The 54585-nt window shown below is 63.5% G+C and carries 58 protein-coding genes (2 of these 58 only partly in view); 24 read left to right on the top strand and 34 right to left on the bottom strand.

The annotated features are described in order from the left end of the window. The 5 genes from ABWP89_RS02170 to ABWP89_RS02150 all read right to left on the bottom strand — a co-directional run. Positions 1-507: the start of an MFS transporter gene (locus tag ABWP89_RS02170; RefSeq protein WP_353226861.1), read on the bottom strand. It extends 798 nt beyond the left edge of the window; the window shows 507 of its 1305 coding nt (coding positions 1-507); it begins with the start codon at positions 505-507; the stop codon falls past the left edge of the window. A gap of 90 nt (positions 508-597) precedes the next feature. Next, positions 598-1908: an MFS transporter gene (locus ABWP89_RS02165; RefSeq protein WP_353226860.1), complete on the bottom strand. Its 1311-nt coding sequence runs from the start codon at positions 1906-1908 to the stop codon at positions 598-600. A 67-nt stretch (positions 1909-1975) separates the two neighbouring features. Beyond that, positions 1976-3157 (bottom strand): vWA domain-containing protein, encoded by a 1182-nt coding sequence (locus ABWP89_RS02160; RefSeq protein WP_353226859.1) that lies wholly within the window; start codon positions 3155-3157, stop codon positions 1976-1978. Positions 3158-3161: 4 nt separating this feature from the next. Further along, positions 3162-3590 carry a GFA family protein gene (locus tag ABWP89_RS02155; protein ID WP_353226858.1) on the bottom strand — a complete coding sequence of 143 codons (429 nt, stop codon included), beginning with the start codon at positions 3588-3590 and terminating at the stop codon, positions 3162-3164. A gap of 31 nt (positions 3591-3621) precedes the next feature. Beyond that, positions 3622-4464, bottom strand: coding sequence for an AAA family ATPase (locus tag ABWP89_RS02150; RefSeq protein ID WP_353226906.1), 843 nt, complete (start codon positions 4462-4464; stop codon positions 3622-3624). A gap of 187 nt (positions 4465-4651) precedes the next feature. Between ABWP89_RS02150 and ABWP89_RS02145 the strand changes: the two genes are divergently transcribed. The 3 genes from ABWP89_RS02145 (at position 4652) to ABWP89_RS02135 (ending at position 6154) form a co-directional block, all read left to right on the top strand. Continuing rightward, positions 4652-5470, top strand: a complete 819-nt coding sequence (locus tag ABWP89_RS02145) for a hypothetical protein (protein ID WP_353226856.1) — start codon at positions 4652-4654, stop codon at positions 5468-5470. Between the two features lie 121 nt (positions 5471-5591). Then, positions 5592-5846 (top strand): ribbon-helix-helix domain-containing protein, encoded by a 255-nt coding sequence (locus tag ABWP89_RS02140; RefSeq protein WP_353226905.1) that lies wholly within the window; start codon positions 5592-5594, stop codon positions 5844-5846. Then, entirely contained in the window at positions 5843-6154 is a 312-nt protein-coding gene (locus ABWP89_RS02135; RefSeq protein ID WP_353226855.1) for a type II toxin-antitoxin system RelE/ParE family toxin, read from the top strand. The genes ABWP89_RS02140 and ABWP89_RS02135 overlap by 4 nt, the downstream gene beginning before the upstream one ends. A gap of 6 nt (positions 6155-6160) precedes the next feature. Here ABWP89_RS02135 and parE read toward each other — a convergent pair whose 3' ends face one another. Next, complete coding sequence (gene parE / locus ABWP89_RS02130; RefSeq protein ID WP_353226853.1) at positions 6161-8173, bottom strand: DNA topoisomerase IV subunit B; 2013 nt, start codon at positions 8171-8173, stop codon at positions 6161-6163. Between the two features lie 80 nt (positions 8174-8253). Continuing rightward, positions 8254-9417 (bottom strand): penicillin-binding protein activator, encoded by a 1164-nt coding sequence (locus ABWP89_RS02125; protein WP_353226851.1) that lies wholly within the window; start codon positions 9415-9417, stop codon positions 8254-8256. A 40-nt stretch (positions 9418-9457) separates the two neighbouring features. Here ABWP89_RS02125 and rsmI point away from each other — a divergent pair, with 40 nt between their 5' ends. From rsmI to ABWP89_RS02105, 4 genes are all read left to right on the top strand, one after another. Further along, positions 9458-10375, top strand: coding sequence for a 16S rRNA (cytidine(1402)-2'-O)-methyltransferase (gene rsmI, locus ABWP89_RS02120; RefSeq protein ID WP_353226850.1), 918 nt, complete (start codon positions 9458-9460; stop codon positions 10373-10375). Next, the gene (locus ABWP89_RS02115) at positions 10372-10737 is read left to right on the top strand and encodes a YraN family protein (protein WP_353226848.1); all 366 of its coding nucleotides are present in this window, start codon (positions 10372-10374) and stop codon (positions 10735-10737) included. Before rsmI ends, ABWP89_RS02115 begins: the two co-directional genes overlap by 4 nt. 31 nt (positions 10738-10768) lie before the next feature. Then, on the top strand, positions 10769-11722 hold the full coding sequence (gene gshB / locus ABWP89_RS02110) for a glutathione synthase (protein ID WP_353226846.1): 954 nt from the start codon (positions 10769-10771) through the stop codon (positions 11720-11722). 207 nt (positions 11723-11929) lie between these two features. After that, the gene (locus tag ABWP89_RS02105) at positions 11930-12166 is read left to right on the top strand and encodes a hypothetical protein (protein ID WP_353226845.1); all 237 of its coding nucleotides are present in this window, start codon (positions 11930-11932) and stop codon (positions 12164-12166) included. 161 nt (positions 12167-12327) lie between these two features. Here ABWP89_RS02105 and ABWP89_RS02100 read toward each other — a convergent pair whose 3' ends face one another. The 6 genes from ABWP89_RS02100 to ABWP89_RS02075 all read right to left on the bottom strand — a co-directional run bounded on the left by ABWP89_RS02100 (position 12328) and on the right by ABWP89_RS02075 (position 17265). Further along, complete coding sequence (locus ABWP89_RS02100; protein WP_353226844.1) at positions 12328-13269, bottom strand: hypothetical protein; 942 nt, start codon at positions 13267-13269, stop codon at positions 12328-12330. A gap of 183 nt (positions 13270-13452) precedes the next feature. Next, positions 13453-14808, bottom strand: a complete 1356-nt coding sequence (gene accC, locus ABWP89_RS02095; RefSeq protein WP_353226843.1) for an acetyl-CoA carboxylase biotin carboxylase subunit — start codon at positions 14806-14808, stop codon at positions 13453-13455. Between the two features lie 25 nt (positions 14809-14833). Further along, complete coding sequence (gene accB / locus ABWP89_RS02090; protein ID WP_353226841.1) at positions 14834-15280, bottom strand: acetyl-CoA carboxylase biotin carboxyl carrier protein; 447 nt, start codon at positions 15278-15280, stop codon at positions 14834-14836. Between the two features lie 152 nt (positions 15281-15432). Continuing rightward, positions 15433-15867, bottom strand: coding sequence for a type II 3-dehydroquinate dehydratase (gene aroQ, locus ABWP89_RS02085; RefSeq protein WP_353226839.1), 435 nt, complete (start codon positions 15865-15867; stop codon positions 15433-15435). 87 nt (positions 15868-15954) lie between these two features. Further along, entirely contained in the window at positions 15955-16302 is a 348-nt protein-coding gene (locus ABWP89_RS02080) for a hypothetical protein (protein WP_353226838.1), read from the bottom strand. A gap of 81 nt (positions 16303-16383) precedes the next feature. Further along, the gene (locus ABWP89_RS02075) at positions 16384-17265 is read right to left on the bottom strand and encodes a helix-turn-helix domain-containing protein (protein ID WP_353226837.1); all 882 of its coding nucleotides are present in this window, start codon (positions 17263-17265) and stop codon (positions 16384-16386) included. A gap of 115 nt (positions 17266-17380) precedes the next feature. Between ABWP89_RS02075 and pobA the strand changes: the two genes are divergently transcribed. Continuing rightward, a complete protein-coding gene (gene pobA, locus ABWP89_RS02070; RefSeq protein ID WP_353226836.1) occupies positions 17381-18550 on the top strand; it encodes a 4-hydroxybenzoate 3-monooxygenase in 1170 nt (389 codons plus the stop codon). 39 nt (positions 18551-18589) lie between these two features. Here the strand turns inward: pobA and ABWP89_RS02065 are convergent, their stop codons facing one another. From ABWP89_RS02065 to ABWP89_RS02040, 6 genes are all read right to left on the bottom strand, one after another. Beyond that, positions 18590-18916, bottom strand: a complete 327-nt coding sequence (locus tag ABWP89_RS02065; protein ID WP_353226834.1) for an SMR family transporter — start codon at positions 18914-18916, stop codon at positions 18590-18592. Between the two features lie 167 nt (positions 18917-19083). After that, a complete protein-coding gene (locus tag ABWP89_RS02060; RefSeq protein WP_353226833.1) occupies positions 19084-20040 on the bottom strand; it encodes a Gfo/Idh/MocA family oxidoreductase in 957 nt (318 codons plus the stop codon). 69 nt (positions 20041-20109) lie between these two features. Continuing rightward, entirely contained in the window at positions 20110-20952 is an 843-nt protein-coding gene (locus ABWP89_RS02055; protein ID WP_353226831.1) for a class III extradiol dioxygenase subunit beta, read from the bottom strand. A 3-nt stretch (positions 20953-20955) separates the two neighbouring features. Next, positions 20956-21384 carry a protocatechuate 4,5-dioxygenase subunit alpha gene (ligA, locus tag ABWP89_RS02050; protein ID WP_353226830.1) on the bottom strand — a complete coding sequence of 143 codons (429 nt, stop codon included), beginning with the start codon at positions 21382-21384 and terminating at the stop codon, positions 20956-20958. Then, on the bottom strand, positions 21381-22406 hold the full coding sequence (locus ABWP89_RS02045) for an amidohydrolase family protein (RefSeq protein WP_353226828.1): 1026 nt from the start codon (positions 22404-22406) through the stop codon (positions 21381-21383). Before ABWP89_RS02045 ends, ligA begins: the two co-directional genes overlap by 4 nt. After that, on the bottom strand, positions 22403-23227 hold the full coding sequence (locus ABWP89_RS02040; RefSeq protein WP_353226827.1) for an NAD(P)-dependent oxidoreductase: 825 nt from the start codon (positions 23225-23227) through the stop codon (positions 22403-22405). Before ABWP89_RS02040 ends, ABWP89_RS02045 begins: the two co-directional genes overlap by 4 nt. Before the next feature lie 180 nt (positions 23228-23407). Between ABWP89_RS02040 and ABWP89_RS02035 the strand changes: the two genes are divergently transcribed. Next, positions 23408-23791 (top strand): protocatechuate 4,5-dioxygenase subunit alpha, encoded by a 384-nt coding sequence (locus tag ABWP89_RS02035; protein ID WP_353226825.1) that lies wholly within the window; start codon positions 23408-23410, stop codon positions 23789-23791. Next, positions 23784-24623, top strand: coding sequence for a class III extradiol dioxygenase family protein (locus tag ABWP89_RS02030; RefSeq protein ID WP_353226823.1), 840 nt, complete (start codon positions 23784-23786; stop codon positions 24621-24623). The genes ABWP89_RS02035 and ABWP89_RS02030 overlap by 8 nt, the downstream gene beginning before the upstream one ends. A 13-nt stretch (positions 24624-24636) precedes the next feature. Here the strand turns inward: ABWP89_RS02030 and ABWP89_RS02025 are convergent, their stop codons facing one another. The 3 genes from ABWP89_RS02025 to ABWP89_RS02015 all read right to left on the bottom strand — a co-directional run bounded on the left by ABWP89_RS02025 (position 24637) and on the right by ABWP89_RS02015 (position 27401). Next, positions 24637-25140, bottom strand: coding sequence for a hypothetical protein (locus ABWP89_RS02025; RefSeq protein WP_353226821.1), 504 nt, complete (start codon positions 25138-25140; stop codon positions 24637-24639). Continuing rightward, positions 25137-26066, bottom strand: coding sequence for a sterol desaturase family protein (locus tag ABWP89_RS02020; protein ID WP_353226820.1), 930 nt, complete (start codon positions 26064-26066; stop codon positions 25137-25139). Before ABWP89_RS02020 ends, ABWP89_RS02025 begins: the two co-directional genes overlap by 4 nt. Before the next feature lie 186 nt (positions 26067-26252). Then, positions 26253-27401, bottom strand: coding sequence for a LysR family transcriptional regulator (locus tag ABWP89_RS02015; protein ID WP_353226819.1), 1149 nt, complete (start codon positions 27399-27401; stop codon positions 26253-26255). Positions 27402-27536: 135 nt separating this feature from the next. On the opposite strand from ABWP89_RS02015, the gene ligK reads away from it, so the two are divergent. The 5 genes from ligK to ABWP89_RS01990 all read left to right on the top strand — a co-directional run bounded on the left by ligK (position 27537) and on the right by ABWP89_RS01990 (position 32169). Beyond that, the gene (gene ligK, locus ABWP89_RS02010; RefSeq protein WP_353226817.1) at positions 27537-28211 is read left to right on the top strand and encodes a 4-carboxy-4-hydroxy-2-oxoadipate aldolase/oxaloacetate decarboxylase; all 675 of its coding nucleotides are present in this window, start codon (positions 27537-27539) and stop codon (positions 28209-28211) included. An 8-nt stretch (positions 28212-28219) separates the two neighbouring features. Then, positions 28220-29281, top strand: a complete 1062-nt coding sequence (locus ABWP89_RS02005) for a 4-oxalomesaconate tautomerase (RefSeq protein ID WP_353226816.1) — start codon at positions 28220-28222, stop codon at positions 29279-29281. Then, on the top strand, positions 29278-30177 hold the full coding sequence (locus ABWP89_RS02000) for an amidohydrolase family protein (RefSeq protein WP_353226814.1): 900 nt from the start codon (positions 29278-29280) through the stop codon (positions 30175-30177). Before ABWP89_RS02005 ends, ABWP89_RS02000 begins: the two co-directional genes overlap by 4 nt. A gap of 94 nt (positions 30178-30271) precedes the next feature. Further along, complete coding sequence (locus ABWP89_RS01995) at positions 30272-31129, top strand: sugar phosphate isomerase/epimerase family protein (RefSeq protein ID WP_353226813.1); 858 nt, start codon at positions 30272-30274, stop codon at positions 31127-31129. After that, entirely contained in the window at positions 31126-32169 is a 1044-nt protein-coding gene (locus ABWP89_RS01990) for an isopenicillin N synthase family dioxygenase (RefSeq protein ID WP_353226811.1), read from the top strand. The genes ABWP89_RS01995 and ABWP89_RS01990 overlap by 4 nt, the downstream gene beginning before the upstream one ends. 183 nt (positions 32170-32352) lie before the next feature. Here ABWP89_RS01990 and ABWP89_RS01985 read toward each other — a convergent pair whose 3' ends face one another. From ABWP89_RS01985 to ABWP89_RS01975, 3 genes are all read right to left on the bottom strand, one after another. After that, positions 32353-33930: an AMP-binding protein gene (locus ABWP89_RS01985; protein ID WP_353226809.1), complete on the bottom strand. Its 1578-nt coding sequence runs from the start codon at positions 33928-33930 to the stop codon at positions 32353-32355. Then, positions 33923-34777, bottom strand: a complete 855-nt coding sequence (locus tag ABWP89_RS01980; RefSeq protein WP_353226807.1) for a beta-etherase — start codon at positions 34775-34777, stop codon at positions 33923-33925. Before ABWP89_RS01980 ends, ABWP89_RS01985 begins: the two co-directional genes overlap by 8 nt. A gap of 220 nt (positions 34778-34997) precedes the next feature. Further along, positions 34998-35414, bottom strand: a complete 417-nt coding sequence (locus tag ABWP89_RS01975; RefSeq protein ID WP_353226806.1) for a MarR family winged helix-turn-helix transcriptional regulator — start codon at positions 35412-35414, stop codon at positions 34998-35000. A 101-nt stretch (positions 35415-35515) separates the two neighbouring features. Here ABWP89_RS01975 and ABWP89_RS01970 point away from each other — a divergent pair, with 101 nt between their 5' ends. Continuing rightward, positions 35516-36355 (top strand): p-hydroxycinnamoyl CoA hydratase/lyase, encoded by an 840-nt coding sequence (locus ABWP89_RS01970; RefSeq protein WP_353226804.1) that lies wholly within the window; start codon positions 35516-35518, stop codon positions 36353-36355. Between the two features lie 27 nt (positions 36356-36382). Beyond that, positions 36383-38503, top strand: a complete 2121-nt coding sequence (locus ABWP89_RS01965; protein WP_353226803.1) for an acetate--CoA ligase family protein — start codon at positions 36383-36385, stop codon at positions 38501-38503. On the opposite strand, the gene ABWP89_RS01960 is transcribed toward ABWP89_RS01965, so the two are convergent. The 5 genes from ABWP89_RS01960 to ABWP89_RS01940 all read right to left on the bottom strand — a co-directional run bounded on the left by ABWP89_RS01960 (position 38456) and on the right by ABWP89_RS01940 (position 44022). Then, entirely contained in the window at positions 38456-38827 is a 372-nt protein-coding gene (locus ABWP89_RS01960; protein ID WP_353226802.1) for a hypothetical protein, read from the bottom strand. The genes ABWP89_RS01965 and ABWP89_RS01960 overlap by 48 nt on opposite strands. Before the next feature lie 23 nt (positions 38828-38850). Continuing rightward, a complete protein-coding gene (locus tag ABWP89_RS01955) occupies positions 38851-39252 on the bottom strand; it encodes a c-type cytochrome (RefSeq protein WP_353226800.1) in 402 nt (133 codons plus the stop codon). Continuing rightward, positions 39252-40829 carry an FAD-binding oxidoreductase gene (locus ABWP89_RS01950; RefSeq protein WP_353226798.1) on the bottom strand — a complete coding sequence of 526 codons (1578 nt, stop codon included), beginning with the start codon at positions 40827-40829 and terminating at the stop codon, positions 39252-39254. The genes ABWP89_RS01955 and ABWP89_RS01950 overlap by 1 nt, the downstream gene beginning before the upstream one ends. Positions 40830-40843: 14 nt before the next feature. Next, complete coding sequence (locus ABWP89_RS01945; protein WP_353226797.1) at positions 40844-42976, bottom strand: outer membrane protein assembly factor BamB family protein; 2133 nt, start codon at positions 42974-42976, stop codon at positions 40844-40846. Positions 42977-43161: 185 nt separating this feature from the next. Further along, positions 43162-44022, bottom strand: coding sequence for a DUF8021 domain-containing protein (locus ABWP89_RS01940; protein WP_353226796.1), 861 nt, complete (start codon positions 44020-44022; stop codon positions 43162-43164). 130 nt (positions 44023-44152) lie between these two features. Between ABWP89_RS01940 and ABWP89_RS01935 the strand changes: the two genes are divergently transcribed. The 3 genes from ABWP89_RS01935 to ABWP89_RS01925 are packed head-to-tail and all read left to right on the top strand — an operon-like array spanning position 44153 to position 45747. Further along, on the top strand, positions 44153-44542 hold the full coding sequence (locus ABWP89_RS01935) for a nuclear transport factor 2 family protein (RefSeq protein ID WP_353226794.1): 390 nt from the start codon (positions 44153-44155) through the stop codon (positions 44540-44542). Between the two features lie 22 nt (positions 44543-44564). Then, a complete protein-coding gene (locus tag ABWP89_RS01930) occupies positions 44565-45002 on the top strand; it encodes a nuclear transport factor 2 family protein (protein ID WP_353226792.1) in 438 nt (145 codons plus the stop codon). Next, positions 44983-45747 (top strand): SDR family oxidoreductase, encoded by a 765-nt coding sequence (locus ABWP89_RS01925; protein ID WP_353226790.1) that lies wholly within the window; start codon positions 44983-44985, stop codon positions 45745-45747. The genes ABWP89_RS01930 and ABWP89_RS01925 overlap by 20 nt, the downstream gene beginning before the upstream one ends. Before the next feature lie 29 nt (positions 45748-45776). Here ABWP89_RS01925 and ABWP89_RS01920 read toward each other — a convergent pair whose 3' ends face one another. From ABWP89_RS01920 to ABWP89_RS01905, 4 genes are all read right to left on the bottom strand, one after another. Further along, positions 45777-47252, bottom strand: coding sequence for an aldehyde dehydrogenase (locus tag ABWP89_RS01920; RefSeq protein ID WP_353226788.1), 1476 nt, complete (start codon positions 47250-47252; stop codon positions 45777-45779). Positions 47253-47257: 5 nt separating this feature from the next. Further along, positions 47258-47689, bottom strand: a complete 432-nt coding sequence (locus ABWP89_RS01915; protein WP_353226786.1) for a nuclear transport factor 2 family protein — start codon at positions 47687-47689, stop codon at positions 47258-47260. Next, positions 47686-48324 (bottom strand): nuclear transport factor 2 family protein, encoded by a 639-nt coding sequence (locus ABWP89_RS01910; RefSeq protein WP_353226785.1) that lies wholly within the window; start codon positions 48322-48324, stop codon positions 47686-47688. The genes ABWP89_RS01915 and ABWP89_RS01910 overlap by 4 nt, the downstream gene beginning before the upstream one ends. Before the next feature lie 131 nt (positions 48325-48455). Next, positions 48456-50942, bottom strand: coding sequence for a TonB-dependent receptor (locus ABWP89_RS01905; protein ID WP_353226783.1), 2487 nt, complete (start codon positions 50940-50942; stop codon positions 48456-48458). A gap of 651 nt (positions 50943-51593) precedes the next feature. On the opposite strand from ABWP89_RS01905, the gene ABWP89_RS01900 reads away from it, so the two are divergent. The 4 genes in view from ABWP89_RS01900 to ABWP89_RS01885 are tightly spaced (at most 13 nt apart) and all read left to right on the top strand, a layout consistent with a single transcriptional unit that may run on beyond the window. After that, positions 51594-52466, top strand: coding sequence for an amidohydrolase family protein (locus tag ABWP89_RS01900; RefSeq protein ID WP_353226781.1), 873 nt, complete (start codon positions 51594-51596; stop codon positions 52464-52466). Then, positions 52438-53241: an SDR family NAD(P)-dependent oxidoreductase gene (locus tag ABWP89_RS01895; protein WP_353226779.1), complete on the top strand. Its 804-nt coding sequence runs from the start codon at positions 52438-52440 to the stop codon at positions 53239-53241. Before ABWP89_RS01900 ends, ABWP89_RS01895 begins: the two co-directional genes overlap by 29 nt. A 13-nt stretch (positions 53242-53254) precedes the next feature. Next, positions 53255-54016 (top strand): glutathione S-transferase family protein, encoded by a 762-nt coding sequence (locus ABWP89_RS01890; protein ID WP_353226778.1) that lies wholly within the window; start codon positions 53255-53257, stop codon positions 54014-54016. A 9-nt stretch (positions 54017-54025) separates the two neighbouring features. Continuing rightward, positions 54026-54585, top strand: partial view of an alpha/beta fold hydrolase gene (locus ABWP89_RS01885; RefSeq protein ID WP_353226776.1) — the 5' portion only. Its footprint extends 163 nt past the window's final position; 560 of the gene's 723 nt are visible here — the first part of the coding sequence; its start codon is at positions 54026-54028; its stop codon lies off the right edge, out of view.

The following is a 54585-nucleotide window of genomic DNA, read 5'->3' as shown; positions in this document are numbered from 1 at the left end:
CAGCGCGCCCACCGTAAACGCAATCATCTGGCTGGAATTCTGCCAGCTGGACGCCATGCCGCGCTGTTCGGGCGGCACGGATTCGAGCATATAGGTGGTCGCCGCGCCCACTTCGCCGCCCAGCGCAAAGCCCTGGCACAGCCGTGCGGCGATCGCGATCAGCGGCGCGGCAATACCGATGCTGGCATAGCCCGGCGTGCATGCCAGCGCGACGATGCCCACCCCCATCAGGATCATCGACAGAAACATGCCGCGTTTGCGCCCGTGCCGGTCGGCATAGCCACCGATCACCCACGCCCCCACCGGCCGCGCGGCAAAGCCGGCGCCAAACGTGGCCAGCGACCCCATCAGGCTGAGATAGGCGCTGGTCGACGGGAAAAACGTGTGCCCGATCTGGATCGCAAAATAGGCGTATGTCACGAAATCATAGAATTCGAGCGCGTTGCCGCAAGTGGCGGCGATCACCGCGCGGCGGGCCAATCTGGGATCATGCGCAGGGGCGTGCATTCGTGGCCTTTCGTGACGCGACACGGGCGCACTAAGCCGTGCGGGTCACGCGGGGTCAAGCAAAGCGTTGTCACCCTTGTTGAAACAGGTTCAGGCAAACGCCGGGCGGAGCTGGCGTGACGGATGGCTTTCACGCAATTGCGCCATCGCCAGCAGGCTGATCAGCACAATCGCCGTGCGCAGCCAGGCCACTGCCATCGGCGTGCCGGTCACGTGCAGCAGCCAGGTCAACAACAACTGCGTTGATCCGCCAAACACCGTTACGGGCAGGGCATAGACCATGGCAAAGCGATGCGCGCGCTGCGCCTTTGGCAGCGCCTCTGCAATGGTGACATAGACCGCAGGATAGACCAATCCCGTGCTCAGGCTGATCGCAAACGTGCTGAACGCCAGCGATGTCAGACCCGGCGCGGCAATGATCCAGGCAAACAGCGGCACCGGCAGAAACAGCCCGACCACAAACGGCGCGACCATCGCCGGTTTGCGTCCGAACCGGTCGCAGGTCCATCCGCCGCCGATCGCGCCAAACAGCTGCCCGGTCGCGCCGGCCAGGCTTGCCGCCAACCCGACCGTAGACGACAAATGCAGCGTCGCCTGCGCGAAAGTCGCGGTATAAATCGTGCAATATTGGCCAATGGTGCCGGCACCGATCAGGATTGCGCCCAGGATCATCGCGCGCAACGGGCTGTTTGCAGACATCAGCTCGGTGGCACCCGCCTTGCCGTGGTCGTGCCTGACCACCATGGTCGGGCCATGCGTTTCCGGCAGGCTGTGCCGCATCACCAGCGTCAGCGGCAGGATCAGCAGCCCGAGCCCGAGTGCGACGCGCCAGCCCCAGGCGCCCAGCGCCTCTGGCCCGATCGACAGGCTGATGACCACGCCGATCAGCGTGGCGGCGACGTTGGAAATGCCCTGCGATGTGGCCTGCATCGACGTGACCCGGCCGCGCTCGGCCTCACCCGCCAGTTCGATCAGGTAACTGGTGGAAATGCCGATCTCGCCGCCCATCGCCACCCCTTGCAACAGCCGCGCGAACACCACGATCACCGGGGCAGCCACGCCGATCTGGGCGTAACCCGGGGTCAGCGACACACCGGCCAGGCCAATCCCCATCAGCACCATGGTCAGCAACAGCGCCGGTTTGCGCCCGTGGCGATCGGCGTGCCGGCCCAGCCAGTGCGCGCCAAGCGGCCTGCCGATGAACCCGACCGCAAACGTCGCCAGCGATCCCATCAAGCTGGCATAGGCGCTTTGCGACGGGAAAAAGGCATTGCCGATCTGCACCGCCATGAACCCGAAGATAATGAAATCATACACTTCAAGCGCATTGCCCAGCGCAACCGCCCCAACCGCACGCCGCAGCTGGCGCGGCGTTGTCCCCGATGCAGTGTCAGCAGGCATCGATGGTACCCCTCCCGGCGATTGCCTGCGAGGCTGGGTTACCAGCGGACCCAAGTCAAGCGGGGCCTTACCCCTTCTTGCGGGTCAATTCGCGCATGGCCGCGTCAAGGCCACCCAGAGTCAGCGGATGCATCGATCCGCCAACCAGATCCTTGATCATCTTGGTCGATTGCGAATAGGTCCATTGCTTTTCGGGCACGGGGTTCAGCCAGACCGTGGCGGGATAGGTTTGCGCCACCCGGTGCAGCCAGACCGCGCCCGCTTCTTCGTTGAAATGTTCGACCGAACCGCCCGGGTGCGTGATTTCATAGGGGCTCATCGCCGCATCGCCGACAAAGATCGCCTTGTAATCATGGCCATATTTGTGAAGGATATCCCAGGTCGTGGTGCGTTCGGCCCAGCGCCGGCGGTTATCCTTCCACACGCCTTCGTACAGGCAGTTGTGGAAATAGAAAAATTCCAGGTTCTTGAATTCCGCCGTGGCCGCGCTGAACAGCTCCTCCACCAGTTTGATGAACGGGTCCATCGATCCGCCGACATCCAGAAACAACAGCAGTTTGACCGCGTTGTGGCGTTCGGGGCGCATGCGGATATCCAGCCAGCCCTGCCGCGCGGTACCCTCGATCGTGGCATCCAGATCGAGCTCGTCGGCGGCACCTTCGCGGGCAAACCGGCGCAGACGGCGCAGCGCCACCTTGATATTGCGCGTGCCCAGTTCGCGGGTGTTGTCCAGGTTCTGGAATTCGCGCTTTTCCCAGACCTTGATCGCCTTGCCGTGTTTGCTTTCGCCGCCGATGCGCACGCCTTCGGGGTTATAGCCTGAATTGCCGAACGGGCTGGTGCCGCCGGTGCCGACCCACTTGTTGCCGCCCTGGTGGCGCTTTTCCTGTTCTTCCAGACGCTTTTTCAGCGTCTCCATGATCTCGTCCCACGATCCCAGCGCCTTGATCGCAGCCATTTCTTCCTCGGTCAGGAATTTTTCGGCAACCGCTTTCAGCCAGTCTTCAGGCACATCGACCGGGCGCTGGCCATAATCGGCCAACAGCCCTTTGAACACTTTGTTGAACACCAGGTCGAACCGGTCGAGCAGTCCTTCGTCCTTTACGAAGGTAGCGCGCGAAAGGTAATAAAACGCCTCTGGCGTGCGATCGATGACCTCTTTGTCCAGCGCTTCCAGCAGCACCAGGTGCTCCTTGAAGCTGGCGGAAATCCCGGCCGCGCGCAGTTCATCGACAAAGTTGAAAAACATGAAATCAGCTTTCCGGGGGCGGGGCGGGGGCAGGAGGCTGCCGTTCAAACCGTTCGAGCGTGGGGTCAAACACCGCCCACGGCGGCGCATCTGCGGTCCAGATCACCGCCTGCGGGGCCAGATCGTGCGGCTGGTCGATCACGCCGATGCGCATGGTCTTGATATGCGGGCGTGCCGAGCTTTGCCCATAGACTTGCGTGCCGCAGGACGGGCAGAAATGGAATGTCAGCGTGTTGCCGCTCGCCGCCGGCCACGATGCGGCACCCAGCGTGCCGGTGATGTGCACTGCTTCGGCCGGGAACATCGCGTTGTTGGTCGGGCCACCGGCGGCAATTGTCTGGCACTGGCGGCACCAGCACTGGCGCGCCATCAGCGGCTTTGCGTCAACCTGCACGGTCACCGCGCCGCACGCGCATCGCCCGGTATAGGTCATGCCTGCGGTCCCCCCGACCTGCCTAGCCAAATCACCCGTTGCGGCGCGCCATGAATGCCAGCCGTTCGAACAGCATGATATCCTGTTCGTTTTTCAGCAAGGCACCATGCAGCGGCGGGATCGCCTTGGTCGGATCACGGTTCTGCAACACATCCAGCGGCATGTCTTCGTTCAGCAGCAGTTTCAGCCAGTCGAGCAGTTCCGACGTGCTGGGCTTTTTCTTCAGCCCCGGCACATCGCGCACCTCGTAAAATACCTCCAGCGCCTTGGCAATCAGCGTGCGCTGAATGCCGGGGAAGTGCACGTCGATGATCGCCTTCATCGTGTCGCGGTCGGGAAATTTGATGTAGTGAAAGAAACAGCGGCGCAGGAACGCGTCGGGCAATTCCTTTTCATTGTTCGACGTTATCACCACGATCGGGCGTTCGACCGCGGTCACGCGCTCCTGCGTTTCGTACACGTCAAAGCTCATGCGGTCCAATTCCTGCAACAGGTCGTTGGGGAATTCGATGTCGGCCTTGTCGATTTCGTCAATCAGCAGGACGGGCAATTCAGGCGCGGTAAACGCCTCCCACAGCTTGCCCTTTTTGATGTAGTTGCGGATGTCGTGGACGCGTTCTTCGCCCAGCTGGCCGTCGCGCAGCCGCGCCACGGCGTCATATTCATACAGGCCCTGCTGTGCCTTGGTGGTGGATTTCACGTTCCATTCGATCAGCGGCGCGCCCACAGCCTTGGCAATTTCGTGCGCAAGCACGGTCTTGCCGGTGCCCGGTTCACCCTTGACCAGCAGAGGCCGGCGCAGCAGCACGGCGGCGTTGACCGCGACCTTCAGATCATCGGTGGCGACATAATTGCTGGTGCCTTCGAAACGCATTGCCATGTCCTGTGCTTTAACCAAGTGATTAACGGTATCGTCCCGATGCCGATCCGGCAAGAGGCGTGGTAAAAAGTCGCGAAGCGTATCAGCCCGCGCAAAACGGTTGCATCCGCGCCGGTGGATTGGCAGGGCGGCAAAGGGCGCCGACGATCAGACACGTTCTGCGGATACGTTTTGGCGGGCAATGGAATTTTCGCTGATCACTCCTGATCAAACCACCGTACCGGCCGACGACACGATGGTCGAGCCGCGCAGCCGCTATGCCGCGCCGCGCCGGTCACGCTTTGCCTCGGCGCTGATGGCGCTGGGCATGGTGGTGCTGATGGTGCTGGCGCTGCTGTCGATGGCGGTGCTGCGCGATGAAGGCCACGCCGGTGGCACCGTCATGAGCGCGATGAACCTGTCGCCACCGCCCGGTGAAAAACAGCCCAACCCCACCAAGGCGCGCGCCGCGGCCAAACCGGCGACCGTGTCGCACCAGGTGCAAAGCACCGCCGCGCCCAAACTGCCGCCGCGCGTGCCGATCGACAATCCCAACAAGGTCGAATGGCCCGAAGGTTTCGTCCATACCAGCCATGCCGAAATGGCCGCCGCCGATATCGGCAAGATCCATTCCGCAGCCTCCACCGGCAATGCCGATGCCAGCGCCGGTGGTGGGGGCAAGGGCGGCGGCGAAGGGCCGGGCGGGTCGCACCTGTACAATGCGGCATGGTACCGCGAACCGCCCAATTCGGCACTGGCCAGCTATATGCGCCCGGGGCAGGCCAGCGGTCGCTGGGCCGAAATCGCCTGCCGCACAGTCGAAAACTGGCATGTCGAACAATGCCAGGAACTGGGCGAAGAACCGCGCGGATCGGGCATGGCCCGCGTCCTGCGCCAGGCCGCCTGGCAATTCCTGGTGCGCCCGCCGCGCGTCGACGGCAAATCGCTGATCGGCACCTGGGTGCGCATTCACTATGATTTCGTGCAGAAAAAGGTTGAGGAAACGCCCGAGCAGCCGTGACGCACCCCGGCATGCAACCGGGCGCTGACCCCAGTCCGCATCGTCAGCACGGCCTTGACCTTGTAAAGAATATTCCATAAATGCGGGACAGCAGCAATGGAGTTTGCCCGTGTCAAAACCCATGACTCTCAACGTGCGGCTTGGCGGCCCGCTGGGGGATTTTGTCGCCGCCAATGTCGGCGCTGACGGCACTTACGAAAATGTCAGCGAATATGTCCGTGATCTGATCCGCAAGGACAAAGAGCGTGCCGAGCGCGCCGAATTCGAACGGCTGAAGGCCGAGCTTGGTGTGGCCTTTGCGGCGCCTGATGCGACTTATGTGTCTTTGACCGCCGATGACCTGATTGCCCGAAACCGCGCGCGCAAACGGGCATGATCGCCTGGCGAATTCAGCGTGTCGCTGCCGAGCGTCTTGACGAAATTTACGGTTACACGCGCGAAACCTGGGGTGATGCGCAGGCTGAAACCTATATCCGGGGCCTGTTTGACCGCTTCGATGCCATCGCCGCGCGTGCATTTCCGTGGCGGGCAATCCCGGCCGAATTCGGGGTCAGCGGCTTCGTGTGCCGCCATCAGCGCCATTTCATTTATTGGAAGATTCTGGACGATGGCACCGTCGGGATCGTGACCGTGCTGCACCAACGTATGCACCAGTTTGCGCGCATCGAAGACGACTTCGCCTGAACGCGATCACGCGTCGATCATATCCGGATCGATATCGCCCGCGCGGTTCTGGATGAACATGAAGCGGTGTTCGGGGTTGCGGCCCATCAGACGATCGACCAGGTCCTTGATCACGTGGCGTTGCTCGGCGCCTTCGGGCAAGGTGACGCGCAACAACGATCGTGTTTCGGGCGCCATGGTGGTTTCGCGCAACTGTCCCGGGTTCATTTCGCCCAGGCCCTTGAACCGGCCGACTTCAACCTTGCGGCCCTTGAACGTCGTCACTTCCAGTTCGGCGCGGTGGGCATCGTCGCGGGCATAGGCGCTGAGCGTGCCTGCGGTCAGCCGGTACAGCGGCGGCTGCGCCAGGTACAAGTGCCCCTTGCGCACCAGATCGGGCATTTCCTGAAAAAAGAACGTCATCAGCAGTGTGGCGATATGCGCGCCATCGACATCGGCGTCGGTCATGATGATCACGCGGTCGTATCGCAGCAGATCGGCGTTGCAATCCTTGCGCGTGCCGCAGCCCAGCGCCAGCGACAGATCGGCAATTTCCTGGTTGGCGCGGATCTTGTCATTGGTGGCTGATGCCACGTTCAGGATCTTGCCGCGGATCGGCAGGATCGCCTGGGTTTTGCGGTTGCGCGCCTGTTTGGCGCTGCCACCGGCGCTGTCACCTTCGACGATGAACAGTTCGGTTTCGGCATCGGTTTCGCCGGTGCAATCGGTCAGCTTGCCCGGCAGGCGCAATTTGCGCGTGTTGGTGGCGGTCTTGCGCTTGATCTCGCGTTCGGCCTTGCGGCGCAAACGTTCGTCCATACGCTCCATCACCGCGGCCAGCAGCGCCTTGCCGCGGTCCATGTTGTCGGTCAGGAAATGGTCGAAATGGTCGCGGATCGCCGCCTCAACCAGCCGTGCGGCATCGGGGCTGGTCAGGCGATCCTTGGTCTGGCTTTGAAACTGGGGGTCACGCACAAACACCGACAGCATCACTTCGCTGCCGGTGATCATGTCTTCCTGATTGATGTCCTTGGCTTTTTTCTGCCCGATCAGATCGGCAAAGGCGCGGATGCCGCGCGTCAGCGCCGCGCGCAGGCCCAGTTCATGCGTGCCGCCGTCGGGCGTCGGGATGGTGTTGCAATAATAGCTGTAGGCGCCATCGGACCACAGCGGCCAGGCGATCGCCCATTCGACCCGGCCCATTTCCATACCATCGGGGCCGGCGGGAAAATCCTGCGACCCGGCAAACGGCAACGTGGTCACGCATTCGCGGGCCCCGATCTGTTCGGCCAGATGGTCGGCCAGCCCGCCGGGAAACTGAAACGTCGCCTCCGCCGGGACATCGTCGCTGGTGAGCGAGGGCGCGCATTTCCAGCGGATTTCCACGCCCGCAAACAGATAGGCCTTTGACCGTGCCAGCCGGAACAGCCGCGCCGGTTTGAACCGGGCGTCGGTGCCGAAAATGTCGGTATCGGGCACAAACGTGACCGTGGTGCCGCGCCGGTTGGGGGCATTGCCGATCCGTTCCAGCGGTGCCAGCGCCACCCCGCGCGAAAATTCCTGGGCGAACAATTCCTTGTTCAGCGCGACTTCAACCCGGGTCAGCGATGACAGCGCGTTGACCACCGATATCCCGACGCCGTGCAGGCCGCCCGACGTGGCATAGGCCTTGCCCGAAAATTTGCCGCCCGAATGGAGCGTGGTCATGATCACCTCCAGCGCGGATTTGCCGGGGTATTTGGGGTGTTCATCGACCGGAATGCCACGGCCATTGTCGCTGATGCTGATCCGTCCGGCAGCGCCGGGCACCTCTTCCAGCGTGATTTCGATGCGGTTGGCGTGGCCGGCCACAGCCTCGTCCATCGCGTTGTCCAGCACTTCGGCCACCAGATGGTGCAGCGCGCGTTCATCGGTGCCGCCGATATACATGCCGGGACGACGGCGAACCGGTTCCAGCCCTTCGAGCACTTCGATCGCGGAAGCATTGTAACTGTCGGCGGACGAACCAATCGGCAGCTTTTCGAACAGGTCATCGGCCATGGTGCAGCCTTAGAGCATCCATCGAATCCCGCGCAAGGCAGCCTTTGCGCTTATCCCGGCTCTTTTTTGGCAACGTGCGGCTATTGGTCAAAATGCGCGGGCGCGGGGCTGACGGTGGTAAAGGTCCCGACGCCGACCTCGCGCACTTCCATCGCGCGTTCGGCAATGCCGAATTCGTTGAAGCGGAACACGCCGTCGATGCCGATAAAGCCCTGGCGGTCGTACAACCGCCCGGTGGGGAAGGGCGCCGGGTCTTTCCAGGTGCGCGCGACATTCAGCGTCAACAACACCGAATCATACCCCAATGTGGCGATGCGCGGCGGGCTGGTGCCAAACCGGCTGCGATACGACCGTTCGAACTGGCCAAAGCGATCGTCCGACACCGTCGCAAACCATGCCCCGCGTAAGGCCGGGGCATGCGCAATGGTGCTTTCGCCGGCCCACAATTCCGTGCCGATCAGCCGTGCGCCATTGGCAAACGGCGCGGCAAAGGCGGCGATGCGCGCGCCATCGCCAATCAATATGGCATCAACCTGGCCACGTGCCTTGACCCGGCGGATCGCGCTGCCGACCGAGGTGTTGGTGCGTTCATAGCTTTCGATATCGGTCACCCGCATCGACGTCGCGCGCGCCGCGCCCGCCAGCCCGGCGGCCACGCGCTGGCCATAGACCCCGCTGGGGATGATCGCGCCAATCGCGGTCACGCCGTGCGCGCGGGCATAGCCGATCACCCGCGCCACTGCCTGGCCCGGCACCTGGCCAAACACAAACACATCGCGCGCGGCCACATCGGCATCGTTGGAATAGGTGATCATCGGCACATGCGCGGGCCGGGCATGCGTGGCAACCGCGGCCACATCTTCGGCATTCAACGGCCCCAGAATCAGCCGGTTGCCATCGGCGATCGCCTTGGCCGCGGCCGGCCCGGCGCCATTGGCGGTGTCATACGTGGTGATGCGCAGGTTCTGCGCATTGGTGTCGAGCAGCGCCTTGGTCGTGGCATTGGCGATGGCTTGCCCGATCGCGGCATAGGTTCCCGTCATCGGCACCAGCAGCGCGATGCGGTGGCGATCGTTATCGCTGGGCAGCACATTGGCCTGGGGCGCGGCCTCCACCGGTTTTTGCACCGGCGCCGCCACTTGCGGTTTGGGCACCACGGCGCACCCGGCCAGCAGCGCCAGCGCGCCCGCCACCAGCATCCGCCGCAGTTTGCCGCCATGCCGTTGTCTGCTTTGGCCGATCATCCGCTTGCCTCTTTCACCTGCATCGGTCCATGCTGGGCCAATGGACATCACAACACCCGAAAATATCTCGCCCGAAACCCCGACGCCCGAAACCACCACGCCCGAAACGGTTGGGCTGGCCCCGGGCCTCTACATTGTCGCCACCCCGATTGGCAATCTTGGTGACGTAACGCGTCGCGCCATCGAAGTCTTCGGGCTCGTCGACGCCATAGCGTGCGAGGATACCCGCGTCACCGGAAAGCTGATGGCGCATCTGGGGTTGAAAAAGCCCCTGCGGCGGTACGATGACCATGCCGATGCCAGCGCGCGCGATGCGCTGATCGATCTGATGCGCACCGCGCCCGTTGCGCTGGTATCGGATGCCGGCACACCGCTGATTTCCGACCCCGGCTATCGGCTGGTGCGCGCCGCACGTGCCGCAGGGATTGCGATCACCAGCCTGCCAGGGCCATCAGCGCTGATCACCGCGCTGACACTGGCGGGGCTGCCCACCGACCGATTTTTGTTTGGCGGGTTTCTGCCCGGCAAGGACAAGGCGCGCGCCGACGTGCTGACCGAACTGGCGGGCGTGCCGGCCACGCTGGTGTTCTATGACACCGGGCCACGGCTGGCGGATACACTGGATGCGATGGCCCGGCTGCTGCCCCGGCGCGAAATTGCGGTGGCGCGCGAACTGACCAAACTGTTTGAAGAATGCCGCACCGGCAGCGCCACCGATCTGGCCGAGCATTATCGCAACCACCCGCCGCGTGGCGAAATCGTCGTGCTGGCCGGGCCACCCGTCGCGGCAGAGGCGCCCGATGACGCCGCGATCGATGCCGCGCTGATCGAGGCACTGGCACGCCTGCCGATGTCAAAGGCGACCAAGGATGTGGCGCGTGCGCTGGGCGTGGACCGCCACGCGCTCTATCGCCGCGCGCTGGAATTGCAGGGCGAAACCGGGGCCGACGCGCCTTGACCGGAAAGACTCGCGCCGAACGCGACGGGCGACGCGGCGAAGGGTGGGCGGCGCTGTACCTGATGGCAAAGGGCTGGCGGATTGTCGCGCGGCAGGCGCGGATCGGCCACGGGCGCGGGATTGGGGAGGTTGATCTGATCGCGCGGCGCTGGGGTGTGCTGGCGTTTGTCGAGGTGAAATGGCGGCGCGATGCCCGCGCGCTGGACACAGCGATCGATGAACGGCGGTTGCAACGCGTCGCCCGCGTGGCAGAGGCGCTGGCCCCCCGGCTGATGCGGCCGGACGAGGTGGTGCGGATCGATGTGATATTGCTTGCGCCGTGGCAGTGGCCACGCCACATGACGCACGTCTGGCAGCCGTGATCGGGATGCCGCTATTCGGGAATATGTTGCAATGCCGGTACGCGTCGCGGTCCAGATGGACCCCCTGGCCACCATCAACATCGCCGGGGATTCAACCTTTCACCTGATGTTGTCGGCGCAGGCGCGCGGACACGAATTGTGGTATTATGACGTTCGTTCGCTGGCGTGGCAGGCCGGCCGCGTTACCGCGCAAGGATCACCGGTCAGCGTGCAGCGTGTCCACGGTGACCATTACGAACTGGGCGAAGCGCGACAGATCGATCTGGGCCGCGATGTGGATGTCGTGCTGATGCGGCAGGACCCGCCATTCGACCTGGGCTATATCACCGCCACCCACCTGCTTGAACGGCTGGAGGGTGAAACGCTGGTGGTCAACGACCCGCGTTCGGTGCGCAATGCGCCCGAAAAGGTCTATGTGCTCGATTATGCACGGTTCATGCCGCCCACGCTGATCACGCGTTCGGCGCACGATGTGCGCGCGTTTCAGCGCGAACACGGCGGCGGCGCACTGGTGGTGAAACCGCTGCACGGGAATGGCGGCAAGGCGGTGTTCAAGATCGAGGCAGATGGCGGCAACTTGTCGGCGCTGGCCGAACTGTTTGGCCAGGTCTGGCCCGAACCGTTCATGGTGCAGACTTTCCTGCCCGAGGTCGCCGAGGGCGACAAACGCATCGTGCTGGTCGACGGCGAAGTGCTGGGCGCAATCAACCGCAAACCGGGCGAAGGCGAATTTCGGTCCAACCTGGCGGTCGGCGGCTACGCCGAAAAATCAGGCCTGACCGATCGTGAGGCGGAAATCTGCGCTGCCATGGGCGCCGATCTGAAGGCACGCGGGCTGGTGTTCGTCGGCATCGATGTGATCGGCGGCAAATGGCTGACCGAAATCAACGTGACATCCCCCACCGGCATCGTCGCCATCGAAAAGTTTGATGGGACGGATACCGGCGGCGCGATCTGGGATGCGATCGAACGGCGGCTGGGGTAACGGTATCCACGTTGCGAAGATTGACCAAATCTGGCGATTTGGGGGTGATTGCACCTTGGGCCGTAATTCCCAAAGACAAATCCGTGCGGCTCCACCGTAATGCTTTTGCCCATTTGGACGATTGGCCCAAACCCGAAAATCCGCCAGTGCGATCCTAACGCACCGGCCCCCGGCTGCTGATCCTATTTTTCGCAAAGGCTCCCGAACGTGAAGCACGCGTTGATTTTCGCCAAGGTTTTTGCGTTCCTCAACCTGTTGTTCGTGCCATCCATCGTCCTTGTCCTGGGCCTGGGTTACTTCATCAGGGAAACAACGAACGGATTTTTCAGTTTTGTCGGGATAACGACATTTCTGATCAACCTGGCGTACGTCTTGGGCGCCAATCGCCGTGAGAAACTGTGGCGCAAACTTAACGCCATTGCCGGAATGCCGGTTCGAAGCTGACGATCAGCCGACTGGTGCGTTCGAGTTACGATGCCCCTGGGACTTCGGTGGTTACGGTGGGTGGTTACGGTGATGGTGTGGACGGCAATTACGGTGATGGTGTGGAAACCCATAAATTGACCCCGCCGTAAATTCCCGTTGCGCTCCTGACGGTTCCCGCCCTAGCGCCAGATGGCGCCTGGCAGGCGCTGCTCGATCGTCAGCGCATTCAATTTCAGGGCCTTGGTCACGAGCTCGATCGGGGTTGTGCCGACCTGATCGCGCCACGATGTAAACACGAATTCTGCGTGGCAATCAGTGTCCATATTGATGTCCAGGCCGCCGCGATATTGGCATCCCATCATCAACATCGGCACCCATGGCAGTGGCGCCACTTGCACCGCACGCACAGTATATGCGGGCTGATCAGGGCCGCTGATCGTGACATCCTGTTCAATCCCGCTGACAAGGCCTGAAAATTCATGCGCCGACGCCAGTGCAACCACCAGCGCGCCAGGTGGCGGAATGGCCTTGCCCTGAAACCACAGACACACGCCGTCGGCCCATTCCATCGGCGATTTGCGCGTATATCCGCCCCGGTTGATCCCGTGGTATTGCGCTGACCCAGCCATGCCCGCTCCCCGTTTCGGACATGGCTGATGGTCCAGCCAGACACGTGTTGCCGGCGCATCGGCAAAGGCGCCCTGGTACGCCTCATCCAGCCCGTAAGTTTTAACAAAGTCCTCTGGCGTAATGTCGCTGGCAAGGTTTTCGCTGCTGGTATCGACCTTGGTGATCAACAGCGGCTGCGTCGCGTGGTTCCAGCGGACGGGTTCATGGGCGTTTTGCACGGCCGCCGCATGCCGCAGCGCGGCGACTTCGGCATGGCTAATCGAGGCGACCAGCGTGTAACCGCCAAACCATAGCAGCGGCGGCAACAACAACAACTGCTGCCGCGATGTCATGGCATCGACCGCCATCGCCACAAAACCGGCATTCGTTAAAATTATCGACAGATACGGCACGCCCATAATGGCGAACAGGATGCCCAATATGGGGATGGCGGTCACCAGTACGGCCACCACCGTGCCGATCAGGCAGAACACCCAAATTGAACGAAACAAAGACATTTTTGGCATGGCAACGTTTATAGACGCCAAGCCTTAAAATCCATTATACAATTACCGCAACGCCAAATCAAAAAGCGTCTGTGTTGCGTCTGATACAGATTGAACATGGGATTCCGGTGACACGGCACCCAATTGGCATTGCCGAGATGGTCCAAAAATATTCTGTCGCCGTAAGCCTTAGGACCCCGGTGTCGAATCTGCCAACCACTGTTCCAGATACTTGATCGAATAATCGCCGTTCAAAAACTGCGGGTCTTCGATCAGGCGCTGGTGCAGGGGGATTGAGGTTTTCACGCCTTCGATCACCATTTCCTGCAGCGCGCGTTTCAGGCGCATGATGCAACCTTCGCGGGTGCGGCCATAGACGATCAGCTTGGCAATCATCGAATCGTAATAGGGCGGTATCCGGTATCCGGCATAAAGCCCCGAATCGACGCGCACATGCATGCCGCCCGCCGCGTGATAGGCGGTGACCAGCCCGGGTGAGGGGGCAAATGTGAGCGGGTCTTCGGCGTTGATCCGGCATTCGATGGCGTGGCCCGAAAACACGATTTCATCCTGCGTTACCGATAGCGGGCGGCCATCGGCGATGCGGATCTGTTCGCGTACCAAGTCGACCCCGGTGATTGCCTCGGTTACCGGATGTTCGACTTGCAGCCGGGTGTTCATTTCGATGAAATAGAACTCGCCGTCTTCCCACAGGAATTCGATCGTGCCTGCGCCGCGATAGCCCATGTCGGCCATCGCGCTGGCCACCACGCCGCCCATGCGCGCGCGTTCGTCGGCGGAAATGACCGGCGATGGCGCTTCTTCCAGCACCTTTTGATGGCGGCGCTGCAGCGAACAGTCGCGTTCGCCCAGGTGGATCGCCTTGCCATTGCCATCGCCGAAAATCTGGAATTCGATGTGGCGCGGGTTGCCCAGGTACTTTTCCAGATAGACCGTGGCATCGCCGAACGCGGCCTTGGCCTCGCTACCAGCCTGCTGCATCAGCGATTCCAGCTCTTCGGGGCCGGTGCACACTTTCATGCCGCGTCCGCCGCCGCCCGATGCCGCCTTGATGATCACCGGATAGCCGATTTCGGCGGCAATCTTGGCCGCCTCGACCAGGTCATCGATCGCCCCGTCGGAACCGGGCACCAGCGGCAGGCCCAGCTTGCCAGCGGTGCGCTTCGCCTCCACCTTGTCGCCCATGGTGCGGATATGTTCGGGTTTCGGCCCGATCCAGGTGATCCCGTGTGCCTCGACTATGTCGGCGAACTTCGCGTTTTCCGACAAGAAGCCGTAACCGGGGTGGATCGCATCGGCATGCGTGATTTCCGCCGCCGAAATGATCGCCGCGATGTTGAGATAACTGTCCTTCGCCGCCGGCGGCCCGATGCACACGGCATGGTCGGCCAGCCGCACATGCATGGCATCGGCATCGGCGGTGGAATGCACCGCCACCGTTTCGATCCCCATTTCGCGCGCGGCGCGATGGATTCGCAGCGCGATCTCGCCACGATTGGCGATAAGCAGGCGCGTGATGGCCATTCAGCGGGTTCCGTCCGTCAACAGTTCAGGCGATCACGACCAGCGGCTGGTCATATTCGACCGGCTGGGCGTTTTCGACCAGGATCGCGGTCACCGTGCCCGATGTGGGCGCGGTGATCGTGTTCATCACTTTCATCGCCTCGATGATCAGGATGGTCTGTCCGGCCTTGACCGTCTGGCCCACGCTGATGAAATTGTCGGCACCGGGTTCCGGGGTCAGATAGGCGGTGCCAACCATCGGCGATTTCACGGCATTGGCGTGGGCAGGTGCGGCTGCCGCTGCGGCCGGTGCAGGGGCGGCGGCCGGCGCGGCAACCGCGACCGGTGCAGGCGCAGCCATGATCTGCGGCGCAGCGGTCAGCGTGCGGGCCACGCGAATCTTGCGCTTGCCATCCTCGACCTCGATTTCGGTCAGCCCGGTTTCGGCCAACAGCTCAGCCAGTTCGCGCACCAGTGCGCGATCTATGGCCATCGCATCATGACTGGTTTGGTTTGCGCCGCCGTCTTGCGCCATATGTTGTGATCCCCGCGGTGGATGAATGCATTACCTAACGCCGCGACATGCCCGCAGGTCACGCGGCTGGCAAGAGGCTTGTCACCGTTGTGACATGCAATCGGTGGCAATTACAGCCGCGCGGCCGCCTCCAGCGCGACCACATAGCTGTTGGCGCCGAACCCGGCGACCGTGCCCAGCGCGGCCTTTCCCACCCAGGACAGGTGGCGGAATTCTTCACGCCGGTGCGGGTTTGACAGGTGCACTTCGATCACCGGGGTGCGAATGGATTTGATCGCATCGTACAGCGCGATGCTGGTGTGGGTAAACGCCCCGGCGTTGAGCAGGACCGCGTGCGCGCCTGCGCTTTGTGCTTCGTGCAGCCAGTCGATCAGGTGGCCTTCGTGGTTGGACTGGCGCAAATCGATTTCCAGCCCCAGTTCGCGCGCGCGATCCTCCAGCATACCGGCGATATCATCAAGCGTGTCGTGGCCATAGATTTCGGGTTCGCGCATGCCCAGCAGATTGAGATTGGGACCGTTGAGAACATAGACAATCGTGGACATGGGCTGTGCATCCGGCTGCGCGCAAACAATGCGCCTAGCTGATAGCCAGGCACGGCAAAAGCGCAAGCATGGCCCGCAGTCGCGGCCTTACGGCTGGTTGGCGGCGGGCATCGCCGGGGCCGGTTCGATCGGCACGGTATCGTTCATCGGCTGGCCAAAATTGCCTTCGCCATTTTCGGCGATTTCGGGCGGGGGGGCCTGTGGGTCCTGGTTTGGCGGCGGTTCCTGGTTGTGCATGGCCGTCTGCGCGTCGGCATCTTTGACTCGCTTTTCGGCCGCCGTGGCGCGCGCCTCGGCCGCGATCAGCTTTTGCTGCAGGTCGGCCACGGTGTCGGCATTGTTTTGCGAACATCCGGCCATAGTGGCGGCAGCGCCCAGCAGCAGGGGCAGCGCCAGCGCGCGGATCGACGGACGGGTTGGTCTGATGGCGTTCATGACCACAGTGGCGTAACAGCAAAAGGTTACCCGATAATCACCGCGCCGGAAATTGCGCTGCGCCAATCCACCCCCCGATGATTATTGACGCTGATCGCGCTCTGCCTGGGGGCGGCAGCCGGTCATGCGCAAGTAAAACCGCGAAAAATACGACGGGTCGGCAAAGCCCAGCTCAGCGGCCACGCTGCTGGCGCTGGCGCCGGTGTAGCGCAGCATCCGCTGTGCCTCCAGCGCCAGCCGGCGGTTGATCAGCACTTGCGGGCTGTGCCCCAGCGCACGCCGGGTAAGCCTGGTCAGTGTGCGGACGGTCACGCCCATCGATTGTGCATAAAACGCCAGCGGACGGTGCTCGGTCAGATGGGTTTCCACCATGTGCCGGAAAATGCCCAACCGCCGGTCGCTGCCTGTACCGCGCGTTGCGGCGGAATCGGCCACCAGCAGCGCGCGGATCAATGCCTCTGCCAGTGCGTCGAACAGCGGATTGCCGGCAGAACCGGTTTCGGCGTCGTGCTGGCCCAGCGCGATCAGATCGTCGGCCAGCCGCGTCGTCAATGCCGCCGCCGCCACCTGTACCGGGCCATGCCCGCCCTGTGTCAGCAGTGTGCCCAGCGGATCATCGGGTGCGCGCGCTCGGCCCACAAATTCCTGGCTGAGCGTCAGCACATGGCCGATGGTGTGCGCGGCAAAGCGGAACCCGTGGACCACGCCGGTCGGCACCACCAGAAACGCCGGGCCGGTCAGTGCAAACATGGCACCATCCAGCGTGACCTGCGCCGGGCCGTCGCGCACCAGCAGCACCTGCACCGCGCGGTCATGGCGATGCGGGGCGATTCTGCCATTGTGCAGCGTGCTGCGCGCGGCAATCGTTTCGATATGGGCAAAGCCGGGTGGGCTTTGCCAGCCATCCTCTCCATACAGCGCAAAGGTCGGGATCTTGGCCAGTGATGGCGGGGCAGGGGGCATCACACATGTCCTGAAAGTGCCAGACAAATGACGCTGCCATCCCTTCACGTGCGCGCCGTCGCCGTCAATAGAGCAGTGCAACAATCGCCGCGCCGGCAGGGGGAGAACACAGACCATGAAAACCGATGTCGCGATCATTGGCGCAGGCCCCGCGGGGCTGTTGCTGGGGCACCTGTTGCGCGCAGAGGGCGTTGCCTGTGTGGTGGTGGAGCGCCAGACCGGCGATTATGTGCTGTCGCGCATCCGCGCCGGGGTGCTGGAACGCACGACCGTGTCGCTGATGGAACGGCTGGGGCTGGATGCGCGGCTAAAGTCCGAAGGGCTGCCGCATGGCGGGTTCAACCTGGCCGATGGCGAACGCCTGATCCGCATCGATGTGGAGGCGCTGACCGGGCAGACGGTGACCGTTTATGGCCAGACCGAACTGACCCGCGACCTGATGGACGCCTGCGACGAACGCGGGCTGGAAGTGATCTATGACGCGGGCGAGGTTGCCCTGCACGATATTGCCGGTGATGCGCCTTATGTGACCTTTGTCCGCGATGGCGGTGAACAGCGGATCGACGCGCGGATCATCGTCGGGTGCGACGGGTTTCATGGCCCCAGCCGCCAGGCGGTGCCAGCCAGCGTGGGCCAGGTGTTTGAACGCGTCTATCCGTTTGGCTGGCTGGGCATCCTGGCCGATGTGCCGCCGTGCAACCACGAACTGATCTATGCCAACCATGAACGCGGGTTTTCGCTGGCATCGATGCGCAGCGCCACGCGCAGCCGGTATTACATCGATGTGCCGCTGACCGAAAAGATCGAGGACTGGTCCGACGATCGCATCTGGGATGAACTGGCGGTGCGGCTGGGGCCAGAGGCGGCGGCGCAGATCACGCGCGGGCCGGCCATCGAAAAATCGATCGCGCCGTTGCGCAGTTTCGTGTTCGAACCCATGCGGTATGGCAGCCTGCTGCTGTGCGGTGATTCGGCGCATATCGTGCCACCAACCGGCGCCAAGGGCCTCAATCTGGCGGCCAGCGACGTGCACTATGCGGCCGAGGCGCTGGTCGCGTTTTTCCGCCACGGCGATGCCGATGCGGTGGCCGGATATTCCGCACGGGCGCTGGCGCGGGTGTGGAAAAGCGAACGATTCAGCTGGTCGCTGACCAAACTGATGCATCGTTTCCCCGACGACGGCCCATTCGAACGCCGCATGCAGGTGGCCGAACTGGATTACATTGCCAACAGCGAGGCGGCCCAGCGCAGCATCGCCGAAAATTATGTCGGGTTGCCGGTGTAGGAAGGGTCAACGGGCACGGCCGCCTTACTCTGAGGCGTTTTACACCGACGCCCGGGAAAACAGGTTCATCACCATCACCCCGGCGATGATCAGCGCCATGCCTGCCATTGCCGGAATATCCAGTTTCTGGCCCTGGAAAACCCACGCAACGATCGCGATCAGCACGATGCCGATGCCCGACCAGATGGCATAGACAATGCCGGTGGGGATGGTCTTCAGCGTGATCGACAGGGCATAGAGCGCAATGAAATAGGCGACGACCGAGATCACGCCGGGCAGCAGTTTGGTAAAACCATCGGCCTGTTTCAGCATCGACGTGCCGATCACCTCGGCAATGATGGCGATGGCCAGATACATGTAGCTCATTGTGACCCCCGGGATGGCGGCCGCTGATCCTCCCCGATTCGGGGAGGGGGACCGCGCGTAGCGTGGTGGAGGGGCTTTGCGACTCGCGCAAGGGTTGTGCCGTGGGGCACCGCCCCTCCACCACCCTGCGAGCGGTCCCCCTCCCCGGAACGGGGAGGATCAGGCTATTACGACCAGCCGTCTTGCGCTGCCAGTTGGGCGGCAAGGTCACCGATCACGCGATAGCAATCGATCACGCCGGCCAGCGAACTGTTGGGTGCGCGGCCTTCGCGGATGGCGGCGATGAATTCGCGGTCCTGCAATTCGATGCCGTTCATGCTGACATCGACCTTGCTGACATCGATCTGCACATCGCGGCCATCGTACAGATCGTCATAGCGCGCCAGATAAGTGCCGGTATCGCCGATGTAGCGGAAATAGGTACCGAGCGGGCCATCGTTGTTGAACGACAGCGACAGCGTGCAGATCGCGCCGGTGCTTGCCTTCAGCTGGATCGACATGTCCATCGCGATGCCCAGGTCGGGATGTTTCGGCCCCTGCATTGCATGCGCGGCCACGATCGGCCCGGTCTGATAGGCGAACAGATCGATGGTGTGCGCGGCGTGGTGCCACAGCAGATGGTCGGTCCAGCTGCGCGGCTGGCCTTTGGCGTTCATGTTCTGGCGGCGGAAGAAATAGGTCTGCACATCCATCTGCTGCACGGCAAAGTCGCCTGCCACGATGCGGTTGTGCACCCACTGGTGCGACGGGTTGAACCGGCGGGTGTGCCCGACCATACAGGTCATCCCGGTTTCCGCCGCTTTGGCCACCACCGCCTGTGCATCGGCCCAGCTGTCCGACAGGGGGATTTCCACTTGCACATGCTTGCCCGCATCCATGCAGGCCATCGCCTGTTCGGCATGCATTTGCGTGGGCGTGCACAGAATCACCGCATCGACATCATCACGCGCCAGTGCATCGGCCAGATCGGTCGAACTGTGCCGCGCGCCGTATTTTTCGGCCACAGCAGCGGCCTGTTCGGCCTGGCGGCTGATGATCGAGACGATTTCGACGCCATCGATCAGTTTCAGACCGTCGAGATGTTTTTCACCAAAGGCACCGGCACCGGCCAAAGCGATCCGCATGGGGCATTCCTCAATATCGTGAAAGACCGGGCGCGGGGGTTTTATCCACCGCGCCCGGCAGGGTGGAATTCAGGTCGCGGGTTCCAGCACGATGTGCCCGATCGCGGTGTTGCTGCACGGAATGTGGTAATGGCGGTGGAGCAGTCTGGTTTTCGGCCCCAGCGCGCCGCGCATGATCAGCCACATCACCATTTCAATGCCTTCGCTGCCGGTTTCGCGTAAGTATTCGATATGCGGAATCCAGCGCGCGGCATCGCTGTCACCGATCAGCATGTCCAGAAACGCGTTGTCCCATTCGCGGTTGAGCAGCCCGGCGCGGGGCCCCTGCAACTGGTGGCTCATCCCGCCGGTGCCCCAGATCTGCACGTTGAGATCTTCGGGAAAACTGGCCACCGCCCGCCCGATTGCCTCACCCAGCGCCCAGCAGCGGTTGCCCGATGGCACCGGATAAGTCACCACGTTGACCGCCAGCGGCACGACCTTCACCGGCCAGGCATCGGGCGTGCCGAACATCATTGACAGCGGCACGGTCAGGCCATGATCGACATCCATCTCGTTGATGATGGTCATGTCGAAATCATCCAGGATCAGGCTTTGCGCGATATGCCAGGCCAGATCGGCGTGACCCTCGACCGCGGGCACCTGGCGCGGGCCCCAGCCTTCATCGGCTGGCTGGTAAAGCTCGCCACAGCCGATCGCAAACGTCGGCACGATCTTCATGTCGAACGCCGATGCGTGATCGTTGTACACCAGCACGATCACATCGGGTTTTTCGGTCTGTTCCCATGCGCGGGTCCAGTCGTAGCCGGCAAAGATCGGCCCGAAATAATCGTCGCGCGTCTTGCCCTGGTCGACCGCGACGCCCAGCAGCGGCACGTGGCTGGAACCGACACCGGCGGTAATGCGTGCCATGGGTCAATACCCTCCTTTGATCGATCGTTGCCCGACCGGGCTGCGCCCGCCGTTCAGCATCATGTCGCGGTATTGCGGAAAGGTCATGTCGGTCATCGTCGAAACCGCCTCGGCAAATGACAGTCCGTCGCACGAAAACAGCTTTGACAGGAAATAGACATTGCCGCCCAGGTCCAGCAAGTGGTTGTAATCGCGCGCGCGCAACGCGGCCTTTGCCTCGTCATTCAGCGGCCATTCGTTCAGATAGGCGTCTTCGTCGGCGCGGAACCGGTCGCGGTTTTCCGGGGTCATCAGGCTCATCGCGAACTGGTTGATGTGGTATCCGCGCCGCGCCCGCGCCGCCGTAAACACGCGCGTGCCGGGGATATCCTCCAACTCGGCCAGATAGGCGTGGATGTCGCTGGTCGGCCGCGGGGCGGGGGTATCGGTCACAGGCCTTTTTCCTTCAGCAGGGCATCCAGCCGGGGGAACACCCGGCGGGCATTGCCTTCGAATATCGCGTGGCGCGCCTCATCGCTGATCGGCAAGGCATCGACATAGCGTTTGGTATCGTCGAAATAATGCCCGGTGGTGGGGTCGATGCCGCGCACCGCGCCGACCATTTCCGAACCGAACAGGATGTTCTTCGTTTCGATCACTTCGGCCAGCAGGTTGATCCCCGGCTGGTGATAGACGCAAGTATCGAAAAACACGTTGTTCATCAGGTGGCTGTCCAAAGCCGGTTTTTTCAGCATGTCGGCCAGCCCGCGATAGCGCCCCCAATGATAGGGCACGCCGCCGCCGCCATGCGGGATGATGAAGCGCAGCGAAGGGAAACGGCTGAACAGATCGCCTTCCAGCAATTGCATGAACGCGATCGTGTCGGCGGCGATGTAATAGCCGCCGGTGGCATGCATCGCCGGGTTGCATGATCCCGATACGTGGATCATCGCCGGCACATCCAGTTCCACCATCTTTTCATAGATCGGGAACCAGTAGGGATCGGTCAGCGGCGGGTGGGTGAAATGCCCGCCGCCGGGATCGGGATTGAGATTGCAGCCGATAAAGCCCAGCTGCGTGACGCAGCGTTCGAGTTCCACCACCGACGATGCCAGATCCGCCTCGGGCGATTGCGGCAGCATGCACACCCCGGCAAAGGTTTCGGGAAACAGCCCGACCACGCGCGCGATCAGATTGTTGCACGCCTGTGCCCAAGGCACCGCGACCGACTGGTCACCCACGTGCGGCGCCATCGCGCTGGCGCGGGGGGAGAAAATCGTCAGGTCCGCGCCGCGTTCGGCAATCAGCCGCAGCTGGTTGGCCTCGATCGTCTGGCGGATGTCATCATCGCTGATATCGGGATAAGCCGGGGCGGGTTGGCCTGCCTTGAATGCGGCGGTCTGCGCGCTGCGCCATTGGTCGTGCGCCGCTGGCAACACGGTATAATGGCCGTGGCAATCGATGATCAGGGTCATGCGCCGGTTCCTTGGGCTATCGTCGTCAGCGGAATGGGGTGCCCCGCCTGTTCACGCTGGCGTTGCACGGTGGCCCGCGTCATCAGCGGTTCAACGCCGAGCGCGGCCAGCGTTTTTGCGCTTTCCTCCATTTCGGCAGCGCGGCGGGCGCCGTGGGTGACCATGCGTTCGATGTTATAGGCTGCGCGCCGCGGCCAGGGCTGTGCGCGTTCGCTGGCATCGAGCGAGGCCAGCACCTCGTCAACCACCCCGGCGCGGGTGGCGGCCAGCATCATTTCGGCGGTCAGCGCCTCGATCCCCTTGACCATCACCGACCGGATCATCTTGATCGCGCTGGCGCGGCCGATTTCGTCGCCGACCACGCGCAGATTGGTGAAACCGGCGGCGGCCAGCGCGTCGGCTGCCGCAGCGGCGGCGGGGCCCGACAGCAACAGCGGCACGGCCATCCGCGCCGGTTCGACCGGGGCCAGCACCGCCACATCGACATACCGCGCGCCACAGGCCTCAACAATTTTGGCGGTCGCCCGTTTGGTTTCGGGCGCGACCGAATTCATGTCACACCATAGCGCGCCGGGCCTGGCATACCGGGCATAATCATCGGCAACCTGCAGCGCCGCATCCGCCGTGACCAGCGACAGCACCAGTTCAGCGCCCGCCAGCGCATTGGCCGCGCGGTCGGTAAAGTTCACACCCAGTTCGTCGGCCACGGCCGCACGTTCTGCGCGAATGTCGAACGCCCAGGCCGCGCCGCGCCACCCGGCCGCGCGAGCAAAAGTCGATCCGGCTTCGCCAAATCCGATCAGGGCGATGGGGGGTATCATCGCCGTCCCCTGTGCCGCGCAGGTCTGGCAGCGGCCAATCCGAATGCGCGTGGTGGTATAACAACAGGCTAAGTCCGGTAGATTCAGCGCGCTCTGCAACCGGTGTTTGATCAGGATCAACCGGGGTTGCGCAACGGTCTGTCACAGCACCAGCAGTGCCCACCCGCGAAAGTTGATCCGATGCCCACACGCAAGCCCGTTCAGCCCATTCCCGGCACCACGCTGTTCGACGGCGCGGCGGCGGCCAAAGGCTATGCGTTGAATGCCATGTGCTATGCGTTCAACCACGCTGCCAACCGCGCGGCATTTGTGGCCGATGAGGAAGCGTTTTGTGTGCGCTATGGCCTGACCCACGACCAACGCGCGGCGGTGGCGGCGCGCGATGTGCCGGCGATGATCGCGGCAGGCGGCAACATCTATTACCTGGCGAAACTGGCCGGGATTTTCGGTCTGGGTGTGCAGGATGTCGGCGCGTTGCAGACAGGGATGTCGGTTGCGGCCTTTAAACAAATGCTGCTCGATCAGGGCAAAGACATTCAGGGAAAGGATATGGCTCATGGCTGATATCGTTGGCGCCTATTTCACCAGCCACGTGCCCGCAATCGGCGGGGCCATCCACCGTGGCGATCAGCAGGACCCGTATTGGAAACCGTTTTTCGATGGCTTTGTCCGCGTCCACCAATGGCTGGCGCTGACCAAACCCGATGTGGCGGTGGTGTTCAACAACGACCACGGGCTGAACTTTTTTCTCGATTGCCTGCCGACTTTTGCGGTGGGGGCAGCGGACCAATACCACAACGCCGATGAAGGTTGGGGCCTGCCGATCTACAAACCCTTTGCTGGTCATGCGGCGCTAAGCTGGCATATTGTCGAACAACTGGTGACCGATGAATTCGACCCCGCGACCTGCCAGAAAATGCAGGTCGATCATGCGCTGTCGATTCCGTTCGAGCTGGCCTGGCCCGGGGTCGATGCCTGGCCGGTCAAAATCGTGCCGATCGCGATCAACACCGTGCAACACCCCTTGCCCTCGGCGAAACGCTGCCTGGCGCTGGGGCGCAGCGTGCACCGCGCGTTGACCAGCTGGCCGGGGCAGGAACGCGTGGTGGTGATCGGCACCGGCGGCCTGTCGCATCAGCTGGATGGCGCGCGCGCCGGGTTTATGAACCCCGATTATGACCGGTTCTGCCTGGACAATCTGGCGCGCAATCCCGATCTGCTGACCCGTCACAGCATCCACGATATTGTGCGGTTGTCGGGTACGCAGGGCGTTGAAATCCTCAACTGGATTGCCGCGCGCGGCGCGCTGGGGCCGTTTGCGACCGAGGTGCACCGCAATTACCACATCCCGATTTCAAACACCGCAGCGGCAACGATGGTGCTCAACCCGGCGTGAAAGGACCCGGCAATTATCCCGCGCCGTTGCCGGCCACACCGGGCCGATCGTTGCGCGATGGCACAGCGCCGCCGGCCAGCGCCCGCGTGAACAATCCTGCCACCAACCGGGGTTCCAGCCAGCGCCCTGCGACATACAGCACGGTAAATATCCCGGCAAACACCCGTCCCGAAATTTTCGAACCATCGACAATGGCCGACACGCCCAGGAAAAATACCGGCAACAGGAAACAGAACAGCAGGGCCCGGCCGACCAGTTCATAGCGCAGGGTGCCGCCCGTCAGCCCGGCGGCGATCTGCAGCCGCCCGCGGTCAAACACCGCCAGCTTGTCCTGCGACAGCGGGTTGACCTTGTGAAACGTCACCACATCGCCATCGCGCTGGCGGGTCGTGCCGGGATCGTGGAACAGCGGGTCCAGCCGCGCCGCCGCCTCATCCACCGACAGCCCCGGGGCAATCGGCAGCGACCCGCGCACGGTCCAGATCCAGTCGATCAGGCGCAAGGCGGTAAAGCTCATTCCGCCGGAACAGCGGTCGGGCTGCGCCAGGCCCGCGCGCGGTCGATCAACGGCATGAACGTGTACAGCATTTGTTCGCGGATCGACATGCGGCGTCCGCCTTCCTGCCCGACCAGTTCGGATTCGCCGTCCACGCACGTTCCGAACATGCGGTCGATGAAAATGAAGGTGTTGGAATAATTGCAGCGCGTGCTTTCATAATCCTGCGAATGGTGCAGGCTGTGATGTTCGACCGTGTTGAACAGGTACATCCACCAGCGCGGGGAATTGAAACGGATGTTGGCGTGACTGTAAACGCCCATGGCCATGCCGATCCCGCCGGCGGCCAATCCGGCGCGCGGAATGAAATCCAGAAATCCTTCGACCCCCAGGCCGATCAGGAAAATTTCGGTGGGGTTGCCGATCGCACCCTTCAGCGTGTTGAGCTGGGTGATGAAGTGATGCGGAGCGTGGCTCAGCCACAGCGGATGAAAATTGTGCATCGCACGATGCATCCAGTATTGGCCGAAATCAAAAATGAACATGCCGACAAACACTTGCACCAGCAACGGCCAGTGCCCGGCCCAGGCAGTGTGGATGTTGAGCGAGTGCTTGATCGCATCGACCGCCGGTTCGCTGCCGATATGTTTGGCGGCAAATTTGATCAGCGTCACGCTGACCGCGACGTAGAACATGTCGGTGACCAGTTCCTTCCACGTCAGGCGCCAACTGGCGTGCCGTTCGCTGACCCATTCCAGCCCGAGAATCAGCGCCTTGAACGCGATGCCGATGCCGATTGCCACGGCCGGCGTGGCGTATTTGTCCGGTGCAAAGCACCAGAACGCGATCATCGCAAACAGCATCACGGGCTGGAAATGGGTAAAGATGAACTGTTTGATCGGGCCGCCCTCGACAGCGGGCCGATTGGCGAAGAACGGCTTGGTCACCCGTTCCTGCCCGGCGCTCGCCCGGAAAACCCCCTGCCCAAAATATCCTGCGTTCATCCCTGACCCCGAAAATGCCTGGCGCGATACGTTGTGGCAATTGCCGCCCCTGTACGGCTATGAAATTGGCATACCCGCAATCAAATCGCTATGCCGTACGTCATCCGACGTATGCGGCACTGGCCTGCACTATCGGGCAGGCGCCACCGCAACCAGATCGGCCATGAATTCCGCCTGCACCGCGGTCGGCCGCCACGATGCGCGGGTGGTCACGCCGATCTGGCGGTGGAACGATCCGGGCGGGTTGCCGAGCGAGGTCAGCCAGCGCGCCTCCAGTTCTACCGCGACCTGGTCGGGGGAGGCCAGGGTGAGGAAATCGCTGTCGATCAGCACCTGGCGAATGGTCATTACCGATCCCGATTCCACCGGCACCGGCGGCGCGGGCACCCCGGCATCGGCAAACATCGCCGCCCATGATGTGCGCAACGGTGATCCACGCCCGGGCAGGACCCAGCTGTATTGTGCCAGCGCGTGCAGGTCGGGTGTCTTGCCCGCCAGCGGGTGGCCGGCGCGAGCCACCACGATCGGTTCATCCTCAAACAACAGCGTCTGCACCAGATCGGGTTCGACCATCGGATCGCGCAGCGCCCCGATCATCAGGTCGATCACCCCGTTGCGCAGGGGTTCGACCAGTTCGGCGCGGGCGCCTTCGGCAATGGCGATGCGCACTTGCGGGTGGCGTTTCAGGAACCGGGTGACCGCCGCCGGCAGAATGCGCGCACGCGACAGCGGCATCGCGCCCACGGTAATGCGGCGGATTTCGCGGCCTTTCAGCGCCTCGATCTCGGCCAGCCCGGCCTCCAGCTCTACCCGTGCCAGCCGGAATGCGCGGGCCAGCGCATGCCCCGCCTCGGTCAGCACCACTGCATTGCCGCGCCGCTGCACCAGCGTTTTGCGCAACGACAGCGACAGGTCCTTGATCGCGCGGTGCAGCGTCGGCACTGCCAGCCCGGTGGCCAGGCTGGCCCCCAGATACCCGCCGCCATCCGCCAGCGCGAGCAGTGCGCGCATCCGTGCGGTGGTGACATGCGGGCTAATCGCATGATCGAGCGCGGCGTGGATGCGCGGGCTGAGCAGATCGGTCGCGGCCGTGGCCACCATGCCGTTGTGGCGGCGTTCGAACAGCGGCAGGCCGATCAGCGCCTCCACCCGCGCCAGTGCCTGGGTCAATGCCGGCTGGGTCAGATTGACCGCACGTGCGGCGGCGCCCATCGTGCCCAACCGGGCAATCTGCGCGACCGCCGCCAGATGCCGCAAATTGTAATCCCAGATTTCCATACGCACTCCGCAGGCCGGGCCGGACCCGGGTCTTAGCAAATTCTAATGGGTTCGCCAATCTTTCCGCTTTCCCCTTGGTTCAGGCGCGGCGCAACCGGGGATGGAGCAATACAACCAGACAGGCGGGCAGCGTTCATGAGCGGAATTGTCGTGCAGAAAATCGAACGGGCGCCGATCGCGGTGATCGACGCGCTGGGCCAGTGCGGCGTGGCCACAGTGCACGAGGCGCAGGGGCGTACCGGGCTGCTGGGCAGTGCGCTGCGGCCGATCTATGCCGGCGCCCGCATTGCCGGATCGGCGGTCACCATCAGCGCCCCCCCGGGCGACAACTGGATGGTGCATGTGGCGATCGAACAACTGCAGCCGGGCGACATTCTGGTGCTGGCGCCGACGTCCCCGTGCGAAGACGGCTATTTCGGCGACCTGCTGGCGACATCGGCACAGGCGCGCGGCTGTCGCGGGCTGGTGATCGATGCCGGGGTGCGCGATCTGCGCGATCTGACGGAAATGCAGTTCCCGGTGTGGTCAAAGGCGGTCTATGCCCAGGGCACGGTCAAAAACACGCTCGGTTCGGTCAATGTGCCGGTGGTCTGCGCCGGTGCGGCGATCCAGCCCGGCGATGTGATCGTGGCTGACGACGATGGCGTCTGCGTGGTGCCGCGCGCCCAGGCCGAAACCGTGCTGGCCGCAGCCCGGGCGCGCGAAGCGAACGAGGCGGACAAGCGGGCGAAGCTGGCCGCCGGCGTGCTGGGGCTGGATATGTACAAGATGCGTGAACGGCTGGCAGAAATGGGCCTGAAATATGTCTGATGCACACTATGTCTGATTCACATGACGCACGCTGCATGTGGATGCGCGGCGGCACGTCCAAGGGCGGTTATTTTGTCAAAGATGATTTGCCCGTGGACGTTTCCGCGCGCGACGCGTTTCTGCTGGGCGTGATGGGGTCGCCCGACCCGCGCCAGATCGATGGTATGGGCGGCGCCGATCCGCTGACCAGCAAAGTGGCGGTGGTGTCGTCATCAAACCGCGACGGGATCGATGTCGATTACCTGTTTCTGCAGGTGTTTGTTGATCAGGCGATCGTGTCGGACGCGCAGAATTGCGGGAATATCCTGGCCGGCGTTGGCCCGTTCGCGATCGAGCGCGGTCTGGTTACCGCCACTGGCGATGTCACGCGCGTGGCGATTTATATGGAGAATACCGGCCAGGCGGCGGTGGCGACTGTCGCCACACCCGGCGGTGTGCCGACCTATGCCGGCAATGCCGCGATTGACGGCGTGCCCGGCACCCATGCGGCGATCCCGCTGGAGTTTCGTGATACCGCGGGTTCCAGCTGCGGCGCGCTGCTGCCCACCGGCAACGTGGTCGATGTGGTCAATGGCGTGGCGGTTACGCTGATCGACAACGGCATGCCGTGTGTGGTGATCAGGGCGCAGGACTTGGGCATCACCGGCTATGAGGATCGCGACTGGCTGGACAATGCGACCGAACTGAAAGCGCGGATAGAGGCGATCCGGTTGATTGTCGGCCCGATGATGAACCTGGGCGATGTCACCGCCAAATCGGTGCCCAAGATGATGCTGGTCGCCCCGCCGCGTAACGGCGGCGCGGTCACCGTGCGCAGTTTCATCCCGCATCGCGCGCATGCCACGATTGGCGTGCTGGGCGCGGTGTCGGTGGCGACCGCCTGTCTGTTGCCGGGGTCGCCCGCTGCCGCAGTGGCCACGGTGGGTGAGGGGCCGCGCAAAACGCTGTCGGTCGAACACCCCACTGGCGAAATGAGCTGTGTACTGGAAACCGATGCCAGCGGCGCGGTGGTGAGCGCCGCGCTGCTGCGCACCGCGCGCAAAATGATGGATGGAGTGGTTTTCGCATGAGTGGCAACGCAACGCCCGAACGCATCGTGTCGTGGCACGCCAATCCATCAAAACCGCGCTATGTGCCGCCGGCGGGCGCGATCGATGCGCATTGCCACGTGTTTGGCCCGCAGGCGCAGTTCCCGTTCAGCGCCAAGGCGAAGTATCTGCCCCAGGACGCCGGGCCGGACAGGCTGTTTGCCCTGCGCGACCATCTGGGGTTTGCCAAAAACGTGATCGTGCAGGCCAGCTGCCATGGCACCGACAATGCCGCCACGCTCGATGCCATTGCCCGGTCGCAGGGCCGCGCGCGCGGGGTGGCGGTGGTCGACCCCGCGATCAGCGAGTCCGAACTGCACGCCATGCATGCCGGCGGCATGCGCGGCATACGCTTCAATTTTCTGAAACGGCTGGTCGATGATGCGCCCAAGGACAAATTTCTGGACGTGGCGCGGCGCCTGCCCGCCGGGTGGCACGTGGTGATCTATTTCGAAGCGGATATTCTGGAAGAATTGCGCGGCTTCATGGATGCGATCCCGGTACCGCTGGTGATCGACCACATGGGCCGCCCCGATGTCACCCAAGGCGCCGATGGTGCGGATATGAAGGCGTTTCGTGCATTGCTGGATTCGCGCGATGATATCTGGTTCAAGGCGACGTGCCCCGACCGGCTCGATCCGGCCCAAAATGGCAGGGGCGGCGATCCGTGGAATATGTTTGCCGATGCGGTCGCGCCGCTGGTGGCCGATTATCCCGGCCGTGCGCTGTGGGGCACCGACTGGCCGCATCCCAATATGCAGGACGCCATTCCCGATGATGGCCATCTGGTCGACATGATCCCGCGCATCGCGCCCACGGCCGAACTGCAACACCGGCTGCTGGTGGCCAATCCGACAGCCTTGTATTGGGCCGATTGAGAGTCTGTTTCGAAAGTCGCTGACAAGCGACTTTCGAAACAGACTCTGACCAAAGCGCTTGCAGCGGCGCGGTTGTGGTGGTGAAACCATGGCCATGCAGCTGGATCTTTTTCGTTCGTTATGGGGGTGGCCTGCCGGGCCTGGCGCCGATTGGGCGCGGTGCGGTGCAGAGTGCCGCGAAAACGGCTTTGTCGGCGTGGAAACCCGGCTGCCTGCCGATCCGTTTGCCCGCCGCGCGCTGAAATCCGCGCTGGCGGAACAGGGGCTGGATTATATCGCGGTGGTGTTCACCGGCGGCGATGTCATCCCCGATCAGTCATGGGCCCCGGCGCAGCATTGCGACCGGCTGGCTGCGGCGATCGATGGCGCGGGGCAGCTGGGCGCGCGGTTTGTCAATGTGCTGGCCGGCAACGATCGCTGGCCGCTGGCGATGCAGGTCGATTTTTTTGGCCGGGCGCAGGCGCTGGCCGATGCGGCCGGGATCATGTGCAGTTTTGAAATCCATCGCGCCACATCGTTGTACAGCCCGTGGCTAACGCTTGATCTGATCGCGCAGGTGCCGCAATTGCGCTTTACCGCCGATCTCAGCCACTGGGTGGTGGTGTCGGAACGGTTGTTGAATGATCCGGCGGATGATCTGTCGCCGTTTCTGAACCGGGTGCACCATGTGCAGGCCCGCGTCGGTTATGACCAGGGGCCGCAAGTGCCGCACCCGGCCGCGCCCGAATATGCCGATGCGCTGGCCTGGCATCAGGCGATGTGGGAACGGGTGTGGGCGGCCCAGCACGCGCGCGGCCAGGCGGTCACCACGCTCACCCCCGAATTCGGCCCCGACGGCTATACGCACTTGTTGCCGTTTACCCGCGCGCCAGTGGCCGATATCTGGGATTTGAACCGCTGGATGGCCCAAACCAGCCGCACACAGTTTACCGCATGGAGCCAGATGGCATGACCCCTTTCGAAGCGCTGCCGATTATCGATATCCGCCGCCTGTTCAGCGCAAACCCTGCCGATCGTCAGGCCGTGGCGGAGGAACTTGGCCGCGCGGCACGCGAAGTCGGGTTTTTCTATATCAGCGGGCACGGTATTTCGGCGGAGCGGATTGCCGCCTTGCGCGCCGCCACGACTGACCTGTTTGCGCATGATTTCGACTGGAAAATGGCGTGCCACATCGGGTTGGGGCGTGGGCACAAGGGCTATGTGCCTGAAGGATCGGAATTTTACGGCTCCGGGCGGCCCGATCTGAAAGAGGCGTGGGATGTGGGGTTCGAAGCCGCCGACGATCATCCGTTTGTACTGGCGGGGCAGCCGCTGATCAGTGGCAACAAATGGCCCGCGCTGCCGGGGTTTCGCGATTCCGTCGATGCCTATTATGCCGATGTGTTTGCGCTGGGGCGCAAGCTGTTTCAGGGTTTTGCGCTGGCGCTGGGGCAGGATGAACACGCTTTTGACGCGCTGGTAACCTGCCCGCCGTCAAAGCTGCGGCTGATCCATTATCCGGTTGATCCGTCGGCGCGGGATGCGCCGGGCATTGGCGCGCATACCGATTACGAATGCTTTACGCTGCTGTTGGCCGATCAGCCCGGGCTGGAAGTGTTGAACGGCGAAGGCCACTGGATCGACGCGCCGCCGGTGACCGTGGACGGCGAGGAACTGTTCGTGATCAATGTGGGCGACATGCTGGAGGTGATGACCGCCGGGCAGTTCGTGGCCACCACCCACCGCGTGCGCAAGGTGCAACACGAACGCTATTCGTTCCCGCTGTTCTTTGCCTGCGACTATGCGACCAAGATCCGACCCTTGCCCGAATTCGATCCCACCGGCGAACGCGCAGCCGAATATCCCGACATTTCAATCGGCGATCACATGTGGTCGATGGCGTTGCAGACGTATCGCTATCTGCGCGAAAAGGTCGCCAACGGTGAACTGGCGCTTCCCGCCAACGCGCGCGGCACGCATACGTTTGGCCAGTTCAAGGCTCTGGCGGAATAGCGCCGTCGTGATCCGTGAATGCCCCGAATCAAAAAGCCCCTCCCCTCAGGGGAGGGGTTCGGGAGGGGTGTCCGACGCCTGATTTGTCGTGCGTCATCGCAGCGCCGGACACCCCCTCCCAACCCTCCCCCTGAGGGGGAGGGCTTTTTATTCAGTGGGTTGCACTAACGTCATGCTTGCCGATCACGCGACGCCGCGATCCTGCCCTTCCCAAAATTCGGCGCGCATCGTTTTCTTGTCGAACTTGCCGACTGCGGTGCGGGGCAGGGCGTCCTTGAAAAACACGTGCTTGGGCGCTTTCACGCTGCCGATCCGGTCCTTGCAATGCGCGATGATCGCCGCGGCATCGGGCGCACCCGGGCCGGCGACCACCAGCGCGGTGACCGCTTCGCCCCACTTGTCATCGGGAATGCCGATCGCCGCGCATTCCAGGATGCCGGGCAATTCGGTCACCGCGGCCTCCACCTCGGTGCAGAACACGTTGAACCCGCCGGTGACGATCATGTCCTTTTTGCGGTCGACGATGTAGTAATACCCATCGGCATCGCGCCGGCCCACGTCGCCGGTGTGGTGCCAGCCGTGCGCCCAGGTTTCGGCGCTGACCTCTGGCATTTCGAAATAGCCGCCGCCGACGATGCCGCCGCGCCCGACGATTTCGCCCACTTCATCCACGCCCAGCAGATTGCCGTCGTCGTCCATCAGCTCCACGCGCACCGAATAAGTCTGGCGGCCGCAACTGGCCAGCCGTTCGGGATGATCGCCCGCCGCCGCGGCCGCGACCACTTCGGGTGGCAGCCAGGTGGCGACCAGGTGGAATTCGGTCTGGCCATACGACTGGCACATGCAGGGGCCGAAAATCTCCACCATCTGGCGCAGCTTTTCCGGCGCGCATGCCGAACCCGCCAGCAGAAAGAACTGCAGGCTGGAATAATCGATTTCACGCACGCGCGGGTGCGCCAGCATCGTGTACACTGCGGTGGGCGGCAGGAAGGTGTGCGTCACGCGGTGTTCGACCACCGCGTCCATCACCGCATCGGCATCGAATTGCGGCAGCACGACAATGGTGGCGCCCATCGTGATGCCCGCCATGGTAAACGGCCCGGCCGCATGGGTAAGCGGCGCGGTGGCCAGAAATACCGGGTAATCGGTATAGGCGTTGGGTTTCAGCGCCATGCCGTTGCCGATGGTTTCCAGCATGGTGCCCCAGCTGCGGTTGAGCACGCGCACGCCCTTGGCCGGGCCGGTGGTGCCGCCGGTGGCAATGATCGCGGTCAGTTCATCGCCATTGCCGCCCGGATCGCCCCAATCGGCCACCGGGGGCGATCCGGCAGGCCGCATGAACTGATCGAGCGAGGGTGCATCGCCCTCGGGCTGGTCGATGCACACCATCAGGCGGATGGTCGGCACCGATTGCTGCACATGCCGCGCATCATCGGCATAGTGCGAATGGTAAAACAGCACCGTAGCGCGCACATAGTTGAGATAGACCACATTGTCGGACAGCGCGTTGCGCGTGTTGACCGGAATCCACGTTGCGCCCGCGCGCCACAGCGACAGCATGGCCACCAGCACGCCGGGGTGGTTGGGGCTCATTACCGCAACCGCTTCCTGATGCGCCAGCCCGGCATCGAGCAGCGCGCCGGCCGTGCGGTGCGTCAGCGCGTGGACTTCGCCATAAGTCAGCGACTGGCCATTGGCGATCAGCAGCACGCGATCGGGATGGAGTCGTTCCTGGCGGTCAAAATAATCGATATTACGCATTGTTCGTGGTCTCGGCTTTTCCGGTGATCTTGGCGGTTTCGGCGGCGGTGGAAGCCGGGCCGGTGTTGCGGTTGATCAACCCGCCCACCAGTGTCGGCCCTTTGGCAAACGGTTCGGGATCGCCCGCGCGCATCTGCAATCCAAACAGCGGGCTCATCCCGGGGATGCGGCCCAGCCCGCCATACAGGTCAAAGCCGCGATCGATCCAGTCGCGCAGCGGTTCATCATCGGTCATTGGCGGGATGTCGGCGATGCTGGCGCACCACAAAAACACCGCCAGCGCGCGATAATCGGCATAATTGGGCGTTTCGCCGCCCAGCCATTTGTGTTCACGCAAAATCCCGCGCAGCAATTCCAGTTCGGGCAGCACCAGCGGCAGCCGGTCTTCGCGGCCCACAATCAGTTCCTCCATCGGCGCGCCCCACATGCGGCGGCGCGATTCGACGATATAGCGGATGTCCTGCGGAAAACAGCGGTCGCGGTACTGCACGGCATAGCAGCGCGCCCACACGCTGACTGCGGTCTTCCACAGCCAGGTTTCCAAAAACTGGGTCAGCACGCGTACCGATGGATCGCCGATCAGGGTGGGACGTTCAGGATATTTGCGATCGAGATGTTCGGCAATCAGCCACGAATCGAGCACCCATTCGCCATCATCGACAATCACCGGCAGGCGTTCGGAATGGCCCCCGGTACGATCGAGAATGCCGATGAACCCGCCATCGACCACATCCAGGTCGAACCCTTTGTGTTTCAACGCATATTTGGTGGCCCACACAAACGGGCTGGTGGTCGCGCCGCTGGCGTGTTGCAGGTCGAAAAAGGTGATGCGGTTGTCTTTTGCCATGGTCGCCATCCTCTTTCGTCGGGGCCTGTCGCGTGCGCAGCGTGCGGCACGGCGGTCCTGATCGGTTGTCTATTTTGTTAGTAATACATACAAAATGCCGCAAGGGAAGGGGGATTTGGCAGGGGCGGCCTACCCCTTGGTGATGCTGGCGATCAGCGTCGGTGCATCAGTCAGCGCGCCACATCGCGGCCTGTTATTCGGCGCGCCACAGCGCGGCCTGTTATTCGGCGCGCCACAGCGCGCCCAGCGCAGGCACGAGGTGATCGCGGTGTTCGGGCGCAATGCGGGCCAGCAGATCGTCTTCAAACGCGGTGGTGATGGCGTCGGCCCGGGCACGGCGTTCCTGCCCGGCCGGGGTCAACAGCACGGCCTGCGATTTGCCGTCAATCGGTTTGCGTTCAATCAGCCCGGCCTCTTCCAGCCGGGCCAGCAGCGGCACCATGTTGGCGCGCTGGATATCCAGCACGCGGCCGATTTCGCTGGCGGTGACATCGTGGCGACGCTCGACCAGCAGCAGCACCGAAGCCTCGGCAATGCGCAAGTCGATCAGGGCAAGCCGGCGCGCCAGTTCGCCCATCATGGCATTGGCGGCACGGCGCAGGGCATAGCCGGGGCGTTGGCGCAGAATGTCGGTCATGGGCGCAAAATCCATCGCTCCGTTGTCAGGATAGTTATTGACAATAACAATATTGCCGATATCTCTGATAGCATAACGTCCAGATCACGAAAGAGCACGACATGAGCGATCGCAGCGAAGAGGATACCGTCGCGTTTTCGGTGGAGAACCGGATCGCCTGGGTAAAATTCAATCGCCCGGAAAAGCGCAACTGCATGAGTCCAAAGCTTAACCGGCAAATGAAGAAGGTGCTGGAAGAGCTGGAATTCCGTGATGATGTCGGCGTGCTGGTGCTGACCGGTGAGGGTGAGGCGTGGACCGCCGGGATGGATCTGAAGGAATATTTCCGCGAAACCGAGGCGCAAGGCCTGTGGGCCATCCGCAAAAGCCAGCGTGAATCCTATGGCTGGTTCGAACGCCTGCGCTGGTATGAAAAGCCGACGATTGCAATGATCAACGGCTGGTGTTTCGGCGGCGGGTACGGGCCGTTGTTCGGCTGTGATATCGCCATCGCGGCCGAAGACGCGCAGTTCGGCCTGTCGGAAATCAACTGGGGCATCCTGCCTGGCGGCGGTGCCAGCAAAGTCGCGCAGGAGCTGATGCCGTTCCGCAAGGCGATGTACCATGCAATGATGGGCGAAAACCTGTCGGGCAGCGATGCTGCCGCGCAAGGCCTGGTGACCGAGGCGGTGCCCGCCGACCAGCTGCACGCGCGGGTGCAGGAAATCGCCGAGGCGCTGTTGAAAAAAGACCCCAATGCCCTGCGCGCGACCAAATGGACCATGCGTCGCGTCGTCGACATGACCTATGACAACGCACTGGAATACCAGATCCGTGCGCAGGAAGCCTTGAACGGTTTTGGCGGAGCCGCCGCGCGCAAGGAAGCGACCAAACAGTTCCTGGATGACAAGACGTTCAAACCGGGGCTGGGCACGTTTGACGCCACCAAGGTCCAGGGCTGATCAACAGTCCATATGGGGAGGAATGACATGGCGTTGGATCGTCCGCGTTTTTCACGCGATCAACTGGCGCGATTGTTGCGGCCGCAATCGATCGCGGTGGTCGGCGCCAGTGACAAGCCGGGCGCGCTGGGCGCCACGCTGATCACCAATCTGGATCGTGCCGGGTTTGCCGGCACGGTCTGGCCGATCAACCCCAAACGTGATGCCATCGGCGTGCGCAAATGCCTGGCCGGCATTGAAGACCTGCCCATGGGCGTTGATGTTGCGGTGCTGGCCATTCCGCGCCCGGCAGTGCTGGATACCGTGCGCGCACTGGCCGCGCGCGGCGTGGGCGCGGTGATCGTGTTTTCGGCCGGTTTTGCCGAAGACGGCCCCGAAGGCCTGGCCGAACAGGGCGAAATCGCGCGCATCGCGGCCGCAGCGGGCATGGTAATCGAAGGTCCGAATTGCCTGGGCCTGGTCAATCATGTCGATAAAATCCCGCTGACTTTTGTCGAAGCGTTTTGCGAACCGCCGGCCGGGCGCCGCGCGGTGGGCGTGGTGTCGCAATCGGGCGCGATGGCGGCGGTGCTGGGCACCGTGCTGATCGCGCGCGCGGTGCCGACCAGCTATTCGGTTTCCACCGGCAACGAAGCCGGCAGCGGCGTCGAAGACTATGTCGACTGGCTGATCGATGATCCCGACACACAGGTCATCGCGATGATCGTCGAACAGTTCCGCGCGCCGGCGCGGTTTCTGCACGCCGCGCAGCGTGCGCGCGCGGCAGGCAAGCCGATCGTGCTGCTGCACCCCGGCACATCCAGCGCGGCGCGCGAATCCGCCGCCACGCATACCGGGGCAATGGCGGGCGATTACCAGTTGATGCGTGCCAAAGTCGCACGCACCGGGGTTATCTTTGCCGAAACCCTGCAGGAACTGGGCGACGTGGCCGAATTGCTGGTGCGCGCCCCTGCGCTCACCCGGCCAGAGGTGGCGGTGCTGGGGGAATCCGGTGCGTTCAAGGCGATGGTGCTTGATCAGGCGGAGCGGCTGGGCCTGCCGCTGACCCCGCTCGACAACACCAATGCGCCCGGCTTGCGCGCTGCGCTGCCGCCGTTCGTGCCGGTCAGCAATCCGCTCGACATCACCGCGCAAGGGTTGAGCCAGCCGTCGATCTATACCCAGGTGTTGACCGCGCTGCTGGACGATGACCGCGTTGGTGCAATTGTCGCCGGGATCATCCAGTCCGATCCGGTCACTGCCGATATCAAGGTTCCGGCAATCCTGGCCGCGCTCGATGGCCGCGTGCTGACCAAACCGCTGATCTTCGCCGGGCTGGACGAAGGCGCGCGCATGCCCGACCATTACATCGCTGCGCTGCGCGCGGCCGGTGTGCCGTGGTTTCCCACCACCGAACGCGTGCTGGCTGCGCTGGCCCGGCTGGGCAGTTGCAATGAAGCCGCGCAAACCGCGGCGATCATACCCCTGCCGTTGCCCGCGCTGGCGGACGAGGCAGGGGTCGTGCCCGAATACCGCGCAAAAGCCCTGCTCGCCCCGCTGGGGGTGCCGTTCCCGAACGGAGCGTTTGCGGCCGACGCCGATGCGGCGGCGGCCGCCGCCGCCACGCTGGGCTATCCCGTGGCGATGAAGGCGCAGAGCCCTGCGCTCAGCCACAAGAGCGACGCGGGCGGGGTGATCCTCAATCTGTCCGATGACGATGCGGTGCGTGCGGCGTGGCAGCGCATGCATGCCAGCGTCGCCGCCTATGACGCCATGATCACGCTCGATGGCGTGCTGATAGAGGCGATGGGCCCGCGCGGCATGGAAATGATCGTCGGTGGCCGCAACGATCCCGAATGGGGCGCGGTGGTGCTGGCCGGGTTTGGCGGGGTCACCGCCGAAGTGCTGCAGGACGTGCGCCTGTTCACCCCCGACATGACCCATGCCGAAGTCATGGCCGATCTGGGCAAGCTGAAAAGCGCCGCCCTGCTGGCCGGCTGGCGCGGGGCCCCCGCGCTGGATGTGCCGGCGCTGGCTGACCTGATCGTGACCGTGGCGCGGCTGCTGCACAGCGAACCGCGTCTGGCCGAACTCGATCTCAACCCGGTGATCCTCTACCCGTCAGGCCGGGGCGTGATCGCGCTCGATGCGCTGATTCTGGCGCAATAAGGTCCAGCGCCATAACCGCCCTTGTGGCACCTCCGCGGTGCGGCGAAAACCGCGGCGTTCCAGTTCGTGGGCGATCATCACATAGTCGCTCCACGCACAAACGCCGTCGATCCGGCGGGTATTGCCCAGCCCGCTGCGGATGGTCGCCCAGCGCTGGCGGCGTTCTTCGACCAGATCGATGGTCTGCGTTGCCAGACCGGGCGCGCCGCCAAAGCGGCTGTCATGGATCGCCACATCGGCCAGTGGCATGGCGCGGGCCAGCGGGCCAAGCCCGAGCATGCCGGTCGAAACTGCGCCGGCCTTGATCAGCGCGCGTCTGCTCATGCCGGCGCGTGTGGGGTCCGCCTTCACTTGCCGCGCCCCAGGTATGCCGCCACGCTGTCGAGCTCTGCATCGGTTACATCAACGCGGGTCTGCGGCGGCATCGCGCCTTTGCCCATCCGCACCACGGCGTGGACATAGGCCGCGGTCAGATCGTCGCGGTTGGCCAGCAGCGCGGTTGCCGGGCTGGCGCCAACCGCCAGCCGTTGCTTCACCAGCAGATTGGTGCCCATGCCATAGGTCAGATGGCAATAACCGCAGTGGTTTTCAAACAAGGCCTGACCATCGCGACCCGGCGCCAGCCGGTCACCGGCCGGGGCGGGGCTGCGCATCTGATAGGGCGGTGCCGGTGGCGGATCGGCCAGCACCAGCCCCGCCGGGCCCAGGATCAGCGCGGCGCAGGCCACGATTGTTTTCATGCGCGTCATCACGCCCGGCCCTCCTGCGTCTGATCCCGGTATGCGGCTGGCCAGACGCCCTGTTTGCCCGGGGCGATAATGCCGTTGGGATCAAGCGCATCCTTTATCCGCTCGTTCAGCCGGCGCAGCGCGTGGCCGTTGAAATCGTACGTGTCCATCACCGTGTCCATCCAGCCGAGGTGCGTGCGGTATTCGCCATATCCGGCCTTGGCAGTTTCGCCGATCAGCGCGTTGAACAGCTTTTTCATATTGGCGATCTGATCGGGCTGATCGCGGTCAAACATCAGCATGTTGATATTGGTGGCAAACCGCCCGCCGATGGTGAAGCTGGCATAGAAATCAACATCGTGCGCGGCGATGATCGCGCGGCTGCGCTTCAATTGCCCCATCACGTGTTCCGCTGTTGCGGGCACCACGGGGGAAAAGCCCATGTGCGCGCCGCGCCCGCCGACCCAGTCGCTCATCTGCAACGGCACCGCCGATGGCACGCCCATGGTGATATCGACCGCGTTGGTCGGCTCGCCCGTATGCCACCAGTGTTCGGCGGGCGGCACAGCCAGATTGCGCGCTATCGCCGCGCGCACGATGTCGGCCTTGGCCCGGATCACGGTTTCATCGCCATACAGCCGCAGCGCGACCTGCCAGTACCCCAGCTTGTATTGCGCCAGCAGCTCTTTCACCCGCCATTCGGGGATCGCGCCGGGTTTGTCCCAGAAATCGTTGCGCTGGCCTTTCAGCACCATCTTGCCCAGCCAGCTGGGGATGAACACGTTCTGGTCGATCAGCCCGGCGATTTTCAGCGGCGCGATGGTGTCGATCACCCAGCCGATGTCGTCTTCATTGGGGATGTCGAACACCAGTTCCAGCGACGCGGCCGGCGCCGGTTGCAGCCACAGCCCGGCGCGGGTGACCACGCCCAGGCTCGACTGGGTAAACGCCAGGTCAAACGTCGGCCCATAGCTGAGCGGGTGCAAGTGCCAGGCGTGGTTGCCGGTCATCGCGCCCATCCCGGTGCGCACCAGATCGCCATCGGGCAGCACGACCTCAAACCCGCACAGATTGCGCGCGTGCAGGCCATAGGGGGTATAGCCGATGCCGTGTTCAAACGCGTTGCCCAGCACCGATCCCCAGGCATTGCCCGGCACCGACAGCCACAGCGGCAGTTTTTCGCGCGCGATCGCCTCATGCAGGTCAAAAAAGCTGACCCCCGGTTCCAGCACGCAGGTCGCCAGCTTCGCATCGATATCGATGATTGTGTTCATCCGGCCCAGATCGAGCACCACGCTGCCCGCCATGCGCGGCGCGGCAGTGCCATAGCCCAGGTTCTTGCCGCGCGAGACCGGCCACAGCGGCACTTTGTGCTGGTTGGCCAGCCGCACAATCGCCTGCACTTCCGCCGCCGAGGCGGGTGCGACCGCCGCCGAGGCCGGCCATTGTTCGGACGGGCCGGGGGCATAGATATCGGCATAGGCATCGCGGTCGGCGTCGGTCGACAGCACCCAGTCTTTGCCGACCACGCCGGCAAAGGCGGTCAGCGCGGCACCGAATGCCTTTGGGCTGATGCGCGGTGGCAGTACCAGTTTCATGTGCGGATTTTCCTTCAGTAACTGGACAGGATGGCCAGGCTGGGCGCATCGAGCGGCAGCCCGCGTTTGACCTTTTCCAGGTCGTCGGCGCGTGTCCTGGCTTGCGTGTCGATCAGCCAGGCGTGGATGGCGTCGGCGTCGGCGGGTTTCAGCGCTTCGTCCCAGCGCGGCATGCCCGCTGCCTGATACAGCCCGTCGAGCACGATCTGGCGGAACGCGGCATGGGTGCCTTCGTTCATGCGCCGCAAATCAGGCGTGATCGACCGCGGCTGATTGGCATGGCACAGCGCGCAGCCGACACTGTAATACAACGCCTGTCCGCGCGCGATCACGGCCGGGGTGACCCCGGGGGCCTGTGCCGGCGGCGGCGGCGCAACCTCCAGCGGGGGCAGCAGCGGCGGGACCGGCACCGGCCCGCCATCCAGCCGGAACACCAGCAGCCGGCCCTGATTGCCGCGCTGATAGGCCGCCGAATAGCGCGGCACATAGGGATAGCCACCACCACCCCAGGCCGCCATCACCGCGATATATTGCACCCCGCCCAGCCGATAGGTCATCGGCGCGGCCATGATCGAGGTGCCGGTCTGGATCGATTTCAGCACCATGCCGGTCTGCGCATCCAGCACGCGCAATTCGCCGGCAATCGTGCCATGCACCACCAGGCCCGACGCCGTGGCCAGCACCCCGGCGCGATCCTGCCAGCCCCCGGTCGGATCGGACCACAGCGTGCGCCCGGTCTGTGGATCGATCGCGCGCACATCGGCCTGCGCGGGGTTGGCCAGCACCTCTGCCCAGGCGGGCAGCGCCTTGACCGCGCTTTGCACTGGTGGCGGCAGGGATGGCAGCGCGGCGGCGAGATCCGACGTGAACACCAGCGCCGCGCCATTGTTCATCCCTTTGGCCTGATACGGCTTTGGCCCGGGCGGGACAAAGATCAGATTGCCCATGTCGAGCACCGCGCCATACCAGCGCCCGCGCGTCTGGTCATAGGCGCCGGGGTGCCAGTTGCGCGCGCCGGGGGTGGCGGGAAACACGATTTTCGGCCCGCCCGAAATATCGGCGGCGGGATCAAGCTGCGGCTCTCCGGTTTTGGTATCGACGCCCGTGGCCCAGTTGATCCGCACGATCGGATTGGCGCGCAGCACTTCGCCGGTGGCACGATCGAGCGCATAGAAAAACCCGTTTTTGGGTGCGTGCAGCACCACCGACCGGTCACGCCCGGCGATGGTCATGTGCGTCAGGATCATCGGCGCAGTGGCGTCGTAATCCCACTGGTCTTCTGGGCTTTCCTGGTAAAACCAGCGCATGCGGCCGGTTTTTGCGTCGATCGCGACGATCGATGAAACATACAGGTTGCGCCCGCCTTTGGGGCTGCGCGCGGTCAGGCTGTATGGTTCGGCATTGCCGGTGCCGACCAGCACCAACCCGGTTTCGGGGTCATAGGTGATCGCGTCCCACGGCGATCCGCCCGCGCCGATATCCCAGCGGCTGGCCGGGTCCCAGGTCTTGACCGCGGCCTCCAGCTCGGGATTGTCCTGCGGGCCCAGCGCCGGGTCCTTTGGCGTGGTATGAAACCGCCAGCGCAGTGCTCCGCTGCGGCGGTCATAGGCGCTGATATAGCCGCGCGCGTCATAGTCCGACCCGGCATTGCCCAGCACCACCAGATCACCGGCAATTTCCGGCGCGCCGGTCGATGTGGTGCCGCGGGCGTGGTCTTCGACCGTATCAACCTTCCACACCACGCTGCCGGTGCGTGCATCCAGCGCATAGAGTATGCCATCAAGCGCGCCGACATAGACGAGGCCCCCGGCCAGCACGACCCCGCGATTGGCCATGTCGCAACACACCGAACGGTTGACCTGCATGTCCACCGGCGGTTCAAACCGCCACAGTTCGCGGCCCGTGGCGGCATCAAAGGCATAGGCGCGCCCCGCCACACCGCTGGTATAGAGCACCCCGCCGACCATGACCGGCGTTGCCTCCAGCACGCGATTGGTGCCCAGTTCCGCAGCCCAGGCCAGCCCCAGCCGCGCGACATTGCCAGGGTTGATATCGGTCAGCGGCGAAAAATGCGTTTTGCCCGCATTACCGCCCGGGCTGGCCCATTCCACATCCTGCGATGCCGCCCCGGCCAGCGGCGATGCCACCAGCGCCAGCGCGATCAGGCCCGCAATGACGGGATGATGGCGGCTTTGCGCCCCTCCCCTTTGGGGAGGGGTCGGGGAAGGGTGTCCGAGGCCCGCGTTTTCGCGCTTCACACCAGCGCTGCACACCCCCACCCAACCCTCCCCCTGAGGGGGAGGGCTTTTAAGAGTTTCCCGCCCGCGTATCATCATGCTGGCACATCCCACGGGCTGGGCATGCGATAGGGCACGGTGATGAAATTGGCTTCGATCTGGCAGATCATGCCGTGGTCGATCTTGAACAGTTCGGAAATGTAAAAGCTGTGCGGCCGGCGCACCGGGCTTTTCACCGTGCGCCCGTCGGTCAGCTGATAGGTATCCAGCCGCCCCGAATGGTCGATAAACCCGAACGCCAGCACCAGCCCGCGTTCTTCATCGACCAGCGGAAACCGCCGCGCGCGCAGGGCATCGTCATAGCGGTAATTGCCCATGCGGAACTGCGCCTCGCACCCCAGTGCCGAAACCGGCACGATCTTGGCAAATTCGGGATTGTTGGTGGTCTGCACGCCGTTTTCCACCCGCTGGCAATCGGGGTGGAAACGCGTGTGAATGGTCCCGTCGTTCAATTGCAGCGTGTCAAAATACCCATCGGACAGCCGCACCAGTTCATCGCGCGGGGCAGGGGCCGTGGCATCGGATTCCAGGATCGGTTTGGTCCAGTAGCGCGGGTTTTCAAACTTTATGCCGCTGTCCGACTGGCGCACGATGCACATCTCCGCCTCGGTCACCGCGCCGCTGGCATCCACCGCCAGCCGCAGCGTAAAGCCGGATTCTTCGATCGCCTCTACCACCGTGCCGAAATAGCCGACCTGCCCGGTGCGGGTGTCGGCAAAGCGCAAGGCGTAATCGCCCAGGCCCAGAATCGTGCCCCACACTCCGTCGCCGATGTCCAGCATGACGTTGTTTTCCGACACCAGCGCGCCTGCCGCCCAATCGATCGCAGCGGCATCGCCACGGGCCAGGGCCGCCAGAAACGTGTCGAGCACGGCATAAAGCGCCTGCCGGTCCATGAACTCTCCCGAAAATTGTCGCTGTGGCCTTGTGCTGGCCACAGATTGTCCGTACCTTTGCACCGTATCAAATGTTATAAAGAGCGCAAGGCCCATGTGGCCGGTGCCGAACGGGAAAGAGGGCAAAACGATGGCGCATTCGCCGGTTGAAGAGGCCAATCTGCGCCACGTTCTGGCGATGTACCAGGCCGTGTTGATCGCGCTCGACGCGTCACGGGTGGATGATTTTATTGCGCCCCACTATGTGCAGCACAGCACTCTGGCCGAACCGGGGGTGGCCGCGCTCAAACGCTGGCTGAATGACCGGCGCGCGGATTCGCCCGATGCGCGGCAGACCATCCACCGCGCGTTTGTCGATGCTGACCATGTCATCGTGCATGTGCATGTCTGCCGCTGGCCGGGCGATCGCGGGCTGGCGGTGGTCGATATCTTTCGCCTGGAACATGGTATGATCGTCGAACACTGGGATGTGCTGCAGGATGTGCCGGAATATCCCGTCAATCCCAACCCGATGTTCTGATGCGATGAAAAAGGAAATCACGATGCGTTTTGCCCTTGCACTCGCTCTCGCCGTCTTGCCGGTTCCGGCCCTGGCCGAACCCTGCACTTCGACGCCGAAACAGATCGTCAGCAGTTTTCTCGACCTGTTCTATGGCCAGCACGCGGTGCGGGAGGCGTTCATGACGTATGTCGATCCCGGCTATATTCAGCACAACCCGTACGCTGCGACCGGGCGCGACGCGGCGCTGGCGTTTCTGGAGCCGTTCGCGGCATCGCACCCCGAACAGCATGCCGAGGTCAAGCGCGTGATTGCGGAGGGCGACATGGTGGTGGCGCACAGCTTTGTGCGGTGGACGCGCGACGATCGCGGCGCGGCGGTGGTCGATATCTTTCGCGTGGCCAATTGCAAGGTGGTCGAACACTGGGATGTGCTGCAACCCGTTCCGGAGAAATCTGCCAATGCCAACACCATGTTCTGACCGCACGCGTTTTGCCGGCAAGGCGGTGGTGATCCTGGGCGGCAACGCCGGGATCGGGCTGGCGGCGGCGCGGCTGTTTGCGGGCGAGGGTGCCATGCTGGCCCTGACCGGGCGCAATGCCGAAACACTGGCGGCGGCGGGGGACGAAACCGGCGCGATCACGCACGTGGCCGACATGGGCGATGTGGCCGCCAGCACGGCGGCGCTGACGGCGATCGGCGCCGCGCTGGGGCCGATCGACGTGCTGTTTGTCAACGCCGGGGTCGGCGGGTTTGCGCCAGTGGCAGAGGTTTCCCAGGCGTTCTGGGATGGCATTCACGACGTCAATCTGCGCGGCGCGTTTTTCGCGATTCAGGCGGCGCTGCCGCTGCTGCGCGATGGCGGGGCGATCGTGGTGACCGGGTCGATCGGATCGGTCGCGGCGGTACCGGGCAATGTCGCCTATGCCGCGGCCAAGGCCGGCCTGCGCGCGGTGGTGCGGATCGTGGCAAAGGAACTGTTGCCGCGCGGCATCCGCGTGAACATGATCAGCCCCGGCCCGACCGACACCGAAATCTTCAAACGCGATGCCGCCCCGGCGGACGTGGCCGCGATGCGCAGCATGTTTGCCGATGTGGTGCCGATCGGCCGCATGGGTTCATCCGAAGAAGTCGCCCGCGCGGCGCTGTTTCTGGCCAGTACCGAGGCCAGTTTCATCAACGGTGTCGATCTTTACGTCGATGGCGGCTGCCTGGAACTGAGCTGACGCGAATATCCTCCCCGAAACAGGCAGGATCAGAGGCCCGCGGGCACTGCGTCCAGCAGCATGGTTTTCATTTCCAGATAGGGCAGCAAACCTTCCGGCCCGCCTTCGCGGCCGATGCCCGATTGTTTGAAGCCGCCAAACGGCAGGCCGAAATCCATGCGCAGCCCGTTCTGGCCAAACCCGCCGGTGCGGATGCGGCGGCCGATGTCCCAGGCGGCCTGCGCATCGTGGGTCAGCACCGATCCGTTCAGGCCATAGGCGCTGTCGTTGGCGATGCGCACCGCGTGGTCTTCGTCATCGGCGGGGATCAGGCACAGCACCGGGCCGAATATTTCCTCCTGCGCGATGCGGCTGGCGTTGTCGACATCGGCAAACAGCGTCGGTTCAATGAAATAGCCGACATTCAGATGCGCCGGGCGCGCGCCGCCGGTCACCAGCCGCGCGGTGCGGCGGCCTTCGTCGATATAGCTTTCAACGCGTTCCAGCTGGCGCTTCATCGCCAGCGGCCCAAGCTGGGTGGCCGGATCGTCGCTGTGGCCAATGCGCACCGCCCGCATTTCACCGGCGATCGCCGCGGCCAGTTCGTCATGCCGCGCGCGGGGAACAATCACCCGGCTCAGCATGGCGCAGACCTGCCCGCTCAGCATCGTGATCGTGCCGGTCAACAGCCGCGCAGCATCGGCAATCGCAAAATCGTCGCGCAGGATCGCCGCCGATTTGCCGCCCAGTTCCAGCGTGCAGCGCGCCATGCGCCCGGCGCAGACGGTGGCGATGCGTTTGCCCGCCAGCGTCGATCCGGTAAAGCTGACTTTGTCGACACCGGGGTTGCACACCAGGTGGTCGCTGGCCTCTCGATGTGCGGGCACCAGGTTGACCACGCCGGGCGGAATGCCCGCAGCCTCTGCCGCTTCGGCAATCAGATAGGCCTCCAGCGGGGTTTCGGGTGACGGCTTCATGATCACCGTGCATCCGGTCAGCAGCGCATAGGCGACCTTGTTGGCCATGATCCCGAACGGACCGTTCCATGGTGCGATCGCGGCAACCACGCCGACCGGCTCGTGCACGACCAGCGCACAGGCCGCCGCCTGGCTCGGACGTTGTTCGACAAACGCGAAACTTTCTGCAAACCCGGCGATCTGGCGCAGCGCCATGATGCTGCCGGCGTGCATCGGCCCGGCAAAGCTGGCCAGGCCGCCCATCTGCGCGCTCCATGCGCACGCCAGTTCGGGCACGCGCGGTTCCAGATGGTCGATCATGCGGTGGAACGCGGCAATGCGTGCGTTGGGCGGGGTCTTGCTCCAAGGCCCGTGGTCAAACGCCTGGCGCGCGGCGGCGACTGCGGCGTCCATATCGGTTTCGTCCGCTTCGGCCACGCGCGCGACCACCTGTTCGGTGTCGGGTGACACCAGTTCGATCAGGCGGCCGCTGTGTGCGGGCACCCAGGCGCCGCCGATGTACAGGTGTTCGGGATGGGCGATGCAGACGCCGGTGGGCAAAAGGGTCATGGCTATCAATCCTGTGCTGGCGGGGGCAGCGCGCATTCAACGCGCTCGATCCGGCCATTGCGGGTGGTGTAGAAAATGAACTGGCGGATGACCTGCACTTCGCCCGCGCGGATCGGAAAGAACCCGGTGGCGCCGTGCGCGTCAAGTTCCGCGCGGGATACGTCGCGCAATGCCTCTATCCGCACATCCGCATCGATCGCGGTGCAGGTTGCCGATGCGGCAAAGGCGCGGACGGCCACGCTTTCGATCACCAGTGAATGCAACCAGCTGTAAAACTGTTTCAATTCCGCGCGCGAGGTGATGACAATGCCGAAAAATTCCATGTGCGGCGGATCGACATAGAAATCGGCGACCGCATCGTAATCGCGCGCATTGAACGCGGTCAGATAGCGGTCATAGGCCGCACGATCGAGCATGTCGGTCATGGCGCCGGTCATGGCGCCCATTCCTTTCCGGTGACGGGATTGGGATAATGATAGGGTGGCACAAACACCCCGGGATAGCTTTCGTAATCGACCGTCTGCGGCGCGTCTGGCGGAAACTGGGGCAGGGGGGTGCCCATCGGCACGCCGCCCGCGGCAATGCCCAGGTGCCAATCGGCATAATAGGTCACGAAACAGTGCAGCCGGGCGATTTTCCACACACCGCCTTCGCGCAGATAGGCGTTTTCATAGGTCGCCTCACCCACCAGCGCGCGGCCGGTCTGGCCCTGGGCGTTGGGCACCGCCACCTCCATGATCGCGCGCCAGCGGCCCAGCGCAGTTTCGCCGTGCAGCGTTACCAGCGGTTGCAACTGCATATGGTTGAACACCGCGCCGGGCACCAGCGGCGGCAGGCATTTCAGATAAGTGCGGATGCGGTCCTGCCCCCGATACAACCCGCGGCCGGCGATTTCGAGCGTGGCGTCACGCGCAAACAGATCGGCCGCTTCGTCCCACTGCGCCTTGTCGACATAATAGCCATAGGCGGTCTGCAGGCGGATGACCGCGCGTTCCTCCTCGATCAGCGCGATGCGCAGGGCCAGATCGGCCCGGTCGCCATTGTGCCCGCTGTCAGCCGCAGCCGTGGTCATAAGTCCCCCTTCCAGCGTTGTTTAATTATAACATATGATAACATTATCGGCAGTCCGCCGCAACGCAGAAAGGGGCGGCCGTTGCCGACCGCCCCTTCCCGTGATTACCCTTGTTGGCCAATGCGCAGGCGTCAGAACTTGCGCTTGATCGACAGGTTGAATTCGCGCGGACGACCAACCGTGCCATAGACGAAACCGGCGCTGGCGTAGAGGTCGAACGTGCTGGTCAGATAGTTCTTGTTGGCCAGATTGGTGGCAACGGCTGCCACCTCCCACGACTTGTCCGACGAAACCCACGTCAGGCGCGCGTTGACCAGCGTATAGGCCGGCAGCACGTTGGTCGCCGCGTTCAGCACGTTGGTATATTCAAAGTCCTGATGGGTGACGTCGATGCGCGGGGTTACCGATCCTTCGCCAGCGGTCGGGATCATGTACTGTGCACCGAATGCCCACTTGGTGTGCTGCGGGATGCCGGGAGCGACCGAATTGCCGGTGATCCCGGTGGTTGGATTGATGTTCTTGTATTTGAAATCGATGTAGCTGAACGAACCGTCGATGGTCAGGCCAGCGACCGGGTGCAGCACGGTTTCAATTTCGATGCCCTTGATCCGTGCGTTGCCCGCGTTGACTGGCAGCGCGCACAGGAACCCGAACGGCGCGGGCGAGAACTGCGGGCAGCTCAGCAGTGTGGCCTGCAATTGCGACACGTCGTTGATATAGCCCGACAGGTTCAGCGTAACCTTGCGGTCGAGAAACGACGTTTTGAGGCCGATTTCATAGGCTTTGAGCTGTTCCGGCCCAAACGTCTGCAACTGGCAGTTCGGGGCGGGCGAGCCGGCCGGTCCGCAGGTGGTGCCGGGGCCAAACGGGTTGGGGCCAAAGAACGGGCGCGGGTTGGTGCCGCCGCCCTTGAACCCGGTCGAATAGTTGGCATAGGCAATAATATCGCGGGTAAATTTATAGCTCAGGTTGGCGCGATAATCCCAGTGATTGCCGGAATAGGTCGACGATTGGCCGTTGACCGATCCGATCAGGCCGGCGGGGTGAATGCCATCGGCACCCAGGCGCGAATAGGTATAGGTCTTGTCTTCCTTGGTGTACCGAACGCCGCCGTTGAAATCGAGCCCGGGAATGATGTGGAACACGCCGTTGACAAACGCCGCCTTTGAACTGGCATCGACCGGGTCGTTGCCATAGAATTCCAGCCCGCCGGCATAGTTGAGCAGCTGGTGCGTGGGATAAGTGGTCTTCTGCTTGAAATAGTATCCACCCACGGTGTATTCAAAAATCTTGTTAGCGCCGATCGATCCTGACAGGCGCAGTTCTTCGCTGACCTGATGCTGGAACAGGTGTTCAAATCCCAGCGAGACTTGTGCGGGTGAACTGTCGTTGTCTTCGGAATAGGTCGTGTCAAATGCGCGATAGGCGGTGATCGATTTGATCGCCATCGTGTCGTTCAGCGCCCAGTCGATCGTGGCTGCCAGGCCCCAGCTGGTGGTATAGCTGTGGTCCGGCGCAGACAGCGTGCGGCCGTTGATGGTGTCGGTACGATTGGCGTACGTTACATAAGGATCGGTGGGGATGAACCCGGAATTGAGGAAGATCTTGCCGCCGGTAACCGGATCGACACCGCCAACCACCGCGCACGATGAACAGCCCTTGGCCAGCGCATCGTTCACCTGCAACAGCCGCGTTGCTGCCACTTGCGAGGTGTCGCGGGTATAGTCCGCAACTGCGTTCACTTCGACCCTGCTGCCAGCCGGGGCATAGCGCAGTGCGAGGCGGCCCGCCGCATAGGACTTGCCGCCCTGCCGCCCGGTAACGCAGCCGGTGCCATTGGCCGCAGTGGTCGATGGCACGCCGCTGGCGGGGAAGACGCAGCCGTAATCTTCGCGGTACATATAGCCCTGGTCGTCATGCGCGACGCCGGAAATGCGCGCCCACAACGCGTCCTTCAGCAGGGTGAGATTGGCACCGGCGCGGAAATCGATCGCCTTGTAGCTGCCATAGCCGACCGTGGCATAGCCATCGGTATCGGGCCCCGGCTTTTTCGAATACATCTTGATCGAACCGCCTTCGGAATTGCGTCCCGACAGCGTGCCCTGCGGCCCGCGCAGCACTTCGACCCGGTCAAGGTCGATCAGCCCCATGTTCGACCCCATCAGCGATGCATAATAAACATCGTCGATATAGATGCCGACGCCGGGTTCCAGCGCGGGGTCAAAATCGCCCTGGCCGACGCCGCGGATGGTGGCCGCCATCGATGGGCCAAACGCGCCGCCAAGATCGGTCAGCTGCACACTGGGCGCCTGCTTGCCGATATCGACCAGGCTGGACTGGCTGCGAGCCTCCAGCGTGGCGCCAGTGATGGCGGTGATCGCGATCGGCGTATCCTGCACCTTTTCACGGCGGAACTGCGCAGTGACGATGATTTCTTCGACAGATGGCGCGGTGTTTGCCGCCGGGGTGGGTGCAGCATCGGCCGCAAGTGCCGGCGTGGAAAGTGCCGTGCCGAGCGCCAGACCAAGCAGCGAAACGCCGGTCAACGATCTGGCGGTGATCTGTCCGTTGCGCAGCAAACGGGTGCTGGCGGCAAGCGCCATCCTTTCAGCGTGCATCTCTTGTTCCCTCTCATCTGGGAAGCCTCGTTCGACAGGGCCCCTACTTTTTGTAGGTAGTACATACGAAGTTAAGCTTTGCAAGCGGTCTCGTCGCAAATGACGGTTTTGCGCCATCTGCTGCTGCAAAAAGGTCACATATGATAATTTTATGGCAGCGCTGGCCGGGCACTGACCAGGGGCGAAACGCTGTTCGCGGCCAATCAGACCGGATGTCTGCGCCGGGGTGATTCGTTCTGGCCCGCTGCGTCGGGCTGGCGAACCGGGCGCCCGCCCGACTTGCGCCGCTGTCGCTGTGGCGCGCACAATTGCTGCACCCTTTTCCGGTTGCAACGCTCGCCGAATTTTGTATGTCTTGCCTACAAATAAGGCGCTGTCACCCGTGCCGGCAGCGAACCCGCGAATACGAGAGGATGACCGATGAACGCCATTGCCCGGGCAGCAATGTCCAGCCCGCCTGTTCGCAGGCCATTGGGCGTCGGCCGGGCATTGGGCCGCGGGCCGGGCTGCGCACAGATCAAGGCCTGTCCCGCAACCGGGACGGCGATCATCCAGTTTTGATGCTGTGCCGGTTCGTGACGGGGGTTGCCCTTGCGTCGGACCGGCGGTTAGTTGCCAGGGCGTAAACTGTGCCTTGCCGGAGTTTTGACAATGCCGATTGACCTGTCCCGCATTTCCGCCATCGATGTCCATGTTCATGCCGAAGTGTCGTGCCACGACCCGGAGGACCCGGTGATGGGGCAATTTTTTGACGCCGCCAGCGCCTATTTCAAGGCGCCGCGTGAGCGCCCGAAAATGCCGGAAATCATCGAACTGTACCGCGAACAGCAGATCGCGTTCTGCATGTTCACGGTCGATTGCGAAAGCGGCATCGGCGCCAAACGCGTATCGAATTACGAAGTGGCCGAACTGGCCGGCGCCAACAGCGATATTTGCATCCCGTTTGCATCGATCGACCCGCACAAGGGCAAGCTGGGCGCCCGTGAAGCGCGCGATCTGGTCGAAAATTACGGTGTGCGCGGATTCAAATTCCACCACATCATGCAAAATTGCCTGCCGGCCGACCAGATGGGCTATCCCATCTATGAAGTGATCAACCATTACAAACTGCCGGCGATTTTCCACACCGGGCATTCGGGCATGGGCACCGGCATGCGCGGCGGTGGCGGGGTGCGGCTGAAATATGGTCAGCCGATGCTGGTCGACGATGTCGCGGTTGATTTTCCCGACATGAAAATCATCCTGGCGCACCCGAGCTGGCCGTGGGTGGATGAAAGCCTGTCGATGGCGCTGCACAAGGACAATGTGTTCATCGATCTGTCGGGGTGGAGCCCGAAGTATTTTCAGCCGCAGATCATCCAGTACGCCAACACCCAGCTGAAGCACAAGATGCTGTTCGGCAGTGATTTTCCGCTGATCCATCCGGCCAAATGGCTCGATGCGGCACGCAAAGTGGGGTTCAAGGACGAAGTTCTGCCGCTGATCATGAAAGACAATGCCGCGCGCGTGCTGGGTCTGGTCTGACGCGGTGGATTTCGGCGGCCGCCATGCGCTGGTAACCGGCGGCTCGACCGGGATCGGTCTGGCCGCCGCGCAACTGCTGGCGGCGCGCGGCGCGCGGGTGTCGATCATCGCGCGCAATCCGGATCGGCTGGAGGTGGCACGCGCGTTGATCGCGGATGACGGCGGCACGGTTTGCGCCGTGGCCGCCGATGTTGCCGATGCCGCCGCACAGGATCACGCGATCGACCGGGCTGAATCCGCGTTTGGCCCGGTCGAACTGGTGTTTGCCAATGCCGGCACGGGCGGTGCGTTCGGGCCATTGACCGCCTATGCCGATGCCATGTTCGAACAGGTTATGGTGACCAACCTGACATCGGTATTCCGCCTGTTGCGCCGGCTGTTGCCCGGCATGCTGGAGCGTGGGTGCGGCAGCGTTGTCGTTACCGGCAGCCTGGCGAGCGTGCGCGGAATGCCAATGAACCCTGCCTATGTCGCGTCAAAACATGGGGTTATGGGTTTGGCTATGGCCGCCGCTGCCGAAGGCGCACCCGCCGGGGTGCGCGTCAATTGCGTGCTGCCAGGGTTTATCGACACCCCCATGCTGCACCAGCTGGGCGATGATCCCGCTGCGCTGCGGGCACGACTGGGTGCCAATGTGCCGCAGGGCCGGGTGGGCAGTGCACGCGAAGCGGCCGAACTGGTCGCATTCCTGCTGTCCGACGCAGCCAGCCATATCACCGCCCAGACGATCGCGGTCGATGGCGGAATTTTGGGCACATTGATGCCACGACTATAACGGGAGAGTACCCATGAGCCTGGTCTATTACCACGCCGAACCGGCGGCCAATTCGTTGAAATCGATGATCTGCCTTAAGGAAAAGGGGCTCGATTTCGAAAGCCGCTATGTCGATCTGCACAAGTTTGAACAGCATTCCGAATGGTTTGTGGCGATCAATCCCGAAGGTCAGGTGCCGGTGCTGGTGCACGACGGCGCGGTGATCACCCAGACCAGCGTGATCAACGAATATCTTGAAGACGTGTTTCCTGCTGTGCCGCTGCGCCCCGCCGATGCGGTGGGCAAGGCGCGCATGCGCACCTGGAACAAGTTCGTCGACGAACACGTGATGAACTATGTTTCCATGCATGGCTGGCACCGCATGGTCGGCGTGATCGCGCGCAGTATCGACAGCGGTGAATTCGAAAAGCTGGTCGAACGCATCCCGCTGCCCGACCAGCGCAAGAAATGGCAGACCGCGCGTTCGGGCTTTTCCGAAGCCGATCTGGCGCACGCCACCGACAAGATCGTTTATGCCTGCGCCAAAATCGAAGCGCACCTGGCCGAAAATGTGTGGCTGGCGGGCGACATGTTCACCACCGCCGATGCCAATTTCTATTCGATGTGCGGGATGATGGTCGAACGCATGTTCCCCGAACTGGAAGTGGCGAAAAACTATCCGCGGGTAATCGACTGGCGCGAACGCATGAACGCGCGGCCGGGGGTCAGGGCAGCGCTGGAAATGCCCGATCATACCAATCCGGCCTTGCGCACCTGGACCGGGCACGTGCGGTAAACCACGGACATGGCAACCTTTGTTCTGATTCATGGGTCGTGGCACGGCGGTTGGTGCTTTGATGGGGTACGCGCCCTGCTCGAAGCCGCCGGCCACGCCGTGATCACCCCCGATCTGCCCGGCATGGGCGGTGATGAGGCCGCGCTGGCGGCGGTCACGCTGGACGGCTGGGCGCAGTTTGCCGCCGACCTGTGCCGTGACGCGCCACAACGGCCGGTCATTCTGGCCGGGCACAGCCGTGGCGGTCTGGTGATCAGCCAGGCGGCAGAACTTGCGCCCGATGCGATCGATGCGCTGGTCTATATCTGCGCGATGATGCTGCCCGATGGCATGTCGCGCGCAGAGTTCAAAACGCTGGAACTGCCCAACCCCGCGTTCAACGCGCTGATAACGCCGGTGGCCGGGGGGAATGGCACGCGCATCACCGGGGCCGATCCGGGATCGGTGTTTGCGCAACTGTCCCCGCCCGACGCGGTGGCCGATGCCATGGCGCGGCTGGTTGATGAACCGCACGGGCCCCGATCAACGCCCATGCAGCTGACGCCCGAACGGTTTGGCCAGGTGCCGCG

Source organism: Novosphingobium sp. (genome assembly GCF_040398825.1).
Classification (GTDB): domain Bacteria; phylum Pseudomonadota; class Alphaproteobacteria; order Sphingomonadales; family Sphingomonadaceae; genus Novosphingobium.
Note: the sequence above shows the minus strand (reverse complement) of the source record. Positions and strands in the feature narration are given on the sequence as shown.

What these genes read in the sequence shown, in the direction of transcription:
- ABWP89_RS02165 (WP_353226860.1), bottom strand. Translation starts at nt 1,908, where the DNA reads ATGCCTGCTGACACTGCATCGGGGACAACGCCGCGCCAGCTGCGGCGT.
- ABWP89_RS02160 (WP_353226859.1), bottom strand. Translation starts at nt 3,157, where the DNA reads ATGTTTTTCAACTTTGTCGATGAACTGCGCGCGGCCGGGATTTCCGCC.
- ABWP89_RS02155 (WP_353226858.1), bottom strand. Translation starts at nt 3,590, where the DNA reads ATGACCTATACCGGGCGATGCGCGTGCGGCGCGGTGACCGTGCAGGTT.
- ABWP89_RS02150 (WP_353226906.1), bottom strand. Translation starts at nt 4,464, where the DNA reads ATGCGTTTCGAAGGCACCAGCAATTATGTCGCCACCGATGATCTGAAG.
- ABWP89_RS02145 (WP_353226856.1), top strand. Translation starts at nt 4,652, where the DNA reads ATGGAATTTTCGCTGATCACTCCTGATCAAACCACCGTACCGGCCGAC.
- ABWP89_RS02140 (WP_353226905.1), top strand. Translation starts at nt 5,592, where the DNA reads ATGACTCTCAACGTGCGGCTTGGCGGCCCGCTGGGGGATTTTGTCGCC.
- ABWP89_RS02135 (WP_353226855.1), top strand. Translation starts at nt 5,843, where the DNA reads ATGATCGCCTGGCGAATTCAGCGTGTCGCTGCCGAGCGTCTTGACGAA.
- parE (WP_353226853.1), bottom strand. Translation starts at nt 8,173, where the DNA reads ATGGCCGATGACCTGTTCGAAAAGCTGCCGATTGGTTCGTCCGCCGAC.
- ABWP89_RS02125 (WP_353226851.1), bottom strand. Translation starts at nt 9,417, where the DNA reads ATGATCGGCCAAAGCAGACAACGGCATGGCGGCAAACTGCGGCGGATG.
- rsmI (WP_353226850.1), top strand. Translation starts at nt 9,458, where the DNA reads ATGGACATCACAACACCCGAAAATATCTCGCCCGAAACCCCGACGCCC.
- gshB (WP_353226846.1), top strand. Translation starts at nt 10,769, where the DNA reads ATGCCGGTACGCGTCGCGGTCCAGATGGACCCCCTGGCCACCATCAAC.
- accC (WP_353226843.1), bottom strand. Translation starts at nt 14,808, where the DNA reads ATGGCCATCACGCGCCTGCTTATCGCCAATCGTGGCGAGATCGCGCTG.
- accB (WP_353226841.1), bottom strand. Translation starts at nt 15,280, where the DNA reads ATGGCCATAGATCGCGCACTGGTGCGCGAACTGGCTGAGCTGTTGGCC.
- aroQ (WP_353226839.1), bottom strand. Translation starts at nt 15,867, where the DNA reads ATGTCCACGATTGTCTATGTTCTCAACGGTCCCAATCTCAATCTGCTG.
- ABWP89_RS02080 (WP_353226838.1), bottom strand. Translation starts at nt 16,302, where the DNA reads ATGAACGCCATCAGACCAACCCGTCCGTCGATCCGCGCGCTGGCGCTG.
- ABWP89_RS02075 (WP_353226837.1), bottom strand. Translation starts at nt 17,265, where the DNA reads ATGCCCCCTGCCCCGCCATCACTGGCCAAGATCCCGACCTTTGCGCTG.
- pobA (WP_353226836.1), top strand. Translation starts at nt 17,381, where the DNA reads ATGAAAACCGATGTCGCGATCATTGGCGCAGGCCCCGCGGGGCTGTTG.
- ABWP89_RS02065 (WP_353226834.1), bottom strand. Translation starts at nt 18,916, where the DNA reads ATGAGCTACATGTATCTGGCCATCGCCATCATTGCCGAGGTGATCGGC.
- ABWP89_RS02060 (WP_353226833.1), bottom strand. Translation starts at nt 20,040, where the DNA reads ATGCGGATCGCTTTGGCCGGTGCCGGTGCCTTTGGTGAAAAACATCTC.
- ABWP89_RS02055 (WP_353226831.1), bottom strand. Translation starts at nt 20,952, where the DNA reads ATGGCACGCATTACCGCCGGTGTCGGTTCCAGCCACGTGCCGCTGCTG.
- ABWP89_RS02045 (WP_353226828.1), bottom strand. Translation starts at nt 22,406, where the DNA reads ATGACCCTGATCATCGATTGCCACGGCCATTATACCGTGTTGCCAGCG.
- ABWP89_RS02040 (WP_353226827.1), bottom strand. Translation starts at nt 23,227, where the DNA reads ATGATACCCCCCATCGCCCTGATCGGATTTGGCGAAGCCGGATCGACT.
- ABWP89_RS02035 (WP_353226825.1), top strand. Translation starts at nt 23,408, where the DNA reads ATGCCCACACGCAAGCCCGTTCAGCCCATTCCCGGCACCACGCTGTTC.
- ABWP89_RS02030 (WP_353226823.1), top strand. Translation starts at nt 23,784, where the DNA reads ATGGCTGATATCGTTGGCGCCTATTTCACCAGCCACGTGCCCGCAATC.
- ABWP89_RS02025 (WP_353226821.1), bottom strand. Translation starts at nt 25,140, where the DNA reads ATGAGCTTTACCGCCTTGCGCCTGATCGACTGGATCTGGACCGTGCGC.
- ABWP89_RS02015 (WP_353226819.1), bottom strand. Translation starts at nt 27,401, where the DNA reads ATGGAAATCTGGGATTACAATTTGCGGCATCTGGCGGCGGTCGCGCAG.
- ligK (WP_353226817.1), top strand. Translation starts at nt 27,537, where the DNA reads ATGAGCGGAATTGTCGTGCAGAAAATCGAACGGGCGCCGATCGCGGTG.
- ABWP89_RS02005 (WP_353226816.1), top strand. Translation starts at nt 28,220, where the DNA reads ATGTCTGATTCACATGACGCACGCTGCATGTGGATGCGCGGCGGCACG.
- ABWP89_RS02000 (WP_353226814.1), top strand. Translation starts at nt 29,278, where the DNA reads ATGAGTGGCAACGCAACGCCCGAACGCATCGTGTCGTGGCACGCCAAT.
- ABWP89_RS01995 (WP_353226813.1), top strand. Translation starts at nt 30,272, where the DNA reads ATGCAGCTGGATCTTTTTCGTTCGTTATGGGGGTGGCCTGCCGGGCCT.
- ABWP89_RS01990 (WP_353226811.1), top strand. Translation starts at nt 31,126, where the DNA reads ATGACCCCTTTCGAAGCGCTGCCGATTATCGATATCCGCCGCCTGTTC.
- ABWP89_RS01985 (WP_353226809.1), bottom strand. Translation starts at nt 33,930, where the DNA reads ATGCGTAATATCGATTATTTTGACCGCCAGGAACGACTCCATCCCGAT.
- ABWP89_RS01980 (WP_353226807.1), bottom strand. Translation starts at nt 34,777, where the DNA reads ATGGCAAAAGACAACCGCATCACCTTTTTCGACCTGCAACACGCCAGC.
- ABWP89_RS01975 (WP_353226806.1), bottom strand. Translation starts at nt 35,414, where the DNA reads ATGACCGACATTCTGCGCCAACGCCCCGGCTATGCCCTGCGCCGTGCC.
- ABWP89_RS01970 (WP_353226804.1), top strand. Translation starts at nt 35,516, where the DNA reads ATGAGCGATCGCAGCGAAGAGGATACCGTCGCGTTTTCGGTGGAGAAC.
- ABWP89_RS01965 (WP_353226803.1), top strand. Translation starts at nt 36,383, where the DNA reads ATGGCGTTGGATCGTCCGCGTTTTTCACGCGATCAACTGGCGCGATTG.
- ABWP89_RS01960 (WP_353226802.1), bottom strand. Translation starts at nt 38,827, where the DNA reads ATGAGCAGACGCGCGCTGATCAAGGCCGGCGCAGTTTCGACCGGCATG.
- ABWP89_RS01955 (WP_353226800.1), bottom strand. Translation starts at nt 39,252, where the DNA reads ATGACGCGCATGAAAACAATCGTGGCCTGCGCCGCGCTGATCCTGGGC.
- ABWP89_RS01950 (WP_353226798.1), bottom strand. Translation starts at nt 40,829, where the DNA reads ATGAAACTGGTACTGCCACCGCGCATCAGCCCAAAGGCATTCGGTGCC.
- ABWP89_RS01940 (WP_353226796.1), bottom strand. Translation starts at nt 44,022, where the DNA reads ATGGACCGGCAGGCGCTTTATGCCGTGCTCGACACGTTTCTGGCGGCC.
- ABWP89_RS01935 (WP_353226794.1), top strand. Translation starts at nt 44,153, where the DNA reads ATGGCGCATTCGCCGGTTGAAGAGGCCAATCTGCGCCACGTTCTGGCG.
- ABWP89_RS01930 (WP_353226792.1), top strand. Translation starts at nt 44,565, where the DNA reads ATGCGTTTTGCCCTTGCACTCGCTCTCGCCGTCTTGCCGGTTCCGGCC.
- ABWP89_RS01925 (WP_353226790.1), top strand. Translation starts at nt 44,983, where the DNA reads ATGCCAACACCATGTTCTGACCGCACGCGTTTTGCCGGCAAGGCGGTG.
- ABWP89_RS01920 (WP_353226788.1), bottom strand. Translation starts at nt 47,252, where the DNA reads ATGACCCTTTTGCCCACCGGCGTCTGCATCGCCCATCCCGAACACCTG.
- ABWP89_RS01915 (WP_353226786.1), bottom strand. Translation starts at nt 47,689, where the DNA reads ATGACCGGCGCCATGACCGACATGCTCGATCGTGCGGCCTATGACCGC.
- ABWP89_RS01910 (WP_353226785.1), bottom strand. Translation starts at nt 48,324, where the DNA reads ATGACCACGGCTGCGGCTGACAGCGGGCACAATGGCGACCGGGCCGAT.
- ABWP89_RS01905 (WP_353226783.1), bottom strand. Translation starts at nt 50,942, where the DNA reads ATGCACGCTGAAAGGATGGCGCTTGCCGCCAGCACCCGTTTGCTGCGC.
- ABWP89_RS01900 (WP_353226781.1), top strand. Translation starts at nt 51,594, where the DNA reads ATGCCGATTGACCTGTCCCGCATTTCCGCCATCGATGTCCATGTTCAT.
- ABWP89_RS01895 (WP_353226779.1), top strand. Translation starts at nt 52,438, where the DNA reads ATGCCGCGCGCGTGCTGGGTCTGGTCTGACGCGGTGGATTTCGGCGGC.
- ABWP89_RS01890 (WP_353226778.1), top strand. Translation starts at nt 53,255, where the DNA reads ATGAGCCTGGTCTATTACCACGCCGAACCGGCGGCCAATTCGTTGAAA.